This window comes from Enterobacter asburiae (assembly GCF_008080435.1).
Taxonomy (GTDB): Bacteria; Pseudomonadota; Gammaproteobacteria; order Enterobacterales; family Enterobacteriaceae; genus Enterobacter; species Enterobacter asburiae_C.
Genome location: NZ_VRKN01000019.1, coordinates 1 through 53405, shown reverse-complemented (window position 1 = coordinate 53405; position 53405 = coordinate 1). Strand labels below are relative to the sequence as shown.

Here is a 53405-nt window from a genome sequence, read left to right as displayed (position 1 = left end):
GAAATCTTCAGACCAGGCACAATTCAGACTCCTCAAACGACCACTTTTTGACACTGTAGCACGACATAACGAGAAAATGTGGCAATAAAAAACCCCGCGCGAGGCGGGGTTTGTATAAGCGAAACGCGTTATGCCGCTTCAGGTTTGCGGTGCTTCTCCGGCAGCTTTACCGGCTGCGTCGCCAGCTCGTCCGGTTCGAAATCATCCACGTTAATACTGCGCAGACGGCTCTCTTCGGCTTTCACCAGCAGAGCGGCTTCATCTTTATTGATAATACCACCGGCGAGCGCCTGTTTTGCCAGTTCGTCCAGACGGGTAAACGGCAGGTTTTTGCCCAGCTGTTTACAGATCTTCTGGTGAATCGGATCGGCAGCCATCACGTCCAGCAGCGCCTCTTCCAGCAGACCCACCGGGTTATGCGGCGTCGGCGTCAGATACTGACCACGACCGATACGGGAACGGGTAGCGCTCGGTACCTGCAGGATCTTCGCCACCTTGTGGTCCAGCACATCGGATGGGGCAAAATGATGACGGCCGGTCGGGAATATCACCACGCGCAGGGCACCCGCCACGAAACGGTTCGGGAAGTTTGCCAGCAGGTCGTCAATCGCCTGTTCAGCCTGATACATCGCATCCTGAACGCCCCAGTGCACCAGCGGCAGATCCGCTTCCTGACGACCTTCGTCGTCGTAACGTTTCAGGACTGCAGAGGCCAGGAAGATCTGGCTCAGTACATCCCCCAGACGGGCAGAGATACGTTCGCGACGCTTCAGGCTTCCGCCCAGCACCGCCATAGAAACGTCAGACAGCAGAGCCAGGTTGGCGCTCAGTCGGTTCAGATGCTGGTAATAACGTTTGGTCGCATCGCCGGTCGGCGTCGCGCTGGTAAGACCGCGCGTCAGGCCCAGCCAGAAGCTGCGCACCTTGTTGCTGCCCACGTGACCAATATGTTTGAACAGCAGCTTGTCGAAGGCATCCACGTCGTTGTTCTGCGCGGCAGCCATCTCTTCCAGCACGTATGGATGGCAGCGAATCGCCCCCTGACCGAAGATCATCATGCTGCGGGTCAGGATGTTGGCCCCTTCCACGGTGATGGCAATCGGTGCGCCCTGATAGCCGCGCGCCAGGAAGTTGCCTTCGCCGAGCATAATGCCTTTACCGCCTGCGATATCCATCGCGTCAATGATCGACTGCTGCGCGCGGTGGGTACAGTGGTACTTCACAATTGCAGACAGCACGGCCGGTTTTTCGCCCAGCATAATGCCGTAGGTGATCAGAGAAGCAGCGGCGTCCATCACGTAGGCGTTGCCCGCAATACGCGCCAGCGGCTCTTCGATACCTTCCATCTTGCCGATGGAAATTTTGAACTGACGACGGATATGCGCGTAGGCACCAATCCCCATCGCCACAGATTTCAGACCACCGGTAGAGTTCGAGGGCAGGGTAATACCGCGGCCCACCGACAGACACTCCACCAGCATACGCCAGCCCTGACCGGCCATTTTCGGACCGCCGATGATGTAGTCAATCGGTACAAAGATGTCCTGACCGCGGGTCGGACCGTTCTGGAACGGCACGTTCAGCGGGAAGTGACGACGACCAATTTCAACGCCTGGGGTAGAGGTTGGGATCAGCGCACAGGTAATGCCCAGATCTTCTTCACCGCCCAGCAGTTTTTCCGGGTCAGAGAGCTTAAAGGCCAGACCCAGCACGGTGGCGATAGGCGCCAGGGTGATATAACGCTTGTTCCAGGTCAGGCGCATGCCCAGCACCTGTTCGCCCTGCCACTCGCCCATGCAGACCACGCCGGTATCCGGGATTGCGCCCGCATCAGAACCCGCTTCCGGGCTGGTCAGCGCGAAGCACGGAATTTCCTGACCACGCGCCAGACGCGGCAGGTAGTGATCTTTCTGCTCTTCGGTACCGTAATGCTGCAGCAGTTCGCCCGGGCCTAAGGAGTTAGGCACACCAACGGTAATCGCCAGGATGCCGGAGACGCCCGCCAGCTTTTGCAGCACGCGAGCCTGAGCGTAAGCGGAGAATTCGAGACCGCCGTACTCTTTCTTGATGATCATCGCGAAGAAGCGATGTTCTTTCAGATACGCCCACAGCTCTGGCGGCAGGTCGGCCATTTCATGGGTAATGGCAAAGTCATTCGCCATACGGCACGCTTCTTCCACCGGGCCGTCAATAAAGGCCTGTTCTTCAGCGGTCAGGCGCGGCTGCGGATAGTTATGCAGCTTTTTCCAGTCTGGATTGCCCTGGAACAGGTCGCCTTCCCACCAGGTGGTGCCCGCATCAATCGCTTCTTTTTCAGTACGCGACATGGGTGGCATCACTTTGCGGAAGCCTTTGAACACCGGTGCAGAGATCATGGATTTACGCATCGGGGCCAGGTTAAACGGCAGAAGAATGATGGCAAGAGGGACTAAAAGCCAGATATTCCAGAGGCCTGCGACGCCAAGCGCAGCCGTCCAGACCAGAAGAATCAGGCTGCTCAGGAATAAACTTACCCGGTGATAGAACAACACACCGAGCAGAACAACGGTTGCGAGAATGCTCAAAATCATCATAAAGAAAAGCTCCCTTGCTTGTAGGAGGTCTGACCACTTGTGATGATATGGTTGTAGTTGATGTGAATTCCTTTAGCAATGTGTTTACAAAATAATTACAACCTGGTTCACATTGTTCGTGTTTTAGCCGGCACAAAAAATCAAAACGCCGGACGATTCGCATGGCTTTAGCTTCTCGCTTTTCCCGCTATCCGGTACACTCCACTGTGTTATTTCATCAATACTGAAGGATTATCCTCATGTACCAGGATCTTATTCGTAACGAACTGAACGAAGCGGCGGAAACGCTGGCGAACTTTCTGAAAGATGATGCCAATATTCACGCTATTCAGCGCGCAGCGGTCCTGCTGGCCGACAGTTTCAAAGCCGGTGGCAAAGTGCTTTCCTGCGGTAACGGCGGTTCCCACTGTGACGCTATGCACTTCGCAGAAGAGCTGACCGGACGCTATCGCGAAAACCGCCCGGGTTACCCGGCGATTGCGATTTCCGACGTGAGCCACATCTCCTGCGTAGGCAACGACTTCGGTTACGACCACATCTTCTCCCGCTACGTTGAAGCGGTAGGCCGTGAAGGCGACGTGCTGCTGGGGATTTCTACCTCCGGCAACTCCGGCAACGTGATCAAAGCGATCGCCGCCGCGCGTGAAAAAGGGATGAAAGTCATCACCCTGACCGGGAAAGATGGCGGTAAGATGGACGGTACAGCGGATGTCGAAATTCGCGTTCCGCACTTCGGTTATGCTGACCGAATTCAGGAAATTCACATCAAAGTGATCCACATCCTGATCCAGTTGATTGAAAAAGAGATGGTTAAGTAAGACTTCGCTGGGGGCATGATTGCCCCCGCTGTTGTGGAGGTGTTGTATGTGCGAACTGCTCGGGATGAGCGCCAATGTGCCAACCGATATCTGCTTTAGTTTCACCGGGCTGGTTCAGCGCGGTGGAGGAACCGGGCCGCATAAAGACGGCTGGGGCATCACCTTCTACGAAGGCAAAGGGTGTCGCACGTTCAAAGATCCACAGCCCAGCTTTAACTCACCGATTGCCAAACTGGTGCAGGATTACCCCATCAAGTCCCGCTCGGTGATCGCCCACATCCGTCAGGCTAACCGTGGCGAAGTGGCGCTGGAAAATACCCATCCGTTTACCCGTGAACTGTGGGGTCGTAACTGGACCTACGCGCACAACGGGCAACTCACGGGCTATAAGTCGCTGGAGACGGGCAATTTCCGCCCGGTCGGCGAAACGGACAGCGAAAAAGCCTTCTGCTGGCTGCTGCACAAGCTGACGGAGCGCTATCCCCGCACGCCCGGCAACATGGCTGCCGTGTTCAAATACATCGCGACGCTGGCGTCGGAGCTACGCGAAAAAGGCGTGTTCAACATGCTGCTCTCTGACGGCCGCTATGTGATGGCGTTCTGCTCGACGAATCTGTTCTGGATCACCCGCCGTGCGCCGTTTGGCGTTGCGACGCTGCTCGATCAGGATGTTGAGATAGACTTTCAGAAGGAGACCACACCGAACGATGTGGTCACTGTTATCGCAACGCAGCCGCTGACGGGCAACGAAACCTGGCAAAAGATTATGCCAGGCGAGTGGGTGCTATTTTGTCTCGGGGACCGTGTAATTTGACGCCAGTTGTGGATGGACGACTTCGTGGCTCAGCGGTTTGCTGACCACGTAACGGCCATCTACGATAGAGACCATAGGTGGCTTGTGGGTCTGCTCAAAGTAGTCGTAACCTGGCTTCAGTTGTTTCCAGAAATCCGCGTAGTATGAGTACTTGTGACGCGCCATGTTGGCATCCGTCATGCGGAACGGATAGATGCTGACCTGTACGTTAGGCTGCCCAAAGACCAGCGCGCCCGTCACGAACTGGAAAATCTCATCAATGCCGGAGTCGGTCATCGCATAACAGCCGATAGACACGCAGGCACCGTGGATCATCAGATATTTACCTTCATAACCGTGTGCACGGTCATAGGCATTCGGGAAGCCGATGTTAATGGCTTTATAGAAGCGGCTGTCAGGCTTGAGCTGGCTGCGCTGAACGTTGTAGAACCCTTCCGGACTTTTGAAATCGCCCTGACGTTGTTTTGGGCCCAGCCCGCCGGAGTAGTTACAAATTTTGTAACTATCAAGCAGCTGATATGTCTCGCCCATTTTCACAAACAGATCGAGAGTGCGTTCTTCCTTGAAGATTTGAATATAAACCGGCGATCCCATTAACTGCTGTTTATATTCCTTGCTGACCGGTGTCGTTGAGCTATTACTGCTGAGCAGTCCGGCAAACGACATGCACGGTATCAGAAGCATCGCAATGAACAATGCGATTTTACGCATACTACTAGTTCCTTGATAAAACCATGACCAACTTGCCAGGACGGCAAAAGAGACCCGAAATCAGATTATTCTGTTAGGAGCGCTCACATTAGCACCGCTATAGATTTTCGCAAGAGCCGGGCGGTGAGTTTACAAATTAGTTTTACTTTATAAACCATCAAAATTGCGATGGCTCCAGGAACTTTGCGCATTAGCTCGCAATTTGGCGCGCGCGACGGCGGATTCCCTGCCCGCGAGAAGTGGAAAATGTTACACTTCGCACCCACTGGATTGTTGTTCATGGAAACCTGCTAACCACATGTTTAAAATTAAAAAAGGACTTAATCTGCCGATTGCAGGCGTGCCAGCGCAGCACGTTTCGACAGGCGTAAGTGTCCGTCATGTCGCCATTTTGGGCGACGACTACCTGGGAATGCGTCCTTCAATGCTGGTACAGGAGGGCGATCGCGTTATCAAAGGACAGGCGCTCTTTGAGGACAAAAAAAATCCCGGCGTGATGTTCACGGCCCCCGCGAGCGGCACCGTTGTGGCGATCAACCGTGGTGAGCGGCGCGTTCTGCAGTCGGTGGTTATCCGCATTGAAGGTGATGAACAGCGTGAATTTGCCCATTACGACGCCGCAGAACTCGCGTCGCTGAACCGTGACGCCGTTCAGGCTCAACTGCTGGCGTCCGGTTTATGGACCGCGCTTCGTACACGTCCCTTCAGCAAATCCCCTGTTCCGGGTACGGAACCGGCCGCGATTTTCGTCACGGCAATCGACACCAATCCGCTTAGCGTGGACCCGCAACCGGTTATCCTGGCGCAGCGCAAAGCCTTTGATGCCGGACTGACCGTTTTAACCCGCCTGACGTCGGGGAAAGTGCACGTTTGCCAGGCCGGCGGCGGCAAGCTCGGCGGGCATACTCAGGGGCAGGTCACGTTTAATGAGTTTGCTGGTCCACATCCGGCGGGTCTGGCCGGGACGCACATCCATTTCCTTGAGCCGGTAAGCCTGACGAAACGGGTCTGGCATCTTAATTATCAGGACGTCATCGCCATCGGTAAGCTTTTTACTACGGGTGAACTCTGCGCTGAACGGATCGTCGCCATCGGCGGGCCACAGGCTGCAAACCCGCGCCTGGTAAAGACGCTTCTGGGTGCAGACATCAATGAACTGCTGGTGGGGGAAACAAAAGAGGGTGAAAACCGCCTGATTTCCGGTTCGGTCCTCAGCGGCCGCCATGCTGTACACGCGCACGCGTACCTGGGACGTTTCCATTTGCAGGTCAGCATTGTGCAGGAAGGGCGTGAAAAAGAGCTGTTTGGCTGGGTTCTGCCAGGTGCAGAAAAATACTCCGTCACCCGCACCACGTTGGGCCATTTCCTGCGTAATAAGCTGTTTAGCTTCTCGACCAGCACGCACGGCGGTGAGCGCGCCATGGTCCCGATTGGTAACTACGAGCGCGTCATGCCGCTGGATATTCTGCCGACCCTGCTGCTGCGCGATCTGCTCGCCGGTGATACCGACAGCGCGCAGGCGCTGGGCTGTCTGGAGCTGGATGAAGAAGATCTGGCGCTCTGTACCTATGTTTGTCCGGGCAAATACGAATATGGACCGGTATTGCGCGAGGTGTTAACCCGCATTGAGCAGGAAGGATAACCGATGGGCTTAAAACATCTCTTTGAAAAAATTGAGCCGCACTTTACCGAAGGGAAGCTCAAAAAGTATTACCCGCTGTATGAAGCGACGACCACCATTTTCTACACGCCAGGTCTGGTGACGAAAGGCGCGGCACACGTTCGCGATGCCATCGATCTGAAGCGAATGATGATTCTGGTGTGGTTTGCCGTCTTCCCGGCGATGTTCTGGGGAATGTACAACGTCGGCCTGCAGACCATTCCTGCGCTGCACCATATGTATGATGCGCAGCAGTTGGCGCAGGTGATTCAGTCTGACTGGCACTATCGTCTGGCGCAGTCGCTGGGCGTCAGCTTTGCCGCTGATGCTGGCTGGGTCAGCATGATGACGCTGGGCGCGGTCTTCTTCCTGCCGATTTACATCACGGTCTTTATCGTGGGCGGCTTCTGGGAAGTGCTGTTTGCCATCATCCGTAAACATGAGATCAACGAAGGCTTCTTCGTGACCTCTATTCTGTTTGCCCTGATTGTTCCCCCGACGCTGCCGCTCTGGCAGGCGGCGCTGGGCATCAGTTTCGGCGTAGTGATTGCCAAAGAGATCTTCGGCGGCACCGGACGGAACTTCCTCAACCCGGCGCTGGCAGGACGTGCGTTTCTGTTCTTTGCTTATCCGGCGCAAATCTCGGGCGACCTGGTCTGGACGGCGGCAGATGGTTTTTCCGGCGCGACGCCGCTTTCACAGTGGGCGGCACACGGCGGCGAAACGCTGGTTAACAACGCGACAGGTCAGCCTGTCACCTGGTTTGATGCCTTTATTGGCAACATTCCTGGCTCCATCGGGGAAGTCTCTACGCTGATGATTTTGCTTGGCGGCGCGATCATTCTTTTCGGTCGCGTGGCCTCATGGCGGATTGTTGCGGGCGTGATGATCGGCATGGTGCTGACCGCCACCCTGTTCAACGTTATCGGTTCGACCACCAACCCGATGTTCTCCATGCCCTGGTACTGGCATCTGGTGCTGGGTGGCTTCGCGTTCGGCATGATGTTCATGGCGACGGACCCCGTCTCGGCCTCGTTTACTGACAAAGGTAAATGGAGCTATGGCGTGCTCATTGGCGCGATGTGCGTTCTGATCCGCGTGGTCAACCCAGCGTATCCGGAAGGGATGATGTTGGCCATTTTGTTTGCCAATCTGTTTGCGCCACTCTTCGATTACCTGGTGGTGCGGGCCAATATCAAGCGGAGGAAGGCGCGTGGCTGAAGTTAAAAATAATGACAGCATCAGCAAAACGCTGCTGGTGGTGCTGGTGCTCTGTCTGGTCTGTTCTATTGTCGTGGCCGGTTCTGCCGTGGGGTTAAAACCCCTGCAGCAGGAGCAACGCGCGCTGGATAAACAGCGCAACATCCTGGCCGTCGCCGGGCTGATGCAGGAAGGCATGACGAAGGACGACGTCGCCGACGTGTTTGCTGAACGCATTACTCCACGGCTGGTGGATTTAAAAACGGGTGAGCTGCTGGATAAAGACCCGGCAACATTCAACCAGGCGCTGGCGCTGAAAGATCCGCAGATGAGCCTGACGCTGGAGGCATCGCAAGATCCTGCCGGGATTAAGCGTCGCAGCAACCTGGCCGAAATCTATCTGGTTCGCGATCCCCAAAAACGCATTCAGGAAGTAGTACTGCCTATTTACGGTAACGGGCTGTGGTCAATGATGTATGCCTTTGTGGCACTGGATACGGATGGTCGCACGGTAAAAGGCATTACGTATTACGACCAGGGCGAAACGCCGGGGCTGGGTGGCGAAGTTGAGAACCCTAACTGGCGGGCACAGTTTGTCGGCAAGAAAGTGCTCGACGATAACGGTCTGCCTGCGCTGAAGGTGATGAAAGGGGCGGCACGTCCCGGTGACGACTTCGCCGTTGACGGGCTTTCCGGCGCCACGCTCACCTCAAAAGGGGTGCAGCACAGTTTTGATTTCTGGATGGGCGAGCTGGGCTTTGGTCCTTTCCTGAAAAACGTACGTGAAGGAGCGCTGAACAATGGCTGATACCGGTGAACTGAAAGAAGTCAAAAAGGTGCTCATTGGCCCACTGCTCGCCAATAACCCGATAACGCTGCAGGTGCTGGGCGTCTGTTCCGCTCTGGCGGTGACGACCAAACTGGAAACGGCGGTGGTGATGACGCTGGCGGTCACGCTCGTCACGGCGTTCTCCAGCATGTTTATCTCGATGATCCGCCACCACATTCCCAACAGCGTGAGGATCATCGTGCAGATGGCGATCATCGCCTCGCTGGTGATCGTGGTCGATCAGCTGCTGCGCGCCTTCGCCTATGAAACCTCCAAACAGCTCTCGGTGTTTGTCGGGCTGATCATCACCAACTGTATCGTCATGGGGCGTGCGGAAGCCTACGCCATGAAAATGCCGCCGCTGGCGAGCTTTATGGACGGTATCGGCAACGGCCTGGGCTACGGCGTGATCCTGCTGACCGTAGGGTTCCTGCGCGAGCTGATTGGCAGCGGCAAGCTGTTTGGCATCACGGTGCTGGACACGGTGCAAAACGGCGGGTGGTATCTGCCAAACGGCCTGTTCCTGCTGGCCCCTAGCGCATTTTTCATTATCGGTTTGTTGATCTGGCTGATTCGTACGCTGAAGCCAGAACAGCAGGAAAAGGAGTAACCGACGATGGCTCATTACCTGAGTTTGTTTGTGCGCGCGGTGTTTGTTGAAAACATGGCGCTCGCGTTTTTCCTCGGCATGTGTACGTTCCTTGCCGTGTCTAAAAAGGTCTCCACGGCATTTGGCCTGGGCGTGGCGGTCACCGTTGTGTTGGGGCTTTCGGTTCCGATTAACAATCTGGTGTACAACTTTGTGCTGCGGGACGGCGCGCTGGTGGAAGGGGTTGATCTCAGCTTCCTGAACTTCATCACCTTTATCGGGGTGATCGCGGCGCTGGTGCAGATCCTGGAGATGATCCTCGATAAGTACTTCCCGTCGTTATACAACGCGCTGGGGATCTTCCTCCCGCTGATCGCGGTGAACTGCGCCATCTTCGGTGGCGTCTCGTTTATGGTTCAGCGTGATTACAACTTCAGTGAATCCGTGGTGTACGGTTTTGGTTCCGGCATCGGCTGGATGCTGGCGATTGTCACCATGGCGGGGATCCGCGAGAAAATGAAATATGCCAACGTGCCTGCGGGTCTGCGTGGCTTAGGGATCACCTTTATCACCACCGGGCTGATGGCGCTTGGCTTTATGTCCTTCTCCGGTGTGCAGCTATAAGGGCTAACAGATGGAAATTATCCTTGGCGTGGTGATGTTCACGCTGATTGTACTGGTGCTGTCAGGATTAATTCTGGCGGCGCGCGCGAAGCTGGTGAATTCCGGCGACGTGGTGATTGATATTAACGACGAGCCGCAGAATCAGATCCGCACGCCTGCGGGGGACAAACTGCTCAACACGCTCTCCGGCAACGGGATTTTTGTCTCCTCAGCCTGCGGCGGCGGCGGCTCCTGCGGGCAGTGCCGCGTGACGGTAAAAGAAGGCGGTGGCGATATTCTGCCAACCGAGCTGGCGCATATCACAAAGCGTGAGGCAAAAGAGGGCTGTCGTCTGGCCTGCCAGGTCGCGGTGCGTCAGAACATGAAGATTGAGCTGCCGGAAGAGATCTTCGGCGTGAAAAAATGGGAGTGCGAGGTTATCTCTAATGATAACAAAGCCACCTTTATTAAAGAGCTGAAGCTGCGAGTGCCGGACGGGGAAGATGTTCCGTTCCGCGCCGGGGGATACATTCAGATTGAGTGTCCTGAGCATACCGTGGCCTATGCGGACTTCGACGTGCCGGATGAGTACCGCACTGACTGGGACAAATTCAATCTCTTCCGTTTTGTATCAGAGGTAAAAGAGCCGACGCTGCGTGCCTACTCAATGGCCAACTACCCGGAAGAGAAGGGCATTATCATGCTCAACGTGCGTATCGCCACACCGCCACCGAATGTGCCGGATGCACCGCCGGGCGTGATGTCGTCATACATCTGGTCTCTGAAGGCGGGAGATAAGGTGACCATCTCCGGTCCGTTCGGGGAGTTCTTCGCGAAAGATACCGACGCGGAAATGGTCTTTATCGGTGGCGGTGCCGGTATGGCCCCGATGCGCTCGCACATCTTTGATCAGCTCAAGCGGTTGGGAAGCCAGCGTAAGATCAGCTTCTGGTACGGAGCGCGCTCGCTGCGCGAGATGTTCTATGATGATGAGTTTGAACAGCTGGCGCGTGAAAACCCGAACTTTACCTTCCACGTTGCGCTTTCCGATCCCCAGCCGGAAGATAACTGGACGGGCTATACGGGGTTCATCCACAACGTGCTGTATGAAAACTACCTCAAACAGCACCCGGCGCCCGAGGACTGCGAGTTCTATATGTGTGGTCCGCCGATGATGAACGCCGCCGTGATTAAGATGCTGAAAGATCTCGGCGTTGAAGATGAGAACATCATGCTCGATGATTTTGGAGGCTGATGATGCTGACGTTTCTGGCAACCTTTGTGGTTTTTGTGCTTGTTATCTTCGGCATGTCGTTAGGCTGGATCGTTAAGCGGAAAAGCATTCAGGGCAGCTGCGGCGGTATTTCCTCCATTGGGATGGAAAAGGTCTGCGACTGCCCGGAACCGTGCGATGCGCGGAAAAAAAGAATGGCCCGCGATCGGCAACGCATTATTTAGTCTTGTAGGTCGGGTAAGGCGAAGCCGCCACCCGACGATTCACACGCACACTTCTCAATCCTCACTTGTTTACTGTATACTTATCCAGTGATGAGTGAGGGCTTACTATGCGCAAAATAATCCATGTCGATATGGACTGCTTTTTTGCCGCAGTGGAGATGCGTGACAACCCGGCGCTGCGGGACATTCCCATCGCCATTGGCGGCAGCCGCGTTCAGCGTGGTGTCATCAGCACCGCCAACTATCCTGCGCGCAAATTTGGCGTGCGCAGCGCGATGCCGACGGCGATGGCCTTAAAGCTTTGCCCTCATCTCACGCTTCTGCCCGGCCGGTTTGAAGCTTATAAAGAGGCTTCCCTTCATATTCGGGAAATCTTCTCCCGCTATACCTCTCTGATAGAACCGCTGTCGCTGGATGAAGCCTATCTGGATGTGACCGACAGCGTGCATTGTCACGGCTCCGCCACCCTGATGGCTCAGGAGATCCGCCAGACGATTTTCAACGAGCTGAATCTGACGGCGTCTGCGGGCGTCGCGCCCGTGAAATTCCTCGCCAAAATCGCCTCCGATTTAAATAAGCCCAACGGTCAATACGTCATCACGCCGGAAGAGGTGCCTGAATTTTTAAAAACGCTGCCGCTCGGCAAAATCCCCGGGGTAGGAAAAGTCTCCGCCGCAAAGCTGGAAAGCATGGGGTTACGGACCTGCGAAGACGTGCAGCGAAGCGATCTCGCCATGCTGCTCAAGCGCTTCGGGAAGTTTGGCCGCGTGCTGTGGGAGCGCAGCCAGGGGATTGACGATCGCGATGTGAACAGCGAGCGGCTACGTAAATCCGTCGGCGTTGAGCGCACCCTCAGTGAAGATATTCATGACTGGTCCGAATGCGAAACCATTATCACGGAACAGCTTTACCCTGAGCTGGAACGACGCTTAATCAAGGTGAAGCCAGACCTGCTCATTGCCCGTCAGGGTATCAAATTAAAATTCAACGACTTCCAGCAGACCACGCAGGAACACGTCTGGCCGCGTCTGAATAAAGACGATCTTATCGCGACGGCGAAAAAGGCATGGGAAGAGCGCCGGGGCGGGCGAGGGGTGAGGCTGGTGGGATTGCACGTCACGCTGCTGGATCCGCAGTTAGAGCGACAGCTGGTTCTGGGACTGTAAAAAAGCCCGGTGCGCTACGCTTACCGGGCCTGCGTTTTTCACCCTCTCCTTGTGGGAGAGGGCTGGGGTGAGGGTATTACTTAACTGGGATCGCTTTCAGCAGTTCAGTCAGCAGCGTCCAGTAGTGACCAACGCTTTCGATATGAACCTGCTCATCCGGCGAGTGCGGGCCGGTAATGGTTGGCCCGATGGACACCATATCCATGTCCGGATACGGTTTCTTGAACAGACCACATTCCAGACCCGCGTGGATCACCTGAATGTTCGGGGTGCTGTTGAACAGACGCTGGTACGTTTCACGCACCAGCGCCATCACCGGAGAACTCGCATCCGGCTGCCAGCCCGGGTAGCTGCCTTTGGCAGACGTTTTCGCGCCTGCCAGCGTGCCCAGAGACTCCAGCATGCTCACCACGTACTCTTTACCGCTGTCGATCAGCGAGCGGATCAGGCAGATGATTTCCGCGCTGTCGTCGCTCATGGTGACCACGCCCACGTTCAGTGAGGTTTCCACCACGCCTTTCGCCACGTCAGAGTTGCGGATCACGCCGTTTGGCGTCGCGTTCAGCAGTTGAACGAAGGTGTCACGAGACTGTGCGGTCAGTGCGGCTTTATCTGTAGAAACAGCTTCCAGCACCACGGTCAGGTTTTTCTCTTTCGCCGACAGTTCGTTTTTCAGGATATCCAGGTATACGGTGGAGAGTTTTTTCAGCTCATCCGCTTTTGCCGCCGGTACTGCCACGGTGGTGAACGCTTCGCGTGGGATCGCGTTACGCAGGGTACCGCCGTTGAAGTCCACCAGACGCAGATCCAGCTCGGCCGCATGGCCTGCCAGGAAGCGGGCCAGCAGCTTGTTGGCGTTACCCAAGCCTAAGTGAATATCACCGCCGGAGTGGCCGCCTTTCAGCCCTTTCAGCGTCAGCTTGAAGGTCTGGTAACCTGCAGGAATCGCTTCGCGTGACAGTGGCAGGGTAGAGATGAAATCAATCCCGCCCGCGCAGCCCATATAGATCTCGCCTTCTTCTTCGGAGTCGGTGTTGATCAGGATGTCTGCCTGCAGCCAGTTAGCCTGCAGACCGAATGCACCGTCCATGCCCGCTTCTTCGGTCATGGTCAGCAGCACTTCCAGTGGACCGTGCTCAACGCTGTCGTCGGCCAGCACCGCCAGCGCAGAGGCCATACCGATGCCGTTATCCGCGCCCAGCGTGGTGCCGCGCGCTTTCACCCAGTCGCCATCGATGTACGGTTGAATCGGATCTTTGGTGAAGTCGTGAACGGTGTCGTTGTTCTTCTGTGGCACCATGTCCAGGTGCGCCTGCAGCACAACCGGTTTGCGGTTTTCCATGCCTGCGGTGGCGGGTTTGCGGATCAGAATGTTGCCAACCTGGTCACGTTCAGCATGCAGACCTTTTTCCTTCGCCCAACCCATAATATGTTCGGCAAGCTGTTCTTCATGGTAGGAAGGGTGCGGAATGGAGCAGATTTTTGCAAAAATATCCCACAGCGGCTGCGGAGATAATTGAGACAGTTCAGACACGATAAGTCTCCTTGTCGAGGCGCTGCAAACAGGGTTGCAGGTCACAGGGTTAGCAGGTTAATAGTTACCACAAGTCAGGCTTGCGAGATGAAACTGAGAATACCACTTTCTCTGTTGGCTGGTAGCATAAAGCATGTAAAAACTCAGGCAGAGGGCGCTAAACACTGGTTTTTAGTGCGTCAGATCTCTATAATCTCGCGCAACCTGGTTCACCCTCATTTTTTTAAGCCGTATAAAAACAGGCTGGGACACTTCACATGAGCGAAAAATACGTCGTCACCTGGGACATGTTGCAGATTCACGCACGCAAACTGGCGGCGCGTCTGATGCCTTCCGAACAGTGGAAAGGCATTATTGCCGTCAGCCGTGGCGGTCTGGTACCGGGGGCGCTGCTGGCGCGTGAGCTGGGTATTCGTCATGTCGATACCGTTTGCATCTCCAGCTATGACCATGACAACCAGCGTGAGCTGACCGTGCTGAAACGCGCGGAAGGCGACGGCGAAGGTTTCATCGTTATTGATGACCTGGTAGATACCGGTGGTACCGCGGTGGCTATCCGCGAAATGTATCCGAAAGCACATTTCGTCACTATCTTCGCGAAGCCTGCTGGCCGCCCACTGGTTGACGATTACGTTATTGATATCCCGCAGGATACCTGGATTGAACAGCCATGGGATATGGGCGTGGTCTTCGTACCGCCTATTTCAGGCCGTTAATACCAGTACGTAACTTTACACGCCCGGCTATGTCGGGCGTTGTTCTTTTTGGCCTGCCACGCGTTACAATAGTCTTCATATGACGTATCCATGGAGGCAACGCAATGACGCAGGCGAATCTCACCGAGACTCTTTTCAAACCCCGTTTCAAACACCCAGAAACGTCGACGCTGGTGCGTCGCTTTAATCCGGGTACCATGCCTGCCGTCCAGTCCGCGTTAGACGGTAAAAATGTGCCTCACTGGTATCGCATGATTAACCGCCTGATGTGGATCTGGCGCGGTATAGACCCCCGTGAAATTCTTGATGTTCAGGCGCGTATCGTGATGTGCGAAGCGGAGCGTACCGACAGCGAACTTTACGATACGGTGGTGGGCTACCGTGGCGGAAACTGGATCTATGAATGGTCTAAACAGGCGATGCTCTGGCAGCAAAAAGCCAGCCAGGAGGAGGATGCCACGCGCAGCGGTAAACACTGGCTGCATGCGGCGAATCTCTACGCCATTGCCGCGTACCCGCATTTAAAAGGGGATGAACTGGCTGAGCAGGCTCAGGCGCTGGCGAATCGCGCTTATGAAGAGGCCGCCCAACGTCTGCCGGGGCAAATGCGCGAGCTTGAGTTTACTATCCCGGGCGGCGCTCCCGTTACCGGGTTTCTGCATATGCCTGAAGGTGATGGCCCGTTCCCGACCGTGCTGATGTGCGGGGGGCTGGATTCGTTGCAAATCGATTATTACAGCCTGTACGAGCGTTACTTCGCACCAAAAGGGATCGCCATGCTGACGCTTGATATGCCTTCCATAGGTTTCTCATCCAAATGGAAACTGACGCAGGATTCCAGCCTGCTGCACCAGCATGCGCTAAAAGCGCTGGAGAACATTCCGTGGGTTGACCACACCCGCGTGGCGGCATTCGGCTTCCGTTTTGGCGCGAACGTCGCGGTGCGTCTGGCTTACCTTGAATCCTCTCGTCTGAAAGCCGTCGCCTGCCTTGGTCCGGTCGTTCACGCCCTACTCAGCGATCCGGCACGCCAGGGAAGCGTACCTGAAATGTACCTTGATGTGCTGGCCAGCCGTCTTGGCATGCATGATGCATCAGACGAAGCGTTACGCATTGAACTCAATCGCTACTCGTTAAAAACGCAAGGGTTGCTGGGACGTCGCTGCCCAACGCCGATGCTGTCGGGGTTCTGGAAAAACGATCCGTTCAGTCCGGAAGAAGAGTCGCGCTTAATCACTTCGTCATCTGCGGATGGCAAATTGCTTGAAGTGCCGTTCAGTCCGGTCTATCAGAATTTCGACAAAGCGCTGAAAGAGATTACGCGCTGGATCGCTCAGAGATTGTGTTAATAGATTGCTAAATTTCGCTGGTTTGGTAAAACAGTGGCTTCACAAAAGGAGATCGCAATGACGTTACCGAGTGGACACCCGAAAAGTAGACTGATTAAGAAGTTTATGGCTCTCGGCCCGTATATTCGAGAAGAGCAGTGTGAAGAGAATCGCTTTTTTTTCGACTGCCTGGCTGTATGCGTCAACGTGAAGCCTGCACCCGAAAAACGTGAATTCTGGGGCTGGTGGATGGAAATGGAAGCAGAGGAAAAACGTTTTACGTATAGCTACCAGTTTGGCCTGTTTAATAAAGACGGCAACTGGCAGGCCACCTCTATTAAAGATCAGGAAGTGATTGACCGCCTGGAATATACGCTAAAAGAGTTTCACGCAAAGGCACGCGCACTGCTGGCTACTCTGGATCTCAAGTTCGAACCCGCGGATGATTTTTCCAGCGAAGCGGTGAAGTTGACTGCCTGATGCTTTTCTCCCTCTCCCAAAGGGAGAGGGCCGGGGTGAGGGCACCAGACCGCATTAATCCCCGACAAAAAAAACCGGCACCAGGCCGGTTTTTTTATTTCGCATCATCAGAACTGGTAGGTCATACCCACGGCAACGATGTCATCGCTGCTCACGCCCAGTTTATTTTTGTCATCAATCTGGTTGATTTTATAATCAACAAAGGTGGACATATTTTTGTTGAAGTAATAGGTCGCGCCAACGTCAATATATTTCACCAGATCTTCGTCACCAATACCTTCGATATCTTTGCCTTTAGACTGGACATAACCCAGGGACGGGCGCAGACCAAAGTCGAACTGATATTGTGCGACAACTTCAAAGTTCTGCGCTTTATTTGCAAACCCGCCAGAAATTGGCGTCATATTGCGGGTTTCAGAATACATTGCAGCCAGATAAATATCGTTCGCATCATATTTCAGACCGGTTGCCCAGGCTTCTGCTTTCTGCCCCTGGCCACGCGCCAGCAGGTTCTGAGCATTGGTGCGGTCAGAGTTGGTGTAGGCGCCGCTTACTGCGAAATCGCTGCCACCGAAGTCATAGGTCAGAGAGGTACCAAAACCGTCACCGTTCTGTTTCTTGGCGTCACGGTTTTCGTTTTTCCCCTGGTACTGCAGCGTCATGTCCAGACCGTCGACCGCGCCGAAGAAGTCAGTGTTGCGATAGGTCGCCAGGCCGGTAGCACGCTTGGTCATGAAGTTATCGGTCTGTGCGGAAGAGTCGCCGCCGAACTCAGGGAACATATCGGTCCATGCTTCGACGTCATACAGGGCACCCAGGTTACGACCGTAATCCAGTGAACCAAAGTTTTTCAGTTTCAGACCAGCGAACGCCAGACGCGTCTTCTGAGAGGAGTCGCTCTCAGCTTTGTTACCTGCAAATTCAGCTTCCCAACGGCCATAGCCTGTCAGCTGATCGTTAATCTGTGTTTCGCCTTTAAAACCGAAACGAACGTAAGTCTGATCACCATCTTTGGTGGCATCATCACTGATGTAGTGCATGGCTTTAACTTTGCCGTACACATCCAGTTTATTACCATCTTTATTATAAACTTCAGCTGCGTGCACGGATGCAGAAGCCACTACGCCCATAACCATTAATGCCAGAGTGCTCTTTTTCATTTTCGATCCTGTCTTATAAACGCGCTAAAAAAAATTCGCTGGACGATAAGCTCATGCTTAAGTCCCGTGAAAAAACAGAAGGGGTTTTATCGTTCTGGAATGAAACTTTTATGACAAACTAAGAATAATTTTAAAAAATTGTGATTTATTATTTCTGTAATAAAATCGTCAAACTTTCCCGCTACGCTTCCTGATCCCGCGCAACAAAGTGTTTCGCGATGTGCTAAGGCAGTTGGCAACGGGGCTGACTCCTGTTAAAACGTTCGTTTGACATTACTTTCCCTTATCGTTGAACGGCAGAGAATCATGAGTGACAGCCAGACGCTGGTGGTAAAACTCGGTACCAGTGTTTTAACAGGCGGATCGCGCCGCCTAAATCGCGCCCACATTGTTGAGCTTGTACGTCAGTGCGCTCAGTTACATGCCGCAGGGCATCGTATTGTGATTGTGACCTCCGGGGCGATTGCCGCCGGGCGTGAACACCTGGGTTACCCCGAACTCCCCGCGACGATCGCTTCCAAACAGCTGCTGGCCGCCGTGGGGCAAAGCCGACTCATTCAACTCTGGGAACAGTTGTTTTCCATCTATGGCATCCACGTCGGGCAGATGCTGCTGACGCGTGCGGATATGGAAGACAGAGAGCGCTTCCTGAACGCCCGCGATACCCTGCGCGCGCTGCTGGACAACAATATTGTTCCGGTCATTAACGAGAACGATGCCGTTGCTACCGCTGAAATCAAAGTGGGTGATAACGATAACCTCTCGGCTCTGGCCGCGATTCTGGCCGGTGCCGATAAATTACTGCTTCTGACCGATCAGCAGGGGCTGTTCACTGCCGATCCGCGCTCCAACCCGGAAGCCGAGCTGATTACCGATGTTCACGGTATCGACGATGCGCTGCGTGCCATCGCCGGTGACAGCGTTTCAGGCCTCGGAACGGGTGGTATGGGGACCAAGCTGCAGGCCGCTGACGTAGCGTGCCGCGCCGGTATCGACACCATCATTGCGGCGGGCAGTCGCCCTGGCGTGATTGGCGACGTGATGGATGGTATTTCCGTCGGCACCCGCTTCCACGCTCAGGAATCCCCGCTGGAAAACCGCAAGCGCTGGATATTTGGCGCGCCTCCTGCTGGCGAACTCGTCGTCGATGAAGGGGCAACCGCCGCGATTCTGGAACGAGGAAGTTCATTACTTCCTAAAGGAATTAAAAGCGTGACAGGTAACTTCTCCCGTGGTGAAGTGATCCGCATCCGTAACCTCGAAGGCCGCGACATCGCCCACGGCGTAAGCCGTTATAACAGCGATGCCCTGCGCCGCATCGCGGGTCACCACTCACAGCAGATCGACGCCATTCTGGGCTATGAATATGGTCCGGTTGCCGTACATCGCGATGACATGATTATTCGTTAAGGAGCCAGAACATGCTGGAACAAATGGGCGCTGCCGCGAAGGCCGCCTCTTACAAACTGGCGCTCCTTTCCAGCCGCGAGAAAAACCGCGTGCTGGAAAAAATCGCTGATTATCTGGAATCACAGTCCCAGGAGATTTTACTCGCCAACGAGCAGGATTTACTGGAAGCGCGTCGTAACGGTTTGAGCGAAGCGATGCTCGACCGTCTGGCGCTGACGCCGGCACGCCTGAAAGGTATCGCCGACGATGTGCGTCAGGTCTGCAATCTGGCCGACCCGGTAGGGCAGGTGATCGACGGCGGGCTGCTCGACAGCGGTTTACGCCTGGAGCGCCGCCGCGTGCCGCTCGGCGTTATCGGCGTTATTTATGAAGCTCGTCCAAACGTGACGGTGGATGTCGCCTCCCTGTGCCTGAAAACCGGAAACGCCGCTATTCTGCGCGGTGGTAAAGAGACCTGGCGCACCAACGCCGCGACGGTGAAAGTCATTCAGCAGGCGCTGGAAGAGTGTGGCTTACCGGCGGGTGCCGTGCAGGCGATCGAGAGCCCAGACCGCGCGCTGGTCAACGAAATGCTGCGCATGGACAAATACATCGACATGCTGATCCCACGCGGTGGCGCGGGCCTGCACAAGCTGTGCCGCGAGCAGTCGACAATTCCGGTGATCACCGGCGGTATCGGTGTGTGCCATATCGTGGTCGACGACAGCGCTGAGATTGAACCGGCGCTGAAGATTATCGTTAACGCGAAAACCCAGCGTCCAAGCACCTGTAACACCGTAGAAACGCTGCTGGTGCATCAGAATATTGCGAACACCTTCCTGCCAGCTCTGAGCAAACAGATGGCAGAGAGCGGCGTGACGCTGCACGCTGAAGCCAACGCGCTCGCACTGCTTCAGGATGGCCCGGCTAATGTTGTTCCCGTAAAAGCGGAGCAGTACGACGATGAGTTCCTGTCACTGGATCTGAACGTGAAAATCGTTACCGATCTCGACGACGCCATTGCGCACATCCGTGAACATGGCACGCAGCATTCTGACGCTATCTTGACGCGTACCCTGCGCAATGCCGATCGCTTCGTGAACGAAGTGGATTCCTCTGCGGTCTATGTGAATGCCTCCACCCGCTTCACCGACGGCGGTCAGTTCGGCCTCGGCGCTGAGGTGGCGGTCAGCACGCAGAAACTGCACGCGCGCGGTCCGATGGGGCTGGAAGCGCTGACCACGTACAAGTGGATCGGCTTCGGTGACGATACGATTCGTGCGTAAATAATCACGGGTGATGCAAAAATAGCCGTTTGATTCAAAAGGGCATTGACGCATCACCCGGATAGATCTAACCTTTTGCCCCGTGGTTACGCTCGTAACCGGCCTCTCAGGGCCGATATAGCTCAGTTGGTAGAGCAGCGCATTCGTAATGCGAAGGTCGTAGGTTCGACTCCTATTATCGGCACCAGTTATTTCAATTACTTATCTCGCATTCAAATAAACTATATTCTCCTCATGTGCCGTATTTGTGACATTGCGACCAATAATTGCATCAATTTTACTCGCATGCTCCGTCAGGTGCCCGGCAGACAAATGAGCATATCGTTGAACCATTTCCAGAGTTTCCCATCCCCCCATTTCCTTCAATGCCAGAAGTGAAACACCGGACTGAACAAGCCAGCTAGCCCATGTATGCCTGAGGTCATGGAAGCGGAAATTGCTAATGCCTGCCCGCTTTAGTGCTCCCTTCCATGCCTTATTACTATCTGTCCGCATTTTTCTGACCGCTGCTGTTTTTGTCCCGTCGCTTCTGTACCCGGGAGTCGTGTGAACGAAAACCCAGCGCTTATGCAGGCCTTGCTGCTTCCTCAGTATCCCTAAAGCTGTTTCGTTCAGTGGAACGCCTATGGCGTTGCCGGCTTTAGTTTCGTCAGGGTGCATCCATGCCATCCGCTTATCTAGGTCGACCTGTGACCATTCAAGATCGGTTACATTAGAGCGACGAAGGCCAGTGGTCACCGCAAACATAACGACCGGGAAGAAGTGAGGGGCTATCTCTGCAAAAAGACGCTTCGACTCCTCTTCTGTCAGCCATCGGATGCGGCCATTCTTGACCCGGGGCGTTGATATCTTCGGCGCTTTATCCAGCCACCCCCACTGCACCGCCATATTCAGAATGGCTCTGAGTATCGCCAGATGCCTCGTCCTTGTTCCCTTAGTTGCGAGCTTAGGAATATAATCAGGTACTGGTTTAGATAGTCTCAAACACCTGCCTCTGGTCATCTCCCAGTTCAGGCGATGGCGGCGGTTTTCCATTCCGTCTACCGCCTCCATTATTTTGTCTGTTGTGATGTCAGCGAGAACAGTCTCTCTGAAATGCAGCAACCAGAACTTAATGATGCTTTTGTCATCATTCAGGCTCTTCTTATCCTCTTTCTCCCTGAGCCATCTTATGCAGGCCTCCTTGAATAGCTTCTTAGGCGACTCCCCAAGTTGTTTAACCCGCCACGCTTCCGACTTCAGACGATCGTGAAGTTCCTGCGCTTCTCTCTTGTCTGAGGTTTCAAGAGAGCGTCTAACTCGTGATCCATCTGGCGCGACGAAGTCGCAGTGCCACGTGCCGCCGCGTAGTTTGATTGACATGCTTTCTCCTCCTGCACATCAACCGCATTCACTGCGCTATTGTGTCGCACAGACTTTAGCGCCGCAATGCAGTCTGACTTGCAAATGCGATATGGGCTTTTCGGTTTGTTTGGATTTATCTTTGCTGCCTGAAGGCGACCGCTGCGTATCCATTGCGTGATGGTTCCCTTGTCGACCTTCAGATATGACGCAGCCTCCTCACGAGTGAAGATTTCTTCTTCCACAGGATTCTCCGGTTATAGAAGTGTCAGTTGGTGGGTCTGGATATCTTGAGAAATGCACAGGCCTCATCGAGTGTGAGGCTGTGTGATTCCATGGTTAATGCCCTATGAATAAAGCGATAGCACCAACCTCTCCAAATATCTCAATCACTCCAAAAAGCAAACCGTAAGGGATGAGTTCCTTATAAAGATCGCCTTTCAGGAAGAGATATGTCATATGGATGCCGATTATCATCATCTATCTCCAATAAAAAACCGCCATTGCGGCGGTCTAGTCGATGCGGATATGTTCTGCTATAGCTTCATAGATTGCCTGTGGCACTGCATCGCTATGCGGGCAATCTTTGTAAGCTTTCTCTATCTTAGAGATGATGATGTCGCGTTTCTTATCTGCTTCTGAGCGGATAGGTCGGAATCGATGTGATTGAGAGGTATTTATACAGTCAAGCCCACGAAATCCCGGGTCTTCTCCAAGCCATGTAAATGCGATTCCATCCATAGTTATGCATTCTACCCGAACCTTCTTAATTCCATATCCATTCGTTTCGTACTCACACTCACAACCAACAGTAGGCAATCCCTCTCCATCCCATTCTGGCTTGCTGGCTGCTAATGCGGCTTCGTATACGTCGCTTTGTGTGTACACATTTCCATTAACAGATCGAGTTATTGCGCCCACAGCAAATTTAGCCATAACAAGCCCTCTGACATGTGAATGAGTGAAGAGATAGCGCTCAGAGCCATAATTCCGACTATGAGCCAGATAATTGGATTGGCGTGCATGGTGACTCCGGATAAAGAAAAACCCGCAGGGTGCGGGTTTGTTATGATGACTTGCGCTTCCTTCGGTTAATCATTGCGATCAACACAAACGCACGATGCTCTCTCATTCCTTATGTCATTCAGCCTCCTGCTGCGGTGCTGCTGGCAGTGGTTGCCACAAATCGCAACGGTCAGCGCTAATGGGGTCATATTGCTCGTACCAATCCAACCAGTTTTCACCGTCAAATCCATACACGGTGCGCTGCACGACTCCATCTCGTGTGCAAATTAATAACGGCTCATACTGAGGAGGCATCTCATCATGTACAGCCACCCAACCAGCGCGCAACTTGTTAGCCGTCATTACAGGTTCGGCACCCTGAAGCATGGCGGCGCGGCAGGCGTTCCAGCCTTCATGGTATTCGCTGAAGTCCTCGGTATGTTCATACGCAGCAGGTACAGATGTTGGCGCTGGCGGGGCGGTGAGCAAAGACATCAACGAGCAGATTGTTTCCTCACCGATTTCAAACATCCCGCTGGAGTTTTGCGTCGAAGCTTTCAGTTCTTCGATTAACTGCTCTCTGGCAATAGTGCTCATGGGTTAGTCCTTCCTTTCGACGGCATTCTTACGGTTTGAACGACACACCAGTGCCCAAAAGTTCATTTCACAAATCAGAGCCGCCAACACTTCAGCCCGGCGACGCCCGCCTAATTTATTGGACTTCCCAATAGAGCGTTTCCGCTTACGAATTACCTTTCTTGCGTGTGCCGCCTGTACTTCATCACGCCGCTGTTTTGATGCATAAACGCCCTTTGCTGGCACTTTACGCACCTGTTTTTGATAAGCAGTTAACAGGTCGTGTACGTCTGTAAATTTAGCCATGCTCACTCTCCTTTACCGGCTGCGGCGGCGCGGATGGCGTTTTCATTTGCTGGCGTCATGCGGCCTCCCGGCGGGCGAGAAGTTTCGCCCCGAAAGCCATCAGCTCGTCCCGGTCCACCGTTGCGAAGTGGCAATGCGTGCGCGGGTACGGTCGCCAGATGATGAGCATACTGCCTTTGTTATTTCCGCTGACCGGCTTACCGGTGACCGGGTTGATAAATGCCAGCCGTCCGGCGGTGATGAAGCGAACCTCGCTGGCGGTCTGGATAGCCTCTTTGAACCATCCAACCGAAGTGTCTGCCGGTACCAGCATGACCGTGCCGATCTGATTGGCGCTCTCGGCAGCGGCCTTTTTAACGAACGGCGTGATGTCGCTGTATGGCGGGTTCAACCAGACGTAGCCAGGAGCGCTCAAGTAATCAGCCCATGGCGTTTCCAGCGTGTTCATCTCGGCTGTGATGAATTTCCTGCACAGCGCATTATGCGGCGCTGCGGCGGCATCCAACTGGAAGCAGAACTCAGCATCAAGTGAAGCGAAAAGGGCAGGTGGAGTGCGCCAGAGGTCGCGCTGGTCGAGCGGTGTTTTACTTCCGCCATAATCACCGTTCAGCTTCTCGGCAGGAAGTGCTGCTGCAATGCGCTCACCAATCCAACGCATTACCGGTACCGCCATGCTGTTGCCGATTGCTTTGTAGCGAGGGCCGTCCGGGCATTTAGTAGCATCCTTTCCGCGCCAGCCGATCAGGGTGTGATTATCTGGAAAGCCCTGAAGGCGCTCGCACTCAATCGGTGTTAGGCGGCGAACCTGCATACCCCACCCGATAGCTCCGACCCCCATACCAGCGCGGCCGCCATTCGGTGTCAAAAGCGCGTTGGCAGTTCCGTCATTTCTCACTTCGATCGTGCTCCCTTCTGACAGACCACGGATTGCCAATGTGAATGGTTCAGTAACTATCGCGTTTTCCTGTCCGTTGTTGCGTCCGAGCGTGTGCGCAAGTTCTCGGTTGGTATCTGGATCCTGCGTGCCGTGAACTGCAAAAGTCTCAGTATCAAAATCCAACCTGATACCATGCGCGGTGCAGGCGGTCGCCACATCAATATGACCGGCAGTATTGCCACCGCCAAAAGCAATCAGGTGTCCAACTTGTGCCTGGTTGTCGTCTGCGCCACACGTTCCAACGCCTCTTGCAGTAAGTGCGGCAACAGCCTTTTGCGTTTCTCGGCGCGGCGCAGAATCCCGGCGCACGCTGTCGAGCTCAAAAAGTACCGCTGCGGGATCGAATCCTTTTCGAGCACTTGCGACAACGAACACACGGCGGCGTCGTTGGGCCACTCCGAAAAATTGAGCATCAAGGACGCGCCAGGCGATAACCCTTTGTGGTCCAGACACACAACCTGCGTGCGTCCATTTTCCCCCTGCTGGCTGCAACTCACTGCTTTCTCCGGCAAGTCCTGCCAGAAAGCACCCGAAGGCATTGTCTTTGCTGCTGAGCACGCCGGGGACGTTTTCCCAGACGATGATTGCTTCTGGTTCACCGCGTTCGCGGCGCTTTGCGTCGATTGCATTGGCTAATTCCACGTAAGAGAGGGTTAACTGGCCGCGGTCATCAGACAGGCCTTCACGTAAGCCGGCAATGCTGAATGCCTGGCAAGGCGTGCCGCCAACCAGAACATCAGGCGCTTCAACATCACCAGCGCGCACCGAATCGGCGATTTTGGTCATGTCGCCGAGGTTTGTTATTTCCGGCCAGTGGTGGGCGAGGACAGCAGAAGGGAACGGTTCGATTTCAGAGAACCAGGCAGGTTTCCAGCCGAGAGGTTCCCACGCTTTACTGGCAGCCTCGATGCCGCTGCACACGCTTCCGTATTTCATGCCGCCTCCTGCCTTTCCCGATATTCCTCACCGAGTCGCTGCGCCTTTAATGGATTGCTGACCACTTCACCCCATGGCATTAGCCAGCCGTTACCAATGAAGGGAAGGCACAGTGTGCCAACCCTGATGTCGTCGTGAGCGTGAGTCATAGCGATGCCTTTTAGAAGGGAATGTCATCGTCAAACTGAGGATGTTGATTGCTCTGTGATACCTGACGGTTGGCCTGCTGCAGGCGAGACTCAGGGACCGCATTCGGATCCTGCTGATTACCACCCCATCCGCCGCCGCTATGTGATGGCGCACCCCAGCCACCGCGTGATGAATCGTGAGGCTTGCGGTCATCTTTGTCTTTCATGGTGCGCTCAAGCGTAGCGATCGCTTCTGCTGGCGTTTTGTTGGTGAACTCTTTATAGGTCAGACGACTTCCAGGCTGGAAAACATGTCGGACTTCGAATTTGTAGCTGTCACTACCATCTGTCTTGGTGGTGAGGATTTTTTGTAGGAACAAGCCGACACGCTTACCCTCAAGCGCAGGCAGACACCATTCAGGACCGCTTTGCCCCTGGCGCTGTTGCGCCTGAGCGTCTTTAACCTGCGCAGCCCACATGATGGCGGCGATCAAGCCCATACCAAAAGTCTGCGTGCCGTCGCGTCCGAGGAAGTTGATGCGCAGGAAGTTTGCTTTCTGGCCGTCAGCGTCGAGCGAAAGAACAAGTGCCTGCGACTGTGATCCATCCTTGCCGAACTCATACACAGCGGAGGTGATCACGCCTTCGTATGCGCCGGTTTCAGAAATGCCAGCGGAGGATCCTGCTTTGAGTGCTGCTTCTGCCGACTGCTGATTCCAGGTAAAGCTGATTGGTTGGTTCATTGTTATCTCTCTTATAAGTCAGTGAATTCAGAAATTGCGTTGTCGAACGCCGCCAGGTCGTTATCCATGTCAGTCACTTCCGGACCGAACAGGTCAGGAGGACATTTCACGGTGTCGTTGTCGTCGCCCTTCAATAGGAAAAGGTGTTTGCCGTCGCGCTTGATGATGCGCAGAACGATAGGGAAGTAGCCTTCAGGAGTGAGCTTTTCGTTAAGCATCTTGCCGACTGTCTTCATCCTTATTTTTCCTTCGCTCTCTTCGGTGTGAGCGAGGAAGTAGACGCGGAAGTCGTCAGGTAGCTGTGTGGCCGCTTCTATGATGCGCCAGGCATGCTCCGCCATTTCGGTAAATTTGGTGTAGCCAGTCTCGTAGGCCCGGTCCATGTTCTCGTGCTGCATGACAGCCTGGAAGTCATCAATGATAAGTATCTTGCGGCCACTCATCGCGGCGTTACGGATCACATCGAGAAGATGCCGTCCATTGCGGATATCAACCACGTTCCCGCGTTGTATTGAGTTATCCGGCAGGCGTTTTCCGTGGAGCTTCCAGCCGGTATTGCGGAACGGAAGGGCCTTACGAATACAGCGAGCGAGAATAGCGTTTTCCGGGTTAACGTTGCGGATGCTGTACGTCTTGCCATACCCGGAGTCGGCAAGGATGAGAGTCATCACCGCCATGAATTACCCCTTAAGCCAGTGTTTAATGGTGAAGAGAATGTCTTCGTCGTCGCTGTTGCTGGACAACCAGCGGAGATAGCCAGGATCGACCTTCGCAATCTCTTCGAACGTCAGGCCCTTGTGCTTGCCGAACCGGATAGCCTTAATCAGTGATGGGCTGTTTGAAATGGCGCGCATTTCGCCAAACGTCCATTTCGCCAGGCGACCCATGTACAGAAGCAGCTCAGCTGTGACGTAACAGTCATACAGCGCGCGGTGCGCATACAGGCCTTCCGGAAGTTCAGGTTTAAGGCCCAGGCTGTAACGCAGGTACTGGTTACTGTGGCTTGGATGATCAGGGAGAAGGGCGCGGGCCAGCTTGGCGGTACAAATCCATGGGGCGTCGATTTGCGGCAGCTTTGATTTATCGAACTTAGCGTTGTGTGCGACGTAAGCCTGCGCGCCAAGGTAACGCCCGATAACCTCGCCAATCAACGGGGCGTCAGCGACCATATCTTCGGTGATATGGTGTATAGCCATAGCCTCGAAGCTGATCGCTTCAGTGGGCTTCACAAAGTCGCTCATGGGATTGCAGATAACACCGTCGACAATATCAACGCTGGCTATCTCCAGCACACTACCTTCCAGGCTGGTAGTTTCAGTATCAATAACTCGCAACATGCTTAATCTCCGTAAGGTGGTCGTTAACTGCGTCAAATTCTGCGAGCTGGTGAGCCAGTGATTCGAGGTCTGCCGGCTGCAGGTCATACAGCAGGCAGAGCATGGCAACCATCAGCAATCCGGTCTGGTGAGTTACCATCGCGTTCTCCGTGATGTCTTGGCGCGGGATGGGTTCTGGCGGAAGAACTTCTCAGCGCAGCCTTTGTCAGTGCAGAAATGCTTTTGTGACGTCGACATGTAGGTCGATACCGTCTGAACAGTGCAATCGCTTTTATGGCGCCGCGAGCCGCAGTAGGCACACATTACAGAGCTGAGATACTCGGTAGCCGAGTCGAGAATGATGCTTTCTGCAAAACTGCCTGGCACGCCACGGGAATCGACATACTCGATCATGTTTTCAGTTCTCCCGGCGCTGTTGGTGAATGACCCGCGCCCGGTAAGTTTGATAATTTGGCCGCCGAGTTTCAGTCGGGATCCTTCTGGCAAACTTGCCAGACGTTCAGAGGTTAATCGCTCGTAAGGTTGCATAAAGACTCCTTAAAAAGTGCGTGCGAAGGCCGCCCGCTTAATGCCAGGCCGATCGGTTGAATAGGGGGGGGTTAGGCTGCTTTTCTATGCCACGGATAACCGATGGCAACCTTCATTTCGTCGTAGGCTGCCATCCACATGACGCCATCACCGATAAACAGGGCGATGGCTGCTTTGCTCTGCGCGGCGCGCAGCAGGTGATGATTGATCATGCCTTCACCTCAACCTGTTCCAGGAGGCCAGCGATATGCATCTGCCAGCGGTTAAGCGTCAACTTCTCGCGCGGGTTTGATGCCGACGTCAGCTGCCACTCGTTATCGTTGAGCTTTTTGGCGGTGTACTGCTTGCCGTTGTGGGTGACTGTCATGATGCCTCCACGAATTCGCCGTTTTCATCCAGTTGATACCAGATGTCTGCTTTAACTCCGTTATCACCAACCTTGCTGGCGCGGATGTGGATTAACTCGCCTTCATCGTTGCGGTAGCAGAGGACGATGGCGCTGTTTTCAGAGGCTCGCGCTTTGCCTTCGATGCCGAATGCCGCAGCTACAGAATGAGATCCGCCAACCTCGGCGGCAGAGTAGTCGCCGGTGTTGCTGGCGGCGGAGCGGTTGCCGGTGTTGCTGGCGGCGGAGTAGTCGCCGGTGTTGCTGGCGGCGGAGCGGTTGCCGGTGTTGCTGGCGGCGGAGCGGTTGCCGGTGTTGCTGGCGGCGGAGCGGTTGCCGGTGTTGCTGGCGGCGGAGCGGTTGCCGGTGTTGCTGGCGGCGGAGTGGTAGCCGGTGTTGCTGGCGGCGGAGTGGTAGCCGGTGTTGCTGGCGGCGGAGCGGTTGCCGGTGTTGCTGGCGGCGGAGCGGTTGCCGGTGTTGCTGGCGGCGGAGCGGTTGCCGGTGTTGCTGGCGGCGGAGTAGTCGCCGGTGTTGCTGGCGGCGGAGCGGTTGCCGGTGTTGCTGGCGGCAGAGTAGTCGCCGGTGTTGCTGGCGGCGGAGCGGTTGCCGGTGTTTGTCTGCTCTAACGATCTGTCTACCCGGCTCCAGATCCACTCAATAGCCCGGGTTACCAGTTGATGCACAGAAATTTCAGCCTTGATAGTGATCGATGCGCTGGCGATTTTGCTGTCGCCACCTTCTTCGCGACTGATATCGCCTGACGCAATGGTTTCAGCGTAGCGACTTTGGGCGGGCGGGTAATAGCTGAAGCAATCCAACGGGTATTCGCAGGAGTGGAATCCGGCAGAGCAAGCGCTGACTTTACCTTCATGTTCGAAAGTTTTACCGATTTCAAACTGGAACCCGCGGCAGGTCATATCCGCATTAAAACCTTTGTAGGTAACGATTTCTTTCTGTGTCATGGTTATTTCCTTGTAGTGCCGATGGCGCTCGGCGAACGGAGCTGTTGATACAAGACTTCTTCGCTAATGGGCGGTGGATGGCCGCCGGTTGTCATAACTAACCGCACTCATCGAGAACGGTGAGGTATGAAAAAAGCCGCTGGTTAGGCGGCTTTCTATTGTTTGGCTTAATAGCCAAAAGTATTCAACGCATCTACATGTGTGGGCTTTCTTGGGATCTCGTTGGCTTGGAAGCTTTTCTCCCAGTGCTTAAATAATCGAGCCGCTATGTTAGCCCGTTCAGCTGTAGAGAAAGTTCCAAGTGCTTGCGTAGTTCCCAACTGGGTGCTCCTTACTTGAGCTGAAAAACCAAAATGAGTTTTGTGCGTATATTTCATGAAACAGCCTCAACAAATTCAGCAAAACTAAGAGCCTCTTCACCTTCAGCAAGGCTTTCAAAATATTCTTCGTATGCCTTATCCATCGCCTTACCCTCTGTCGTTACCCGCTGATGCGGGAGAAATGCTTTGGTGCTGGCTCCCCACCTTCAAGCAGCAGGGAAGGCCGTCGTCGCCTTGGTGAGCCATTACCTCACCAACTAGCTGATAACCGTCTGCCAGCCCAAAACATTCCTGTTTTGCTGCACCCAACCCTGTCCGCCGCGCGCCCGGTATGCCATGACCCCTTGAGGTCTGGAGATAGCGGGGAACTGAGTTATGCGAATCTCTTCGCTCAGCGTCAGGTGCAGATTGCATGTTGTTAAAGAAGCAGGCGACTTGCTGTCCGCCGCTGGCTAACTTCGCTCAGCTGTCGATGTTTCGTTTCGATGAATTGATAATAGCGATGAGTATTGCTTATAGCAATACGTATTGATATTAAATAATAGCATTTGCTATTAATGCGTTGATAGCTAAAGGAATTTAATTTGATATTTTTTCGTGTGAGTGAGATTCGGAGCGTGTTTTCACTGGGGCGGGGATTGCTGTGATGAGCGGGCTAGCTGCAGGCAATAAAAAACCCAGCGCTATGGCTGGGTTCTTCTGAACTGATAAAATTATCGGGTAACCATTACCGTATTGTTCTGGCCTGCTTTTACTGACGCGGCTGACATGAGTGCACCGCCTTCAGTCACCAGCCCGTAGGTGGATGGGCGCATCCAGGTAACGGTGGTCTGAACGTAGTATTCGCCAGGGGCAATGTTATCGAACTCAAACTTACCCTGAGCATCAGCAATCGTGACCTTCTCATACTTCGCTGCGCGCATATCTTCTTTGTCGCAGCGGGTAAGCCCCATGCAGGTGGCGAACTGGAAATCGGTATAAGAGGTTTTTGGCATCAGGATAACCTGACTGCCTGCAGCAACTTTTACGTCTCCGCCCAGCGTCTTGAGGAAGGCCTGACCTGTCAGCTTATCGGAACCTTCAATTTTTAATTTGTCATACTCGGCCTGCGGGAATGCCGGAAGGCTTACTGGTTTAGGAATAGACATACAACCAGAGAGAAGTGCAGCTGCTGTCGCTGCAACAAAGAGCTTTTTCATAATGATCCTTGCTGTGAAAAGCCGTGAGGCTAAAAGTTAACCGTGTTTTCTGTAGGTCTGCGGCATGCTGCCAATCACCTTGCCGAATACGAGTATCCTGTTCATTTCTTCTTTTTCGATCGGCTCCCACGGGCGATAAGTCTGATTGTCGGAGATGACCAACAGCTTATCTTTCATCTTCTGGAGGCGTTTAACGTGGGATGTATCGTCGTAGATAAAGGCGTAGATCCCATCACCATCAAAATGTTGGACGCTGATGTCGACGAACAATAAGTCGCCTGGTTCAATGGTCCCGGACATGCTGTCTCCGCGAACATTGATGATTCTGATCTGCTCAGCCTTCCTGCCATTAAACATCCGACGAGCGTCTTCGACTGAATATTCCACGGATCTAAGCACCTCTACAAATTCGCTGTTGATGGCTCCTGGCCCAGCGCTCACGTAAAAGTCTAGCGCTTCAATGCGGAATGTGTCAGTAGGCACCAGCTCTGTTTTTGGCTGCGAAATTGCGGGCATTTGACCATCGTCACGCATCGGTCCAACTCCGGTTGAAAGCCACTCAGAGCGAACGCCAAGCGCATTGGCGATCTCAACGATTTTAGTTGAGCCTCGCGCATTGCCGCTGGTCAGCCTCCAGATGGTGGGCTGAGCAACGCCAGACGCCTTAGCCAAAGCGCCCTGAGACATGCCAGATAGTTCCATTGCCTGATTCAGGCGTTCTGCAAGAGTTTCTTTTTTCATGAGTTTAAATTTATACGCTTGCGTATTGATGGTCAAAACACGTTTAGCTATTGCTTAAATCAATACGCATTGCTATTATCAATTCACACCAATACTCATAGGAATTGGAATATGACCAACAAAACCATCCAGCGCGCCATTGATATCGCTGGTAGCCAGAAGAAATTGGCCGATCTGTGCGGAGTGGCTCAACCGACGGTTTGGCGCTGGTTGCACGGTGGCGGCATTGATGCTCGCTACGTAATGAAAATTGTCACTGCAACCAACGGAAAAGTTAAGCCAGCAGATATCCGCCCAGATCTCGCCCAGTTACTTGGGGCGAATAACACAGCCGCCTGACCGGCGGCAACAACCAATTACATCAGAGGAAGTATCGCAAATGGAGACCTTAACAACACGCAACAAAGCGGAGGCACGACGAATTGAGAGCTGGGTGCAGCGGCAAATTGCAGATCTTGGGACCACCAGGATCGCCGAAGTAGCTGGCGTGAACAAATCAACCGTAAGCCGGTGGCGGGAGAACCTGGTGCCTAACATGTCGCTGCTGCTTGCCATCCTGATTTCTAACCGGGATGGAGTGAAGGGAGATTTTGAAGCATGAACGCAGAAAGGGTGAAAGCCGCGGTGCTCGAACACCAACGGCTTTCAGGTGGAATTAACTGGATCAATTCACAGGAGCAATTATGGCAAACACTGCCGAAGTAATCAATTTCCCTGTGCCTGACGTGGCACCTAAGGAGCCGCGCGTGGCAGATCTTGATGATGGCTATACGCGCATCGCCAATGAACTTCTGGAGGCTGTCATGCTGGCTGGATTGTCTCAGCATCAGCTGCTGGTCTTCATGGCTGTAATGCGCAAAACATACGGTTTCAACAAAAAGGCAGATTGGGTAAGCAATGATCAGTTATCTGCCCTGACCGGCATCCTCCCGCACAAATGCTCTGCGGCTAAAAGTGCGTTAGTTAAGCGTGGGGTTTTTACCCAAATCGGGCGAACTGTAGGCATTAATAAATCGGTCAGCGAATGGGTGAAATCACCCAAATCAGGTAATGAAAATAAAGCTTACCTGAAAGAGGTAAATTTACCCGAATCAGGTAAGCAATCTTTACCTGAATCAGGTAACGACACTTACCCAAATCAGGTAAACACAAAAGACAAACATACAAAAGACAATAAAGACAATATTAATAAACCCCCTAAATCCCCCAAACCGGCTTCGTTCGATCCGGCTGGTGTTGACCTTCCTGAATGGCTGTCAGTTTCAGTCTGGAAGTCATGGGTCGATTATCGTCGCGATTTGAAGAAACCGATTAAGTCTCAGCAGACGGTAACCCAAGCCATCAACCTGCTTGAGCGTTGCAAGTGCAGCGGATACCAGCCTGAAGAAATCATCAACCAGAGCATCGCGAATGGCTGGCAGGGTTTGTTTGAGCCAAAGATCGCCAAACAGACGTCTCGCGCGCAGTCTCGCGTATCTGAGAACTTTGCTGGCAAAGACTATGGCCAGACTGAAATTCCTGCATGGGCGAGGGACTGATCATGACGCTGGATGAAAAAATCAATCAACTTGAGAAACGCATTACTGAGCTGAGCCAGCCGCCAGTTCAGCATGAAGATATCGAGCTAACTATCAGCACCGAGAACTGCGAAACGCATGGCCCCTTTGAATGCAGGACAAGGCATTTCTTAAACTCTGTCGTGAAGATCCCCCCACGCCCGAGCTCCTGCCCAGAATGCCTAAAAGAGGAGCTGGGCCGCTTGCAGGCGGAAAGAATTAGCATCAACGAAGCAGCCCGCAAAAGAAACATCGAGCGCCTGCTGGATGGCCTGAGCATCCCGGCCAGGTTCGAATCCTGCTCACTGGAGAATTATGAGCCGGTGAACGAAGAAGCGAAACGCGCCCTGAAGGTCTGCCAGGCTTACGCCAATCGCTGGCCTGAGCGTTTGCAGAAGGGTGGCGGACTGGTGATGTGTGGCAAGCCAGGAACCGGTAAGAACCACCTCGCGTTGGCTATCGCCCGGCATGCGATCACCGAGCACCAAAGCTCAGCTGTGTTCACCACTGCGCTGAAAATTGCCCGTGAGTACAAGTCGACATGGTCGAAGGGGTCAAGTCGTACTGAAGACGAAGTGATCCGTTACTTCACGAAGCCCGATCTGCTGATTATCGACGAGGTTGGTGTGCAGTTCGGAAGCGACGCCGAGAAGTTGATCATGTTCGAAATCATCAACACCCGTTATGAGCGCATGAAGCCTACCATCCTGATAAGTAACCAGACTCGGGAAGAACTGGCTGCATTCATCGGCGAGCGCGTTCTTGATCGCATGAGCGACGGCGGAGGTTGCACGCTGTCATTCACCTGGGATTCATACCGTTCCAAGGGGGCAGCATGAAAGGCAAAGAGGCAATACTGCGTTATCTCGAAACGCACCAGACCTTCACTGCGAAGGATGTGGCCACAGAGTGCGGCATGACAATCAACTGCATCACGAAGAATGCCATCGATCTGGAGCGGGCCCGCAAGATTGTGCGTGTGAGCAAGGTCTGGCGAACGGTGACTTATCGCCTGGCTACGCCGGAAGAGCAGGGCGGCACCGCGCGCAGCTGCACCAACGGAATATTTCAGGAGTGCCGGAGCAGTCCGGCGATGAAGCGAGTATTGATGGTTTGGGGGAGGGCAGGGGTATGAAAATCTACATCGCAGGACCTATGACGGGTTACGAAAACTATAACCGCCCGATGTTTAACGCAGTAGCACAGCAGATGTTATCAGGTGGTCATGTGGCATTAAATCCGGCCACGCTCCCAGATGGTTTATCTCAGCGTGAGTATATGGACATCTGCCTGGCGATGCTTCGCTGCGCCGACGCCATTCACATGCTGCATGGGTGGAAAGAGTCGGAAGGTGCCGTCGCTGAGCATGCCATGGCTAAAAAGCTGGGAATTAAAATTTCTTACCAATTTGAAGGAGCCGCCCAATGAGCAACTCTATCGACGCGCACCTTACTGATGAGGTGATCAATGCAGCATTCGAAAACACGAATTTCGGCCGCACTGATTTTCGTACCATCCTGGCTGAAACAGTCATGAAGCGTGCGGCCGGGTATCACTCAGGATGGACCGCAACGACAATCTGCACGCGCCTCGGCCTACTCGGGAAACAGGAGCGGCCAACCAAGCTCGGGCTGACTTTCGCTTTCCATCACTACTACAAGCCATGCGTTCGTGAAGCGCTGATGCCTGCCCAGGAGACCGCCCAATGAGCAACATCGACAAACTCGCATTACGTGAAGCTGCGGAGAAGGCGCTACCAGCTATGAAGCGATTGCTAATGATGCCAAACGATGAGTTGTTTGATGAGGCGCTGCTGAACGTCGATGGTGATGTTGACGCGGCGAATGCATTCAACCTGCTCACCGGGCCGGAAACCGTGCTGGCGCTGCTGGATGAGCTGGAAGCCAAAGACCGAATGGTAGCTGAGTTCCTCAATATCATCAGCAGGCATACCATTGAGTTAGGTTGGGGCGAAAAGCCAATCACCCTAGCTGAACTAATCATTTACAGAGAAGGTAGTGGCAGTGATGCGTTAGACGCCATCCGCGCCGCCGCAGCCGGTAAAGGAGAGTGATATGCGCGAAATCGGAGCTCAAATCACAGCGGCGAGGGCAGCGGCAGTAATACACGAAACATTCGGACACCTCGACGCGAAACCGGGTGAGAGTCACAAGGGGTATTTCATTTTTATCAACGGGCAACATGGTGACATGGATGTGGTTTACAGCGACTTCCCGACATTTGGCGAAGGGCCTGGTTATTTCAACGACCGTGGAGACTTCATATGGGAGTTAATTCGTAATGATGGCCCCTGTGCTTCTGTCGGCATCTACCGGTTCGACGGTGAATATCAACTACCCAAAAGAAAAGGCAGCGCTCGTTTCGTCGGAAAAACAGTCTGCATTCAGAAATTCGGTGAGGACTAACCCATGAGCACAATTACCAAAGAATGGCTCCAGCAGACAATCGCGGAGCTTGAAGAAGGGCGCGATGCTGTGCCCGGCGCCGTAAACGAAGATGCTGCCAAGGCGCTGGCGGCGATGAAGATTGCGCTGGCATCGCTCGAAGCGGAGCCTGTGGGGTTTATTCATCCATTTACGCCATTTACTTTTGGCAAATCCAGCGGAGCAATATTCAAGGAGGAAACACGGCACTACTACAAGCCTGTGTTCACCGCCCCTCCAGCGCCGATAACAATGAAAGACCATCAGATTCGCGAACTGGTAAACGAGTTGCGTGATATCGCTGTTGAATATCACGGCACACAGCAATTACGCGAACGCATTGCCAGAACCTGCCGCGCCGCCATGCTTCAGGGTGCCTATGGCAACTCTCCGGTGATTCCGGATGGTTACGCTCTGGTGCCGGTTGAGCCGACAGAAGACATGATTGTCAATGGGTTCGAATCAGAGCCAGATGAGAGCTTTAGCGATGAGAAAGAGTGGGAAGCATACGACGCCATGAGTGGATGCCAGCAGGCGGCGCACCGAGCGAAACTCTGCTGGGCTGCGATGATAGCTTCTGCACCAAAGCCAGAGGCGTGACACCCAGTCAATTCGACGCATAACTAAACGTCAAGCAACGTTTGATTATTCGTTATCAGCCAGCCATAATTAAGTCACCGCAGGACTGAGCACCCGGCGGTGACTTCTTCGCATTTAAGGGGACTTAAATGCGACCACAATCTGAACTCCTCACCTTGTCACAGATGCAGAAATGCACCTGCGATTTTCTGCATTCTGCGGTTTCCGTTAAGGAGGCCGTGTGACTCTGCCAGTAGACGGCATCAAACTCCATCGCGGTAACTTCGCGGCCATCGGCCAGCAGATTCAGCCATTGCTGGATGCCGGGCAATGCTTCCGCCTGCAGGTTAAACCGTGGCGCGAGAAGCGCAGTCTGTCTCAGAACGCGCTCAGCCACATGTGGTACACGGAAATCAGCGAGTACCTCGTCGCCCGCGGCAAGACCTTCGCTACGCCTGAGTGGGTCAAAGACGCGATGAAGCACACCTATCTCGGCTACGAAAGCAAGGACCGTGTAGACGTCGTGTCTGGCGAGGTCACCACCGTCCAATCCCTACGTCATACGTCAGAGCTGGAAACGGGCGAAATGTACATCTTCCTGTGCAAGGTCGAAGCCTGGGCGATGAATATCGGCTGCCACCTGACCATTCCCCAAAGTTGCGAGTACCAGCAACTGCGCGATAAGCAGGAGGCGTGATGTCTACTCCACTTTCCCGCGTCATCACCAATCAAATCTTCCGCGTTCCTGCGCGTCGCCAGCGAAAGCCCGCGGTTAAGCCGTCCGACATCCCGACACTGAAAGGCTACACCGCCCGCCTGGTGGATCAGAAATGGCTGCGCCTCGCGGCGAGGAGGGCGCATGGCTAAGTTACCGCGCCGCAAGTGCGCCCATAAAGCCTGTCGCCAGTGGTTCCACCCGGTACGCGACGGGCAAGTAGTTTGCAGCTTCGAATGCGCCAGCGCGATCGGAAAAGAACAGACAGCAAAAGCCCGTGAATCCGCTAAGCAGAAGGAAGCGCAGCGTCAGCGCACCGAAGAGAAGGCAGGCCGCCAACGGCGCGCAGCACGGCGCAGCGAGCTCAAGCCTATCCGTCACTGGGTGCAGATGACTCAGCGTGCCTTCAACGACTGGCGTCGCGAAATGCTGCTGGCCGCCGGCTATGGCTGCATCTCATGCGGCACTAAGAGCGCTTTTGTGTGGCATGCCGGACATTACCGCACCACAGCGGCTGCACCTCAGCTGCGCTTCAACCCAGATAATTTGTGGTTACAGTGTCCAGTCTGCAACGTTCATAAATCAGGGAATATCGAGGCGTACCGTGCCGCGCTGGTTGGGATGATCGGCGAAGGGCGCGTGCTGGCGCTGGAATCCAACAACGAAACCCACCGATACACCCGTGAAGAGCTGGGCGGCATCCGCGCCAAGGCCAGAGCAGAACTTCGCGCACTGAAACAGCAGGAGGCAGCATGAGTAAAATCCAATACCCAATGACCACGGCGGCTATTTTCGATGATGTTGTCTACCCGGTGCACTTCGATAATGCCGGCAAGGTTAAGCAAGAGATCGAAGGTGCTGTTAACTGGTTCTGCAGGTGGTGCAACGAAGAGAAAACTGTTGTGAAGGCGAGGTTGCTTGTCAGTTGCTGGGGTCTGTATCTGAACTATGCGCAAGTCATGGAGGGGGCTGCATGAAGCAAGAAACGATCGAGATACTCCGAGCGCGCTGGCAGCGCCTCCGGATTTACCGCCGCCCGGGTTCCGTGCTGGTCGATTACCGCATTCTCCGTAACTTCGTTCGCATCTATCATCCTGCAGGAGCCGCACAATGAACAGTCAGCAACTGGAATACGTACGTCAGCAGCTCATTGTGGCAACCGCAGATCTGAGCGGGGCGACGAAAGGGCAACTGGTAGCTTTCGCCGAGAACGCGCAGTTCACCGCGACGGCGCGCAGCCGGGGACGGAAGAAAATCACCGACCCGGTCACCGGACGCAAAGTTAACCCGGACGGACCGGCGATGAGCGGCAACCAGTCCCGGGCCAAGGGATCGTCAATCGCGCTGGTCGGCCCGGTTGAGTTCGTGACTGCATCGTGGCGCCGCGCTGTTCTGTCGCTGGAAGACAACCAGAAAGCATGGCTGCTCTGGAACTACAGCGAGAATATCCGCTTTGAATACCAGGTGGCGATCACCCAGTGGGCGTGGGCAGAGTTCCGGGAGCACCTCGGCGCGAAGAAGGTGGCCGGCAAGACGATGGAGCGACTGAAGAAGCTTATCTGGCTGGCGGCGCAGGACGTCAAAGCTGAATTGGCAGGCCGTGAGACGTACGAATATCAGGTGCTGGCGGAACTGGTCGGCGTAACACCAAAGAACTGGTCAGAGACCTTTACGGACCGCTGGGTTGATATGCGACGTATCTTCCTGCGCCTGGATGGCGGGGCTTTATTGCAGGTTACGCGATCACGTTCACAACAAAAGGCGACAAATTTAGACTCAAGTCTTGCAAAACTGGATTGAAACGCATATATTTCATGTAAATCTGATATCGTCGCCATAGCTTCGTAGGTCGACAAAGAATTAAGAGCCTCGCCATCGTGCGGGGCTTTTTTTATTTGCGGCACGCCGCACACAGAACCCACTGCCTGGGACCCTTCGGCCAACGAGCCGACATTGCCTTACCCCCATATTGCCCGCCTGTCGCGGGCTTTTTTATTTCGGCCGCAGACAATCACTTTCAGATGCCCCGTAGCAATCGTGTCTGACGGCCTTTCTCTTACTACGACACAGCACCCCGAAGCCGGAGGTGTGGAATGCAACGTATGAACCCAACAAATGGACACGATCTGCCGTACTGGTGGTCGGCGGCCTTGGGCCTGTTCTCTTTACTTAGCCTGCAGGATTACGTGTTTATTATCGGCGCACTGATATCGGCGTTCTTCACGATAAAAACTTATTACGCAAAACGGAAAGAAGAGCGTGAGCGTATGGCTGAGGAGAGGAAACGCACCCAGCTGCTGGAAAACTACTTATCTGACGTAGGCAAAAAACCCCACTCCGATCGCCCGGCTACCGCCGAGGTGGTAACGGAGGCAATGCGGAGAATTTCCGGTGGCCCAGTTGAAACTGAGTAAGAAAAGCGGCGCGGCGGGCATTGTCTGCTCCGTCGGAACGATCATCGCGATTGTGATGAATGCGGGCCACGTCAGAACAAACGAACGCGGGCTGGAGTTAATCGGCAACGCTGAATCTTGCCGACGTGATCCGTATGTCTGCCCGGCGGGTGTGCTGACTGACGGTATGGGGAACACGCATGGCGTGAAACTCGGCACCGTTAAGTCTGACCAGCAGATCGCAGCCGAGTGGGAGCGCAACATCCTTGATGCTGAGTCCTGCGTTAACCGCTACGGGAATGGGCGCAAGCTGTCTGACAATGCTTTCTCGGCAGTTGTATCGGTAACGTTTCGTGCTGGCTGCGGAAACATGCGCACCTCCACGATGTTCTCTCTTCTCAGAAGTGGGGACATCACGGCGGCATGTAACCAGTTCCCTCGCTGGGTCTGGGGTGGCGGAAAGGTTCTTCCTGGTCTGGTAACTCGCGCCGGGAAAGAAAAGGCGCTCTGTCTGGATGGTGTGAAATGAGCCGCCTTACCGCCATTATCGCCGCGGTGGTGGCATGCCTGATTGTCTGCCTTGGCTGGCTGGCAATGCACTACCACAACGCCGCCAGTAAGCAGCAGGCGCGAGCGAAAACCGCAGAGCAGCAGATTAACGCCGCTGAAACCGTGACCTCTAACGTCCTGAACACCATGACCATCTTCAACACCATCTCCGAGGCCAATCAGCATGCAAAAGAGCAGATCGCACTGGACGCATCGGGAGCCTCGGCAGATATCAAGGTTGCTGTTGCGAACGATGACTGTGCTCGCCGTCCTGTTCCTGATGGCGCAGTTAAGCGGATGCAACAATACGCGGACAGTCTACGTCAGGGTGCCGGTGGTTCCCCTCCCGGTAAACCTCACGGCTGAGACGCAGCAACCGGCAATACCTGACCCCATGTCATGGGGCCAAAGCCTGGACCTGAATGTCAGCCTGCTGTCTGCCCTGGGGCAGTGCAACTTAGATAAGGCGTCAATTCGGAAAATTGAAGAGGCGAGAAAAATAAATTGAAATCGAGAAATGAAAGTAGTAAAAGTCATTCATGCTGTGAGCAGTCCAGCTGAAGAAAAATCATCAAGTCTCAAAAACAAAATTCTGAGCCTCGGCAATCGCCGGGGCTTTTTTGTATCCGCATTTCACCGCGCACCGCAGCGCATTCAAACCACGTCGAACCATATCCTTTGAAATGAGCCTTTGAGGAAGTCAGTTAGTGCTGGCGAGCCTCGACGGGCTGATTTCCTATGCGGCAAAGGTTCATCTCAAAGAAAGGTACACGCTATGAATAATCCGTCAGTTATTCCGGCTTTCGATTTTCGTGAAATGGTCACGACTCTCGATAACAAGATAATCACCACATCACTCAAAGTGGCGGACTACTTTGGCAAGCGACACAAAGACGTTTTGCGCGCCATACGCAACCTGAAATGCTCCGATGACTTCACCCAGCGCAATTTTGCGCCCGTTGATTTCATTGATAAAAATGGCGATGTTCAGCCGATGTATAACATCACCCGAGACGGATGCATGATGCTCGTGATGGGGTTCACTGGGAAAACAGCTGCCGCAGTAAAGGAGTGCTACATCAATGCCTTTAACTGGATGGCGGAGCAACTGAGCCGAAGAGTAGCCATGGGTGAAGAAATGCAGCACCGCTTCGCCATCAAAGAAACTCGCTCAAAGCTGAAAGGCACGATCGGCAGCCGGTTGATGAACGAGCGGAAGAAAGAGAAGCGCGTTCTGGAGCTCGAGCATGAGCACATCATGCAGGTAACGCAGCCGGAATTACTTATTGGCTGATCGCGGCATTACAGGAGCCCTTCACTGAGGGGCTTCGATAATGATCTGTGTAACCCCGCAAGGATGGTGATCACATCTTGCTGACGGGTAAGCCGTAAGTAACCAATCACTACTGAGAAGCAGAGAAACCGCTGCGCTAAGGAGAGAGCATGTCGCTTTATCCATTTGGAGCTATCCCTGGACCTCAGGGTCCAGCCGGTCCAGCGTCTTCAACAAGGCAGAAATCAGAGTGCTACTTTTCAGGGCTAAACCTTGTCATTCCTACGACGGCAACCAACCTGATTAACCTGATTAAAGCTTTGCCGCATACAGGAAACCTGTCGCCGTTTTTCAACACGACAACAAACAAGTTCAACGTCTTCAACGTGGATGCTACCTGTACGTTCAAAGTAAACGTTATTGGTGCATGGAGCGGATCGTCTACTAACCGCAGCATGACCATTGACTTCCCGCAGACAAACGGCAACACGCTGAGTAAAACGCGTGATGCTCAGGTAACGGTGGATGCTCTATCATTCCCGACATTCTTTAGTGTCGACAAAGACGGCAACCTGGCGACTAACGGTAGTGACATCACCATCGTCTCGAACGGCGCGACATTCACAGCCACAGCCATTCTTCTCGTAGCTGAACAGATGGTTCCTAACCCTTAAGGTGAAAAATGCAATTACTAAACGTACCCGCACCTAAAGGCGTGTGGACTCAGGTCTATGATGGAACCGCAGAGGCAACCATCGCTATCTCTGGTACTGAGGCATATATCTGCCAGTCAACATCAGCACCGGGAAACCTTATTGGCCTCCCATTCAGCGGATCTTCTTTGACTCAGTACATTTATCACGCCTCTTCTGGCACTCCTGTATACGTCAAGCCACTTAACGCTGACGCAATTATTATCGTTAACGCATAGGTGAAATCATGCCAGCAATCGTAGTCGCTCAGTCGGGCGAAGCAGTAAGCGTAGCAAAAGCATCAGAAACCCCAGTGGCAGCAACTACCACTACTGCGGGTACAGTTAAGCAGATGACATTCACTGCTCAGTTAACAGCAGCGCCTACACAGGCTGACTTCAACAACCTGCTGACCAAGCTGATCGCCGCTGGTCATATGGCCTCAAGCTGAGGTGAAAAATGGCGAAAATTAACAAATTCCTGATTTCCATTCACCAGGACGGATTCAGCTGGGAAAACTTTGAGTCGAAGGTTGAGCCGGTGATTAAAGATGGGTTTCTGATAGTGAAACTCACAAATGGCATACGCAGCTATAACCTGCAGAAGGTCAATCAGTACACAGTCCAATACGAAACTGAAGAGTAAATAACATGGCCGCACCAAAAGGAAACAAATTCTGGGAGGCCCGAAGCAGTCATGGTCGGAATCCTAAGTTTGATTCTGCAGATGCGCTTTGGGCGGCATGTTGTGAGTATTTTGAATGGGTAGAGAAGCATCCTCTATTTGAGTCGAAAGCTTTTTCATACCAAGGTGAAATTACAGTAGCCACATTGCCAAAGATGAGGGCAATGACGATAACCGGACTATGCCTGTTCTTAGATATATCAGATGACACATGGCGTAACTACAAAGCAAATCAAGATTTATTAGGGGTCGTTACGCGAGCGGAGAAGGTTATTTATGACCAGAAATTCTCCGGGGCTGCAGCGGACCTACTTAACGCGAATATAATCGCAAGAGACCTTGGGCTAAAAGATGTATCGGCTCAAGAAATCACTGGCCCGAACGGTGGGCCAATAGTGAAAACTGAAATGTCGCCTGAAGAAGCAGCAGAGAAATACAAAGACCTGATGGGTTAAATCATGCCAATACCTTTCCCGTTTGACTTCCGAAACCCGGATTATGTTCAGGTGTTCGAGTGGAGACAGGAGCGTATTTTGCGCATTCGGAATAACCCTGATGCAATTCCCCTGTTATCAGCATTCTACAAAGACAATCCCGCTCAATTCATCATTGATTGGGGAATGACTTATGACCCGCGAAACCCTGAGCGCGGACTTCCGTCATATATCCCATTCCTGCTTTTCCCGCGTCAGGAAGAATGGATGGAATGGTTCATGGACAGGTGGAGAGCACAAGAGCCGGGAATCACTGAAAAGACACGTGACATGGGCATGAGCTGGCTTACAGTCGCTCTAGCATGCACAGTGTGCAACTTCAACAAGGGCATAAGCGTTGGCATCGGTAGCCGAAAGGAAGAGTACGTAGATAAGATCGGCGTACCTAAATCTCTGCTTGAAAAAGCCCGCATGTTCATGTCTCTGCTACCAAAGGAATTTCGTAATGGCTGGAGCAGGGATAAAGACGCGCCGCACATGCGCATCAAGTTTCCACATACCAGCTCTATTATCTCTGGTGAGTGTGGCGACGGCATAGGGCGAGGCGATCGAGCTAGCTTCTACATTGTAGATGAAGCGGCTTTTCTTGAGCGCCCCACGCTAGTTGACGCCTCGCTTTCTGCCACGACCAACTGCCGACAAGATATATCAACGCCAAATGGTAGCGCGAATAGCTTTGCCATTCGTCGACATGGTGGAAAGATTCCGGTTTTCACCTTCCACTGGAGAGATGACCCTCGTAAGGACCAGGCCTGGTATGAGAAGCAAGTCGAACTTCTTGATCCAGTGACGGTCGCGCAGGAAATAGACATTGACTACAACGCTTCCGTTGAAGGAGTGATTATTCCTTCCGCATGGGTTCAGGCTGCCATTGATGCCCATATCAAACTAGGCATTGAGCCAACTGGCGAGAGAAAAGGGGCGCTGGATGTCGCAGATGAAGGTATCGATAAAAACGCCTTCACTTCATGCAAAGGCATTCTGGTCGATGTGTGCGAAGAGTGGAGTGGAAAAGGCTCCGACATCTATCAGACGGTGGTGAAAGCTACCAACCTGGCTGATGAAAATGGATGCAGCAGCGTTCTTTACGATGCAGATGGCATAGGTGCTGGCTGCAGAGGCGACTCGAAGCAGATTAACGATGAGCGCAAGAAAGCAGGCAAGCCTACCGTATCCTTCAATGCTTACAAAGGCAGTGGTGGGGTTCTGGACCCGGACAAGCCAATGATGAAGGATGCAAATGGAAGGATTATTGCGAACAAGGATTTCTTCAGGAACTTCAAGGCGCAATCATGGTGGCATTTGCGAACCCTTTTCCTGAATACATACCGAGCAGTGAACGGCATGAAGTACGACCCGAGCGAAATAATTTCTCTGTCGTCGAAAATGAAGTTTCTTTCAAAGCTGACTGCCGAACTTAGTCAGGCCACATACACCAAAGACTCTACCGGTAAAATCCTCGTTGATAAGAAGCCTGACGGCGCACTTTCCCCAAACGATGCCGATAGCTTGGTAATTCTCAAATCACCTGCAAAACGCTCACTGAAAGTAGGCAAAGACTCGGGCTGGTACTAATGAAAAAACAGAATACAAGCGCAGCACAGAAGCCGCGCAAGCTTGCTGTGGGCCAGTCATGGGCATCTGACAGCGAGTATCAAAAGCAAAAGATAGACAAGCACTTTGCAGGCTTGAAACATGCTGCATATAAGCCACCAAAAGGCGTTGTTCCTGATAGCACAGTGGTGGGTGATAGCGTCGATTACGGGATGCTTAATAGCGTGTTTGTATCGTCTGATTCTGTGTTCATGGGCTATCCATTGCTGGCTACCCTGGCGCAGAAATCAGAGAACCGCGTAGCATGCGAGCAGTCGGTCAATGAGGTGTTCCGCAAGGGCTTCAAGGTTAAATCCAACGATACCAAGAATGACCGCTCAGACATCATCGGCCAGCTTGAGGACGCGTTTGAGAAGTTCTCGGTGGAGAAGCACCTTAAGCTGCTAGGGTTCAACGCTGAGGCGTTCGGCAACTCATTCCTGTTCGTGAAAATTAAGGGCGATGAGAACGAGCGCGACAAAGAGCTACTACTTGACCCAACGAAGATTAAGAAAGGCGATCTGGAAGGGTTTCGCGTTATCGAGCCAATGTGGACCTATCCACAGGCATACAACGCAATCGACCCCATCAGCCCTGAGTTCTTCGTACCGCAGCAATGGTATGTGATGGGGCGCATCGTAAGCGCCAGTCGCATGAAGTCCCTTGTGCTGTATTCGGTGCCGGACATGCTGAAGCCATCCTATAACTTTGGCGGCTTGTCTTTGATTCAGATGATGCTTCCCTATGTAACAAACTGGGAGAGTGTGCGCGACGACATCCCGAGAATCATCACCTCCTTCAGGACTTATATCTGGTCTACGGATATGGAAACGTATCTTCAGGACCGAAATGAGTTCGATAAGCGTCTCGATACCCTGGTGTATGGGAAAGACAACCACGGCGTTCTGGCAATCGATAAGAGCCAGGAAACTCTGGAGCAGATGAACACTACGCTTACAGGGCTTCAGGAGTTACAGGCCGAGATGCTAAGGCTTATCTGCGTACCTTCTCGCCTAAGCGTTACAAGCCTGACAGGAAGCCAGCCAAGTGGCATGAACGCCAGTGGCGAAGGCGAGAGGGAATCGCAGCACGAGAACATCTCCAACAAGCAGAAGAACAGCTACAAGCCGGTGCTTGACTGGGTGCTGAAAATCCTCTGCCTGAATGAGTTTGGGGAATTCTATGAAGACCTTTACATCGACTTCAATCCTCTGGATGAGCTGAGTGACCTGGAGATTGCCGATATTAACAACAAGAAAGCTGACACCTACGTCAAGCTGATTGATGCTGAGGTCGTAACGCCAGAACAAGTGTGCAAGGTGATCGCAGCTGATGATGATTCGGAGTTCAACGGCATTAAGTATGAGGTCGTGAGCATCTATCCTGAGGACGAGACTGATGAAGATAAAGACCCTTCGTCGGGTTCGCTACAACGCGACGATAGCAAATCAATACGCGATGTCGCTTAAAGGTCTCATTTCGGAAATGGTCAAGAGTGCCGACTACTGGGCACGAGCTCAGTACAACGCGCATCAGTCAGGCGAGCGTGGCATGAATGACATAGCCGACCGCCTGATTGACCTCAGAGAGCGATGGGTCGCCACATTCTCAGATGCAGCCGTAACGATAGCTCCTAAGTTTGTTAATGCAGTAGACAGCACAGCGACAAAATCACTCAAGCGCTCAATCGGTGAAAAAGACCTGCCAAAGGTTAAATTCACAATGACACCTGAGATGAAGCAGGCAGTTGATGGCATCGTTGCAGAAAATGTCAACCTGATTAAATCCATCCCTGAGAAGTACTTCACACAAGTGCAGACAATAACTCTCCAGTCGATCACCAGAGGGCGCGACCTGCAGTACATGACCGAAGAGCTACAGAAGCAATTCGGCGTGACGAGACGCAGGGCTGAACGCATTGCCATCGACCAGAACAACAAAGCAACAGCCGAGTTGTCAAGAGTAAGGCAGAAATCTCTAGGCATCAAAAGAGGAATCTGGATTCACTCTGGCGGAGGCAGCCACCCGCGTATTAAGCATGTTAAAGCTCACGGTGAAGAATTCGATCTCGATGAGGGATTGCCAGTTGGTGACAACGGTGAATACGTATTGCCAGGGCAAGAGATAGGATGCGGTTGCAGCTGGAAGCCGGTGCTTCCGTTCTAAAACAACAGGTCGCTTAGGCGGCCTTTTTATTGCCTGAAGAAAGGTAAATCCATGCCAGTACATCAGAAAGATGGCAAATGGTACTGGGGTAGCAAAGGCCCGTTTGTGTCGAAAGAGAAAGCTGAAGAAGTAGAGCGAGCGGCATATGCCAATGGCTACCGAGGCGACTCCTACGACATGGGCTCATCAGTCCGCACGTATGACGATTACGGCCGGATGAACATAACCCAGTGCAACATCAGCAAAGAATGCGTTAGCCCTTATAGGGGTTCAAGCTTGCCGGGATGGAGAGATTTAGGTCTTAACCCTGATCGCCTCTACTACATCTACCGTCCCGCAGAAGAGCTTATCCGCGCCGCTGACTCGTTCAACAACGTGCCAGTGACCATTGAGCACCCCAACCAATTAGACACGCCTGACACTCCGCAGGAGCGCGTAGGTACAACCGGGACAGATACGCGATTCGAATCCCCTTATCTCGTTACCAGCATGAAGCTGTGGGATAAGGCGGCCATCGAAGGTGTGGAGAACTCCACGCGGCGCGAGCTTTCCATCTTCCCTTCATTCTTCGACCTGGATATGACCCCAGGCGAGTTCATGGGTCAGGCGTATGACGGCGTTGCCAGAAACATTTCAGGCAACTCTGTCGCGCTGACCATTAAAGGCCGTGTTGGCGCTGAATGCGCCGTAGGCGATTCACAAGACCAAGAGGAAACTTTGATGGAAGGCTTGACCGACCTGATTAAAACCAAGTTTGCCACAGCATCCGATTCGGACGCTGATGAACTGGCAAAAGGCATCATGGAGCTTATGGCTCAGCATGAGCAAAGCGAAATCAATTCCGGTGATGAGTCGGAAGAGGATGAGAAAAAAGGCAAAGCCGCTGGCGATGAAAGCGACGAATCAGACGATGAGTCCACTGGCGACGAAGATGAAGAAGACGACAAAAAAGGGAAAGAGCCAATGGGTGATAGCGCCATTCGCGACCTGGTAGCCAAAGCCAAAACAGAAGCGCTGGCAGAAGCGCGTCGTGAGTTCTCAGCAACTCGTGAGGCCATGCGCACAGTTGAGCCAGTGTATGGGCATGTATCAGGCGACTCTGCAAATGACATCTACAAAGCAGTGCTGAAGCAGGAGAAGGTAAACATCGACGGTGTTCACCCATCAGCCTACAAAGCGCTGGTTCAGATGGCTATTCATGGCAAGACCAGCAAACAACCAGTCGGTGACTCTGCTGAGAAGCAGGAAAGCGCTGCTGACTTCAAAGAATATTTCTAAGGGAAACCGAAAATGACCTTTCAGCAAACCGTAACTTTGTACCCAGCTCCGGGTAAAGAAGGCGACCTCGCATCACTTAACCCTACCGCTGTGGCGCTGCCGCCTGAAGGTTCTTATAAGGCTGGCGCAAGTGGCGTCTACCAGGCTCGCTGGGTGTGGGTGGATGGCACTGATCCGACCCTGGTTAATAACACAGGCACCGGCCTTCCACTGGGCTTCGTAATGAATACCGGAAAGGGAGTTATCCCTCTGGGTTCGACCGGCTCCATGCTGGTAGAGCCAGGCACGGACCTTGGCGTATTCACTGTCGGCGACTTCTGGGTGCGCACTGCTACCGCAGCAACTGTCGGGCAAAAAATCTTCGCAGTTCTGGCTGATGGCACCACCAAAACTGGCGCTGCCGGTGCAACCATTTCTGGCGCAGTAGAGACTTCTTACTGGGTGGCGTCTGCAGCAGATGCAAACTCAATTATTAAAATGACCAAGCAGGGGGTTCTGTAATGGAGCTTAATCAATCCACTCTGCCGCAGTACCTGAAAGTACTGGCAGACAAGGGCGTAGTCTTCGAGAAAACCCCTTCTTATCTTTCCATGAAAGGTGTAGTAGGTGACTCCGCAGTAGATATGGCTACTGTAGCAAACGGCGGCATTCCTGCAGCTGCGGCTCAGGTCATCGACCCGATGATCATCAAGCAACTCTTCGCACCTACCGTGGCAACCCAGATTTACCCGGAAGTGAAAAAAGGCACCTGGGCTGTGCAAGATGTCCTGTTCCCACGCACTGAAGAAGCGTACGAAATCGTTGCCTATGACGATCGCTCTCGCGCTGGCTCTACCCACGTCAACGCCAACTGGGAACAGCGTCGCCAGATGCGCTTCCAGGGTATGAACGAATGGGGCGACCTGGAACAAGAGAAATACGGCATGGCGCTGATTCCTTACGTTGCCATGAAGCAGGCAGCTGGCGTTGATGCCATTAACCGTTTCTTCAACAAGTCTTACATGTACGGCATCTCTGGTGCGCCTAACTTCGGCATCATGAACGACCCAGTATTACCTGCGGCTCTGACCCCAATCACCACCGCTGACGGTAAAGTGAAGTGGGCAGACAAAGACGCTGTTGGCATTTTCAACGATGTGAAGAAGATGTTCACCAACCTGGCGGCTAAAAATCAGGGTTTGGTGCAGGAAACCAGTCCAATGAAACTGGTTGTGAGCCCAAGCGATAACGCCTCTTTGGGCGCAATCAACGCACTGGGTACGGCTTCCGCTATCGACCTGATTAAGAAGACCTACACCAGCCTGACTGTTGTTGTCGTTCCTGAGTTTGGCACTCCTTCAGGTGGTCTGATTCAGCTGATCGCCGAAAGTCTGGGTGGAACTCCTGTCGGTAATACCGTCTACACCGAAAAAATGCGTGCATTCCCGGTATTCGTTGAGCACTCAATGACCAGCCAGAAACTGGCAGCCGGTACTCTCGGTACCGTTATCTACCGCCCATCAGGCGTTGTTCAAATGACAGGAACTCTCTAATGGCTAACGTAGTAGTAAGTAGCAAGCTCATTCACGGCACCGTTTTTGAAGTTAACGGTAAAGAGATCGTGGTAAACGGCCAGAACAGCAGCGAGCTCGTTGCGGTTCGAGGTTATGAAGGTGTATGCGGACTGACCCATATGCCTGAAGAACTGTGGCAGGCCATTGAGAGTAAGTACGCTGATATGACCTCTATTAAGGATGGTTTTATCTTCGCTCAGAAAAATGAGGCTAACGCCAAAGCTGCAGCAGAAGACAAGAAAGACCTGAAAACTGGCGGTGAGCAACACGTGCTGAAAAAAGGCGAGAAAGAGGAATAACGTATGGGCGTCGTAACTCTGGATGTGGCCGAGTGGAAGTCGAAATATCCGCAATATAACGCGCTTACAGACCAGCAGGTTGAAGACCTGTTTTACGCCGCAACTACCTATCTGGAGAACACGCCGCAATCCGTTATCGCTGATGAAGAGAAGAGGAAATACTTCCTCTATCTTCTGACTGCGCACCTTGCTTACTTATTCTACGTTGATGCAAATGGCAATGGCGGTGTAACCGGAATGGTTGGCCGCCTTTCTTCTGCATCAGAGGGTAGCGTAAGCGTAGGCTCGGCTATGAGCAATGTTCCATTCAATGCTGAGTTCTTTCTTCAGTCGCCATATGGATTCACCTTCTGGCAGGCCACAAAGATTTATCGAATGGGCTTTTACAGGGGTAGATGCAGATGAGCGACAAGATACTCGATGCACTGAATAACATCGCCAGCAACCTCTCAGATAAGCAACTGAAGGTTGGATTTATAGACGGGGCCACATATCCTGATGGAACGCCTGTGGCTATGGTCGCAGCAACAAACGAATATGGAAATCCAGCCAACAATCAACCTCCAAGACCATTTTTTCGAAATGCCATTGCTGAGCATGAAAGCGAATGGATGGATGCCATATCCAGAGGCCTGCAGAAAGGTGTGCCGCTTGAGGATGTTCTTGCGGTGGTTGGTGAAAAGGCTGTGGGTGATGTCGTTCAGTCGATTGCCACGCTAATGGATCCCCCACTTTCCCCTGCAACTATCGCATCACGCAAATCGAAAGGTAACGCATCAACAAAACCTCTCGTTGACACCAAAGTCATGATTCGTGATGTGCATTATGAGGTAGGCGAAATTGAACCTTCACAAGATAGCCAATAACGCCATTCGAAGAGTAAACCCAAACATCCAGGCAGTTCTCAAGAAATACGCAGGCGAAACCATCGGTCCCGGGCGCAAACCAATTCCCTCATACCTTCCAGACCAGAACGTCACAATTCAGCTTCAGCCAATCAGTCGCGGCGATATGCAACACGTCGATGGCCTGAACATTCAGGGGCTGGCGAAGGTGATTTATGTGAACGGGAACTATTTCAGCGTCCAGCGTGAGTTAGAGCAGGGCGGGGATATTTTCGTGATTGGCAGCGAGCAGTGGCTGGTTGTTGAGCCGGTAGAGCTTTGGCCTGACTGGTGCCGCCTCATTGCTGTATTACAGGTTAGCCCATGAATGACTTCACCGTAGATAATGTAATCGACGTTCTGGCGGATTACATCGAACCCATAGCCGGTATTTGCCAGCAGGCTCAGGCTAACAGGGTGCCGATGCAAAAAGGCCAGTTCTGCATCCTGACCCCCTTGCGATTTCCGCGGCTATCCACGACGAGAGATATCAAACAGGACACGGGCTCTCCGTCGACAAGCGCTATGGGATACACCGAGGTTCGCCAGGCAGATATCCAGGTTGATATCTATGGTCAGGGTGCAGGGGATCGGGCAATCGCCTTAGAAACCACATTCGCCAGTAGCTATGGCTACGACACCATCAAAGCCATCGACGCCAGACTGGCGCCGCTTTACTCATCTCCGGCAATTCAGGCTCCCATGATAGATGCGGAAAGCCAGTGGCAGGAGCGATACACGCTAACTCTTTCTCTGCAGGCGCACATCATCGTGTCGCTCCCGCAGGACTACTTCGACAAAATCGAATTTACAAACCAACAGGTGGATGGACGCCAATGAGCACAATTCCTCTCTCAGAAGACTTCAGTATCACGCCTAACGTCGTTTCACCTGCAGGTTCTGCAGTTGATGCCAACGGGCTGATGCTCACCGACAACGAGTTAGTGCCAGTCGGTGTCGTACAATCATTTTATTCATCATCAGACGTGTCAGCTCTGATGGGTAGCGAATCAAAAGAGTTTCTCGCGGCGCAGCAATACTTCAACGGCTACGACAATTCATCCGTAATTCCTGGTGAGCTACTGATGTACCGTGTCATTACTGCTGATGTGGCCGGTTACCTGCTGTCAGGGAATCTGAAGGGCGTAGCATTAGCGACGCTGAAGGCAATCCCAGCAGGAACTATCACACTCACGGTTGATGGTGTGTCAACTACCAGCTCGTCTATTGACTTATCGACTGCTACAAGCTTTAGCGATATCGCATCCAAGCTGCAGACCGGTATCGGGGCGAGCAAGGTTTCCGTCGAATGGCTGCCAATCGCCAACCGCTATATCATTCGTTCGGTAACAACTGGAGCGGATAGTCAAGTATCTTTTGCCTCTGTAGGAGCTCTCGCAACAGGGCTTAAATTGACTCAAGCAGCTGCGGCGATCGTATCCCCTGGTTCAGATGCCGTCACAATGACGGATATGATGAATAACATTATCAACACCAATCAGAACTGGATTCTATACCAGTCACTGACTGAATTGAGTGATGACCAGAAAACAGAGCTATGCGCATGGGCTAGCGCCAGCCATAACCGCTACGGCTATGTAGTTCACGACACCTCAGCCGCACCAACGGTAGCAAACAACGCATCATGCTTTGTTCAATCAGTTGTAGTGGCGAATGGCTACGAGAATATTTTCCCTGTGTACGGTTCTTATCTGTACGCGGTTACGGCACTAGCGTATGCAGCGTCAATCGACTTTGCCAGAACAAATGGGCGCATCTCATTTAAGTTCCGGGCTTTCCCGGGAATTTCACCGAATGTAAGCGACCTTGCAACTGCCAGAGCATTGAAATCAAATGGCTATAACTTCTATGGTTCTTATGGACTGAACAAGACCATGAAGCAATACACGTCTGATGGTGCGATTACTGGCAAGTTTGTCTGGCTGGATACCTTCATCGACCAGGTATGGATTAATGCGAATCTGGTTTCAGCATATGCTGAACTGTTCACTAACAACCAGTCCTATTCCTACAATGCAGACGGTTACTCATCAGTGCAGGCAGCCACTATCGACCCAGCACAGCAGGCCATTACGTTCGGAGCTATCAAAAAAGGCATTGTTCTCGACCAGTCTCAAATTCGCATCGTCAACAACACAGTAGGCAAAGACATCTCTGCAACGCTTTATTCTGAGGGGTGGTATTTATACATCCCAACCCAGTCTGGCTCAACGCGCCTTGATCGAGAGCTGAAAGGCGTAATTTTCTACTGGGTTGATGGTCAGCTAATCCAATCTATCAATATGTCTTCAACCGCTATTCTGTAAGGACGACAAAATGCCAATTGATATTACAAGTGCTAATTCCAAGCTGCGCATCGTCGTGCCATCTTACTATCCTGGCGGTTTTGATGTGGATTATTAGGCGACAATTACCCCGTCCGCATCGCGACAATTACTCTGGCCTGTTTGTAATCTGAGCGTCCTGTTTCTTCT

73 protein-coding genes, 1 tRNA gene and 2 pseudogenes (1 of these 76 running past the window's edge) are annotated in these 53405 nt (G+C 53.2%); 52 read left to right on the top strand and 24 right to left on the bottom strand.

Translation table 11 applies throughout. The annotated features are described in order from the left end of the window. Nucleotides 1–20 carry the beginning of an amidohydrolase gene (locus FU672_RS22145; protein WP_148244831.1) on the bottom strand. Its footprint begins 751 nt before the window's first position, so only the first 20 of its 771 coding nucleotides appear in the window; the start codon lies at nt 18–20; the stop codon falls past the left edge of the window. Nucleotides 21–128: 108 nt separating this feature from the next. After that, on the bottom strand, nt 129–2573 hold the full coding sequence (gene fadE, locus FU672_RS22140) for an acyl-CoA dehydrogenase FadE (protein WP_148244830.1): 2445 nt from the start codon (nt 2571–2573) through the stop codon (nt 129–131). A 239-nt stretch (nt 2574–2812) separates the two neighbouring features. Here fadE and lpcA point away from each other — a divergent pair, with 239 nt between their 5' ends. Further along, a complete protein-coding gene (lpcA, locus tag FU672_RS22135) occupies nt 2813–3391 on the top strand; it encodes a D-sedoheptulose 7-phosphate isomerase (RefSeq protein WP_010427884.1) in 579 nt (192 codons plus the stop codon). Between the two features lie 46 nt (nt 3392–3437). Then, nucleotides 3438–4205 (top strand): class II glutamine amidotransferase, encoded by a 768-nt coding sequence (locus FU672_RS22130; protein WP_010427885.1) that lies wholly within the window; start codon nt 3438–3440, stop codon nt 4203–4205. On the opposite strand, the gene dpaA is transcribed toward FU672_RS22130, so the two are convergent. Then, nucleotides 4176–4916 carry a peptidoglycan meso-diaminopimelic acid protein amidase gene (gene dpaA, locus FU672_RS22125; protein ID WP_148244829.1) on the bottom strand — a complete coding sequence of 247 codons (741 nt, stop codon included), beginning with the start codon at nt 4914–4916 and terminating at the stop codon, nt 4176–4178. The two genes, FU672_RS22130 and dpaA, sit on opposite strands and share 30 nt — an antisense overlap. A gap of 298 nt (nt 4917–5214) precedes the next feature. On the opposite strand from dpaA, the gene FU672_RS22120 reads away from it, so the two are divergent. The 8 genes from FU672_RS22120 to dinB all read left to right on the top strand — a co-directional run bounded on the left by FU672_RS22120 (nt 5215) and on the right by dinB (nt 12421). Then, entirely contained in the window at nt 5215–6558 is a 1344-nt protein-coding gene (locus FU672_RS22120; protein ID WP_148244828.1) for a Na(+)-translocating NADH-quinone reductase subunit A, read from the top strand. A gap of 3 nt (nt 6559–6561) precedes the next feature. Then, nucleotides 6562–7797 carry an NADH:ubiquinone reductase (Na(+)-transporting) subunit B gene (locus FU672_RS22115; RefSeq protein ID WP_148244827.1) on the top strand — a complete coding sequence of 412 codons (1236 nt, stop codon included), beginning with the start codon at nt 6562–6564 and terminating at the stop codon, nt 7795–7797. Beyond that, complete coding sequence (locus FU672_RS22110; RefSeq protein ID WP_148244826.1) at nt 7790–8584, top strand: Na(+)-translocating NADH-quinone reductase subunit C; 795 nt, start codon at nt 7790–7792, stop codon at nt 8582–8584. Before FU672_RS22115 ends, FU672_RS22110 begins: the two co-directional genes overlap by 8 nt. Beyond that, entirely contained in the window at nt 8577–9215 is a 639-nt protein-coding gene (locus FU672_RS22105; protein ID WP_014882676.1) for an NADH:ubiquinone reductase (Na(+)-transporting) subunit D, read from the top strand. The genes FU672_RS22110 and FU672_RS22105 overlap by 8 nt, the downstream gene beginning before the upstream one ends. A gap of 6 nt (nt 9216–9221) precedes the next feature. Continuing rightward, nucleotides 9222–9818 carry an NADH:ubiquinone reductase (Na(+)-transporting) subunit E gene (nqrE, locus tag FU672_RS22100; RefSeq protein WP_023334613.1) on the top strand — a complete coding sequence of 199 codons (597 nt, stop codon included), beginning with the start codon at nt 9222–9224 and terminating at the stop codon, nt 9816–9818. A gap of 10 nt (nt 9819–9828) precedes the next feature. After that, on the top strand, nt 9829–11052 hold the full coding sequence (nqrF, locus tag FU672_RS22095) for an NADH:ubiquinone reductase (Na(+)-transporting) subunit F (RefSeq protein ID WP_148244825.1): 1224 nt from the start codon (nt 9829–9831) through the stop codon (nt 11050–11052). After that, nucleotides 11052–11255 (top strand): (Na+)-NQR maturation NqrM, encoded by a 204-nt coding sequence (nqrM, locus tag FU672_RS22090; RefSeq protein WP_148244824.1) that lies wholly within the window; start codon nt 11052–11054, stop codon nt 11253–11255. The genes nqrF and nqrM overlap by 1 nt, the downstream gene beginning before the upstream one ends. Nucleotides 11256–11362: 107 nt before the next feature. After that, the gene (dinB, locus tag FU672_RS22085) at nt 11363–12421 is read left to right on the top strand and encodes a DNA polymerase IV (protein ID WP_148244823.1); all 1059 of its coding nucleotides are present in this window, start codon (nt 11363–11365) and stop codon (nt 12419–12421) included. A gap of 76 nt (nt 12422–12497) precedes the next feature. Here the strand turns inward: dinB and pepD are convergent, their stop codons facing one another. Continuing rightward, a complete protein-coding gene (gene pepD, locus FU672_RS22080; RefSeq protein WP_148244822.1) occupies nt 12498–13955 on the bottom strand; it encodes a cytosol nonspecific dipeptidase in 1458 nt (485 codons plus the stop codon). Between the two features lie 257 nt (nt 13956–14212). On the opposite strand from pepD, the gene gpt reads away from it, so the two are divergent. The 3 genes from gpt to crl all read left to right on the top strand — a co-directional run bounded on the left by gpt (nt 14213) and on the right by crl (nt 16479). After that, nucleotides 14213–14671, top strand: coding sequence for a xanthine phosphoribosyltransferase (gene gpt, locus FU672_RS22075; protein ID WP_010427903.1), 459 nt, complete (start codon nt 14213–14215; stop codon nt 14669–14671). A 104-nt stretch (nt 14672–14775) separates the two neighbouring features. After that, on the top strand, nt 14776–16020 hold the full coding sequence (gene frsA, locus FU672_RS22070) for an esterase FrsA (protein ID WP_148244821.1): 1245 nt from the start codon (nt 14776–14778) through the stop codon (nt 16018–16020). A 57-nt stretch (nt 16021–16077) separates the two neighbouring features. Next, nucleotides 16078–16479 carry a sigma factor-binding protein Crl gene (crl, locus tag FU672_RS22065; protein ID WP_148244820.1) on the top strand — a complete coding sequence of 134 codons (402 nt, stop codon included), beginning with the start codon at nt 16078–16080 and terminating at the stop codon, nt 16477–16479. A gap of 107 nt (nt 16480–16586) precedes the next feature. Here the strand turns inward: crl and phoE are convergent, their stop codons facing one another. Beyond that, on the bottom strand, nt 16587–17639 hold the full coding sequence (phoE, locus tag FU672_RS22060; protein WP_148244819.1) for a phosphoporin PhoE: 1053 nt from the start codon (nt 17637–17639) through the stop codon (nt 16587–16589). A 306-nt stretch (nt 17640–17945) separates the two neighbouring features. Here phoE and proB point away from each other — a divergent pair, with 306 nt between their 5' ends. From proB to FU672_RS22045, 3 genes are all read left to right on the top strand, one after another. Next, on the top strand, nt 17946–19049 hold the full coding sequence (gene proB, locus FU672_RS22055) for a glutamate 5-kinase (RefSeq protein ID WP_148244818.1): 1104 nt from the start codon (nt 17946–17948) through the stop codon (nt 19047–19049). A gap of 11 nt (nt 19050–19060) precedes the next feature. Further along, the gene (proA, locus tag FU672_RS22050; protein WP_148244817.1) at nt 19061–20314 is read left to right on the top strand and encodes a glutamate-5-semialdehyde dehydrogenase; all 1254 of its coding nucleotides are present in this window, start codon (nt 19061–19063) and stop codon (nt 20312–20314) included. 111 nt (nt 20315–20425) lie between these two features. Then, nucleotides 20426–20501, top strand: a tRNA-Thr gene (locus tag FU672_RS22045). A gap of 14 nt (nt 20502–20515) precedes the next feature. On the opposite strand, the gene FU672_RS22040 is transcribed toward FU672_RS22045, so the two are convergent. From FU672_RS22040 to FU672_RS21955, 19 genes and pseudogenes are all read right to left on the bottom strand, one after another. Beyond that, nucleotides 20516–21670 carry a site-specific integrase gene (locus tag FU672_RS22040; RefSeq protein ID WP_262349042.1) on the bottom strand — a complete coding sequence of 385 codons (1155 nt, stop codon included), beginning with the start codon at nt 21668–21670 and terminating at the stop codon, nt 20516–20518. Next, a complete protein-coding gene (locus FU672_RS22035) occupies nt 21553–21900 on the bottom strand; it encodes a helix-turn-helix domain-containing protein (RefSeq protein ID WP_262349039.1) in 348 nt (115 codons plus the stop codon). Before FU672_RS22035 ends, FU672_RS22040 begins: the two co-directional genes overlap by 118 nt. A 268-nt stretch (nt 21901–22168) precedes the next feature. Next, on the bottom strand, nt 22169–22591 hold the full coding sequence (locus FU672_RS22025; protein ID WP_148244815.1) for a hypothetical protein: 423 nt from the start codon (nt 22589–22591) through the stop codon (nt 22169–22171). Nucleotides 22592–22795: 204 nt separating this feature from the next. After that, nucleotides 22796–23257, bottom strand: a complete 462-nt coding sequence (locus FU672_RS24915) for a DUF551 domain-containing protein (protein ID WP_187360840.1) — start codon at nt 23255–23257, stop codon at nt 22796–22798. A gap of 3 nt (nt 23258–23260) precedes the next feature. Beyond that, a complete protein-coding gene (locus tag FU672_RS22015) occupies nt 23261–23542 on the bottom strand; it encodes a hypothetical protein (protein WP_148244814.1) in 282 nt (93 codons plus the stop codon). Nucleotides 23543–23597: 55 nt separating this feature from the next. Beyond that, nucleotides 23598–24152 (bottom strand): phage N-6-adenine-methyltransferase, encoded by a 555-nt coding sequence (locus tag FU672_RS25250; protein ID WP_508610038.1) that lies wholly within the window; start codon nt 24150–24152, stop codon nt 23598–23600. Nucleotides 24153–24161: 9 nt separating this feature from the next. Beyond that, a pseudogene (locus FU672_RS22010) lies at nt 24162–25415 on the bottom strand (DNA cytosine methyltransferase); the annotation flags it as partial. Continuing rightward, the gene (locus FU672_RS22005; RefSeq protein ID WP_131632145.1) at nt 25412–25564 is read right to left on the bottom strand and encodes a DUF1317 family protein; all 153 of its coding nucleotides are present in this window, start codon (nt 25562–25564) and stop codon (nt 25412–25414) included. The pseudogene FU672_RS22010 and the gene FU672_RS22005, both read right to left, overlap by 4 nt. Before the next feature lie 11 nt (nt 25565–25575). Then, a complete protein-coding gene (locus FU672_RS22000) occupies nt 25576–26286 on the bottom strand; it encodes a single stranded DNA-binding domain-containing protein (protein WP_148244812.1) in 711 nt (236 codons plus the stop codon). An 11-nt stretch (nt 26287–26297) separates the two neighbouring features. After that, the gene (locus FU672_RS21995) at nt 26298–26963 is read right to left on the bottom strand and encodes an ATP-binding protein (protein WP_128338581.1); all 666 of its coding nucleotides are present in this window, start codon (nt 26961–26963) and stop codon (nt 26298–26300) included. Between the two features lie 3 nt (nt 26964–26966). Next, a complete protein-coding gene (gene exoX / locus FU672_RS21990) occupies nt 26967–27623 on the bottom strand; it encodes an exodeoxyribonuclease X (RefSeq protein ID WP_032628892.1) in 657 nt (218 codons plus the stop codon). Further along, nucleotides 27607–27762, bottom strand: a complete 156-nt coding sequence (locus tag FU672_RS24910) for a hypothetical protein (RefSeq protein WP_164474756.1) — start codon at nt 27760–27762, stop codon at nt 27607–27609. The genes exoX and FU672_RS24910 overlap by 17 nt, the downstream gene beginning before the upstream one ends. Further along, the gene (locus FU672_RS21985) at nt 27756–28151 is read right to left on the bottom strand and encodes a hypothetical protein (RefSeq protein WP_126811183.1); all 396 of its coding nucleotides are present in this window, start codon (nt 28149–28151) and stop codon (nt 27756–27758) included. The genes FU672_RS24910 and FU672_RS21985 overlap by 7 nt, the downstream gene beginning before the upstream one ends. 71 nt (nt 28152–28222) lie before the next feature. After that, nucleotides 28223–28363, bottom strand: a complete 141-nt coding sequence (gene kil / locus FU672_RS21980) for a host cell division inhibitory peptide Kil (RefSeq protein WP_148244811.1) — start codon at nt 28361–28363, stop codon at nt 28223–28225. Beyond that, nucleotides 28360–28518, bottom strand: a complete 159-nt coding sequence (locus tag FU672_RS24905) for a hypothetical protein (protein WP_187360839.1) — start codon at nt 28516–28518, stop codon at nt 28360–28362. Before FU672_RS24905 ends, kil begins: the two co-directional genes overlap by 4 nt. After that, complete coding sequence (locus tag FU672_RS21975; RefSeq protein WP_148244810.1) at nt 28515–29498, bottom strand: DUF7666 domain-containing protein; 984 nt, start codon at nt 29496–29498, stop codon at nt 28515–28517. The genes FU672_RS24905 and FU672_RS21975 overlap by 4 nt, the downstream gene beginning before the upstream one ends. Nucleotides 29499–29665: 167 nt before the next feature. Then, the gene (locus FU672_RS21970) at nt 29666–29875 is read right to left on the bottom strand and encodes a hypothetical protein (RefSeq protein WP_148244809.1); all 210 of its coding nucleotides are present in this window, start codon (nt 29873–29875) and stop codon (nt 29666–29668) included. A gap of 656 nt (nt 29876–30531) precedes the next feature. Continuing rightward, nucleotides 30532–31017 (bottom strand): lipoprotein, encoded by a 486-nt coding sequence (locus tag FU672_RS21960; protein ID WP_148244808.1) that lies wholly within the window; start codon nt 31015–31017, stop codon nt 30532–30534. A 36-nt stretch (nt 31018–31053) separates the two neighbouring features. Further along, on the bottom strand, nt 31054–31758 hold the full coding sequence (locus FU672_RS21955; RefSeq protein ID WP_148244807.1) for an XRE family transcriptional regulator: 705 nt from the start codon (nt 31756–31758) through the stop codon (nt 31054–31056). A gap of 111 nt (nt 31759–31869) precedes the next feature. On the opposite strand from FU672_RS21955, the gene FU672_RS21950 reads away from it, so the two are divergent. The 36 genes and pseudogenes from FU672_RS21950 (at nt 31870) to FU672_RS21775 (ending at nt 53237) form a co-directional block, all read left to right on the top strand. After that, a complete protein-coding gene (locus FU672_RS21950; RefSeq protein ID WP_006622888.1) occupies nt 31870–32097 on the top strand; it encodes a helix-turn-helix domain-containing protein in 228 nt (75 codons plus the stop codon). Nucleotides 32098–32137: 40 nt separating this feature from the next. Next, on the top strand, nt 32138–32359 hold the full coding sequence (locus tag FU672_RS21945; protein ID WP_017383074.1) for a CII family transcriptional regulator: 222 nt from the start codon (nt 32138–32140) through the stop codon (nt 32357–32359). An 82-nt stretch (nt 32360–32441) separates the two neighbouring features. Continuing rightward, nucleotides 32442–33296: a replication protein gene (locus FU672_RS21940; protein ID WP_148244806.1), complete on the top strand. Its 855-nt coding sequence runs from the start codon at nt 32442–32444 to the stop codon at nt 33294–33296. Beyond that, nucleotides 33281–34153: an ATP-binding protein gene (locus FU672_RS21935; protein WP_148244805.1), complete on the top strand. Its 873-nt coding sequence runs from the start codon at nt 33281–33283 to the stop codon at nt 34151–34153. The genes FU672_RS21940 and FU672_RS21935 overlap by 16 nt, the downstream gene beginning before the upstream one ends. Further along, complete coding sequence (locus FU672_RS21930) at nt 34150–34449, top strand: protein ren (protein ID WP_148244804.1); 300 nt, start codon at nt 34150–34152, stop codon at nt 34447–34449. Before FU672_RS21935 ends, FU672_RS21930 begins: the two co-directional genes overlap by 4 nt. After that, nucleotides 34446–34742, top strand: a complete 297-nt coding sequence (locus tag FU672_RS21925; RefSeq protein ID WP_045346691.1) for a DUF4406 domain-containing protein — start codon at nt 34446–34448, stop codon at nt 34740–34742. The genes FU672_RS21930 and FU672_RS21925 overlap by 4 nt, the downstream gene beginning before the upstream one ends. After that, the gene (locus FU672_RS21920; protein ID WP_262349038.1) at nt 34739–35023 is read left to right on the top strand and encodes a hypothetical protein; all 285 of its coding nucleotides are present in this window, start codon (nt 34739–34741) and stop codon (nt 35021–35023) included. The genes FU672_RS21925 and FU672_RS21920 overlap by 4 nt, the downstream gene beginning before the upstream one ends. Further along, nucleotides 35020–35388: an ead/Ea22-like family protein gene (locus tag FU672_RS21915; protein ID WP_148244803.1), complete on the top strand. Its 369-nt coding sequence runs from the start codon at nt 35020–35022 to the stop codon at nt 35386–35388. Before FU672_RS21920 ends, FU672_RS21915 begins: the two co-directional genes overlap by 4 nt. 1 nt (nt 35389) lies before the next feature. After that, nucleotides 35390–35740: a hypothetical protein gene (locus tag FU672_RS21910; RefSeq protein WP_148244802.1), complete on the top strand. Its 351-nt coding sequence runs from the start codon at nt 35390–35392 to the stop codon at nt 35738–35740. Between the two features lie 3 nt (nt 35741–35743). After that, complete coding sequence (locus tag FU672_RS25245) at nt 35744–36358, top strand: hypothetical protein (protein WP_262349037.1); 615 nt, start codon at nt 35744–35746, stop codon at nt 36356–36358. Nucleotides 36359–36578: 220 nt separating this feature from the next. After that, nucleotides 36579–37034 carry a YbcN family protein gene (locus tag FU672_RS21900; protein WP_148244801.1) on the top strand — a complete coding sequence of 152 codons (456 nt, stop codon included), beginning with the start codon at nt 36579–36581 and terminating at the stop codon, nt 37032–37034. Beyond that, nucleotides 37034–37204, top strand: coding sequence for a NinE family protein (locus tag FU672_RS21895; protein ID WP_148244800.1), 171 nt, complete (start codon nt 37034–37036; stop codon nt 37202–37204). The genes FU672_RS21900 and FU672_RS21895 overlap by 1 nt, the downstream gene beginning before the upstream one ends. Beyond that, the gene (locus FU672_RS21890) at nt 37197–37808 is read left to right on the top strand and encodes a recombination protein NinG (protein ID WP_148244799.1); all 612 of its coding nucleotides are present in this window, start codon (nt 37197–37199) and stop codon (nt 37806–37808) included. The genes FU672_RS21895 and FU672_RS21890 overlap by 8 nt, the downstream gene beginning before the upstream one ends. Continuing rightward, nucleotides 37805–38029 (top strand): DUF1923 family maltosyltransferase, encoded by a 225-nt coding sequence (locus FU672_RS21885; protein WP_063618552.1) that lies wholly within the window; start codon nt 37805–37807, stop codon nt 38027–38029. The genes FU672_RS21890 and FU672_RS21885 overlap by 4 nt, the downstream gene beginning before the upstream one ends. After that, nucleotides 38026–38166, top strand: a complete 141-nt coding sequence (locus tag FU672_RS21880) for a YlcG family protein (RefSeq protein ID WP_148244798.1) — start codon at nt 38026–38028, stop codon at nt 38164–38166. The genes FU672_RS21885 and FU672_RS21880 overlap by 4 nt, the downstream gene beginning before the upstream one ends. Beyond that, the gene (locus FU672_RS21875) at nt 38163–38852 is read left to right on the top strand and encodes a bacteriophage antitermination protein Q (protein WP_148244797.1); all 690 of its coding nucleotides are present in this window, start codon (nt 38163–38165) and stop codon (nt 38850–38852) included. Before FU672_RS21880 ends, FU672_RS21875 begins: the two co-directional genes overlap by 4 nt. Nucleotides 38853–39145: 293 nt before the next feature. Beyond that, nucleotides 39146–39466, top strand: coding sequence for a hypothetical protein (locus FU672_RS21870; RefSeq protein WP_148244796.1), 321 nt, complete (start codon nt 39146–39148; stop codon nt 39464–39466). Between the two features lie 55 nt (nt 39467–39521). Next, the gene (locus FU672_RS21865) at nt 39522–39974 is read left to right on the top strand and encodes a lysozyme (RefSeq protein WP_259282371.1); all 453 of its coding nucleotides are present in this window, start codon (nt 39522–39524) and stop codon (nt 39972–39974) included. Then, nucleotides 39971–40240 (top strand): annotated as a pseudogene (locus FU672_RS21860) (DUF2570 family protein); the annotation flags it as partial. The gene FU672_RS21865 and the pseudogene FU672_RS21860, both read left to right, overlap by 4 nt. Continuing rightward, nucleotides 40179–40502, top strand: coding sequence for an Rz1-like lysis system protein LysC (gene lysC, locus FU672_RS25240; protein ID WP_508610036.1), 324 nt, complete (start codon nt 40179–40181; stop codon nt 40500–40502). The pseudogene FU672_RS21860 and the gene lysC, both read left to right, overlap by 62 nt. A gap of 267 nt (nt 40503–40769) precedes the next feature. Continuing rightward, on the top strand, nt 40770–41288 hold the full coding sequence (locus tag FU672_RS21850; protein WP_148244792.1) for a Rha family transcriptional regulator: 519 nt from the start codon (nt 40770–40772) through the stop codon (nt 41286–41288). A gap of 149 nt (nt 41289–41437) precedes the next feature. Beyond that, complete coding sequence (locus tag FU672_RS21845) at nt 41438–41941, top strand: tail needle knob protein (RefSeq protein WP_148244791.1); 504 nt, start codon at nt 41438–41440, stop codon at nt 41939–41941. Between the two features lie 265 nt (nt 41942–42206). Then, nucleotides 42207–42410, top strand: coding sequence for a hypothetical protein (locus tag FU672_RS21840; RefSeq protein WP_148244790.1), 204 nt, complete (start codon nt 42207–42209; stop codon nt 42408–42410). Nucleotides 42411–42609: 199 nt separating this feature from the next. Further along, complete coding sequence (locus FU672_RS21835; RefSeq protein ID WP_148244789.1) at nt 42610–43098, top strand: DNA-packaging protein; 489 nt, start codon at nt 42610–42612, stop codon at nt 43096–43098. A gap of 3 nt (nt 43099–43101) precedes the next feature. After that, nucleotides 43102–44712, top strand: coding sequence for a terminase large subunit (locus FU672_RS21830; protein ID WP_148244788.1), 1611 nt, complete (start codon nt 43102–43104; stop codon nt 44710–44712). After that, the gene (locus tag FU672_RS21825; protein WP_148244787.1) at nt 44712–46199 is read left to right on the top strand and encodes a phage portal protein; all 1488 of its coding nucleotides are present in this window, start codon (nt 44712–44714) and stop codon (nt 46197–46199) included. The genes FU672_RS21830 and FU672_RS21825 overlap by 1 nt, the downstream gene beginning before the upstream one ends. Beyond that, nucleotides 46129–46896, top strand: coding sequence for a phage head morphogenesis protein (locus FU672_RS21820; RefSeq protein WP_262349036.1), 768 nt, complete (start codon nt 46129–46131; stop codon nt 46894–46896). The genes FU672_RS21825 and FU672_RS21820 overlap by 71 nt, the downstream gene beginning before the upstream one ends. A 51-nt stretch (nt 46897–46947) precedes the next feature. Continuing rightward, a complete protein-coding gene (locus tag FU672_RS21815; protein ID WP_148244786.1) occupies nt 46948–48174 on the top strand; it encodes a DUF2213 domain-containing protein in 1227 nt (408 codons plus the stop codon). Nucleotides 48175–48186: 12 nt separating this feature from the next. Beyond that, entirely contained in the window at nt 48187–48675 is a 489-nt protein-coding gene (locus FU672_RS21810) for a structural cement protein Gp24 (protein ID WP_079916590.1), read from the top strand. Then, nucleotides 48675–49706: a major capsid family protein gene (locus FU672_RS21805; RefSeq protein WP_148244785.1), complete on the top strand. Its 1032-nt coding sequence runs from the start codon at nt 48675–48677 to the stop codon at nt 49704–49706. The genes FU672_RS21810 and FU672_RS21805 overlap by 1 nt, the downstream gene beginning before the upstream one ends. Then, nucleotides 49706–50026, top strand: coding sequence for a hypothetical protein (locus FU672_RS21800; protein WP_148244784.1), 321 nt, complete (start codon nt 49706–49708; stop codon nt 50024–50026). The genes FU672_RS21805 and FU672_RS21800 overlap by 1 nt, the downstream gene beginning before the upstream one ends. 3 nt (nt 50027–50029) lie before the next feature. After that, the gene (locus tag FU672_RS21795; RefSeq protein WP_148244783.1) at nt 50030–50431 is read left to right on the top strand and encodes a DUF4054 domain-containing protein; all 402 of its coding nucleotides are present in this window, start codon (nt 50030–50032) and stop codon (nt 50429–50431) included. Next, nucleotides 50428–50892, top strand: coding sequence for a hypothetical protein (locus FU672_RS21790; protein ID WP_148244782.1), 465 nt, complete (start codon nt 50428–50430; stop codon nt 50890–50892). Before FU672_RS21795 ends, FU672_RS21790 begins: the two co-directional genes overlap by 4 nt. Nucleotides 50893–51037: 145 nt before the next feature. Then, nucleotides 51038–51238 (top strand): hypothetical protein, encoded by a 201-nt coding sequence (locus tag FU672_RS25235; RefSeq protein ID WP_262349035.1) that lies wholly within the window; start codon nt 51038–51040, stop codon nt 51236–51238. Continuing rightward, the gene (locus FU672_RS25230; RefSeq protein ID WP_262349034.1) at nt 51235–51750 is read left to right on the top strand and encodes a phage neck terminator protein; all 516 of its coding nucleotides are present in this window, start codon (nt 51235–51237) and stop codon (nt 51748–51750) included. The genes FU672_RS25235 and FU672_RS25230 overlap by 4 nt, the downstream gene beginning before the upstream one ends. Next, nucleotides 51747–53237, top strand: coding sequence for a DUF3383 domain-containing protein (locus FU672_RS21775; RefSeq protein WP_148244780.1), 1491 nt, complete (start codon nt 51747–51749; stop codon nt 53235–53237). Before FU672_RS25230 ends, FU672_RS21775 begins: the two co-directional genes overlap by 4 nt. The last annotated feature ends 168 nt before the right edge of the window (nt 53238–53405 follow it).

Coding starts and splice junctions, on each gene's coding strand:
- FU672_RS21985 (WP_126811183.1), bottom strand. CDS start 28,151: ATGCAACCTTACGAGCGATTAACCTCTGAACGTCTGGCAAGTTTGCCA.
- FU672_RS21815 (WP_148244786.1), top strand. CDS start 46,948: ATGCCAGTACATCAGAAAGATGGCAAATGGTACTGGGGTAGCAAAGGC.
- FU672_RS21960 (WP_148244808.1), bottom strand. CDS start 31,017: ATGAAAAAGCTCTTTGTTGCAGCGACAGCAGCTGCACTTCTCTCTGGT.
- FU672_RS21850 (WP_148244792.1), top strand. CDS start 40,770: ATGAATAATCCGTCAGTTATTCCGGCTTTCGATTTTCGTGAAATGGTC.
- FU672_RS21880 (WP_148244798.1), top strand. CDS start 38,026: ATGAAGCAAGAAACGATCGAGATACTCCGAGCGCGCTGGCAGCGCCTC.
- FU672_RS21895 (WP_148244800.1), top strand. CDS start 37,034: ATGTCTACTCCACTTTCCCGCGTCATCACCAATCAAATCTTCCGCGTT.
- FU672_RS21930 (WP_148244804.1), top strand. CDS start 34,150: ATGAAAGGCAAAGAGGCAATACTGCGTTATCTCGAAACGCACCAGACC.
- FU672_RS24910 (WP_164474756.1), bottom strand. CDS start 27,762: ATGGTAACTCACCAGACCGGATTGCTGATGGTTGCCATGCTCTGCCTG.
- FU672_RS22105 (WP_014882676.1), top strand. CDS start 8,577: ATGGCTGATACCGGTGAACTGAAAGAAGTCAAAAAGGTGCTCATTGGC.
- FU672_RS21940 (WP_148244806.1), top strand. CDS start 32,442: ATGGCAAACACTGCCGAAGTAATCAATTTCCCTGTGCCTGACGTGGCA.
- proB (WP_148244818.1), top strand. CDS start 17,946: ATGAGTGACAGCCAGACGCTGGTGGTAAAACTCGGTACCAGTGTTTTA.
- FU672_RS21945 (WP_017383074.1), top strand. CDS start 32,138: ATGGAGACCTTAACAACACGCAACAAAGCGGAGGCACGACGAATTGAG.
- FU672_RS21955 (WP_148244807.1), bottom strand. CDS start 31,758: ATGAAAAAAGAAACTCTTGCAGAACGCCTGAATCAGGCAATGGAACTA.
- nqrM (WP_148244824.1), top strand. CDS start 11,052: ATGATGCTGACGTTTCTGGCAACCTTTGTGGTTTTTGTGCTTGTTATC.
- fadE (WP_148244830.1), bottom strand. CDS start 2,573: ATGATGATTTTGAGCATTCTCGCAACCGTTGTTCTGCTCGGTGTGTTG.
- dinB (WP_148244823.1), top strand. CDS start 11,363: ATGCGCAAAATAATCCATGTCGATATGGACTGCTTTTTTGCCGCAGTG.
- FU672_RS21805 (WP_148244785.1), top strand. CDS start 48,675: ATGGAGCTTAATCAATCCACTCTGCCGCAGTACCTGAAAGTACTGGCA.
- FU672_RS21870 (WP_148244796.1), top strand. CDS start 39,146: ATGCAACGTATGAACCCAACAAATGGACACGATCTGCCGTACTGGTGG.
- FU672_RS21800 (WP_148244784.1), top strand. CDS start 49,706: ATGGCTAACGTAGTAGTAAGTAGCAAGCTCATTCACGGCACCGTTTTT.
- crl (WP_148244820.1), top strand. CDS start 16,078: ATGACGTTACCGAGTGGACACCCGAAAAGTAGACTGATTAAGAAGTTT.
- FU672_RS25245 (WP_262349037.1), top strand. CDS start 35,744: ATGAGCACAATTACCAAAGAATGGCTCCAGCAGACAATCGCGGAGCTT.
- FU672_RS21935 (WP_148244805.1), top strand. CDS start 33,281: ATGGGCGAGGGACTGATCATGACGCTGGATGAAAAAATCAATCAACTT.
- FU672_RS21875 (WP_148244797.1), top strand. CDS start 38,163: ATGAACAGTCAGCAACTGGAATACGTACGTCAGCAGCTCATTGTGGCA.
- FU672_RS22025 (WP_148244815.1), bottom strand. CDS start 22,591: ATGGCTAAATTTGCTGTGGGCGCAATAACTCGATCTGTTAATGGAAAT.
- FU672_RS21835 (WP_148244789.1), top strand. CDS start 42,610: ATGGCCGCACCAAAAGGAAACAAATTCTGGGAGGCCCGAAGCAGTCAT.
- FU672_RS25235 (WP_262349035.1), top strand. CDS start 51,038: ATGCAACACGTCGATGGCCTGAACATTCAGGGGCTGGCGAAGGTGATT.
- FU672_RS21795 (WP_148244783.1), top strand. CDS start 50,030: ATGGGCGTCGTAACTCTGGATGTGGCCGAGTGGAAGTCGAAATATCCG.
- FU672_RS22115 (WP_148244827.1), top strand. CDS start 6,562: ATGGGCTTAAAACATCTCTTTGAAAAAATTGAGCCGCACTTTACCGAA.
- FU672_RS21950 (WP_006622888.1), top strand. CDS start 31,870: ATGACCAACAAAACCATCCAGCGCGCCATTGATATCGCTGGTAGCCAG.
- FU672_RS22120 (WP_148244828.1), top strand. CDS start 5,215: ATGTTTAAAATTAAAAAAGGACTTAATCTGCCGATTGCAGGCGTGCCA.
- FU672_RS21865 (WP_259282371.1), top strand. CDS start 39,522: ATGAATGCGGGCCACGTCAGAACAAACGAACGCGGGCTGGAGTTAATC.
- lysC (WP_508610036.1), top strand. CDS start 40,179: ATGCAAAAGAGCAGATCGCACTGGACGCATCGGGAGCCTCGGCAGATA.
- FU672_RS21970 (WP_148244809.1), bottom strand. CDS start 29,875: ATGAAATATACGCACAAAACTCATTTTGGTTTTTCAGCTCAAGTAAGG.
- frsA (WP_148244821.1), top strand. CDS start 14,776: ATGACGCAGGCGAATCTCACCGAGACTCTTTTCAAACCCCGTTTCAAA.
- FU672_RS21915 (WP_148244803.1), top strand. CDS start 35,020: ATGAGCAACATCGACAAACTCGCATTACGTGAAGCTGCGGAGAAGGCG.
- FU672_RS21810 (WP_079916590.1), top strand. CDS start 48,187: ATGACCTTTCAGCAAACCGTAACTTTGTACCCAGCTCCGGGTAAAGAA.
- FU672_RS22130 (WP_010427885.1), top strand. CDS start 3,438: ATGTGCGAACTGCTCGGGATGAGCGCCAATGTGCCAACCGATATCTGC.
- FU672_RS21925 (WP_045346691.1), top strand. CDS start 34,446: ATGAAAATCTACATCGCAGGACCTATGACGGGTTACGAAAACTATAAC.
- FU672_RS22005 (WP_131632145.1), bottom strand. CDS start 25,564: ATGACTCACGCTCACGACGACATCAGGGTTGGCACACTGTGCCTTCCC.
- FU672_RS21995 (WP_128338581.1), bottom strand. CDS start 26,963: ATGGCGGTGATGACTCTCATCCTTGCCGACTCCGGGTATGGCAAGACG.
- FU672_RS21840 (WP_148244790.1), top strand. CDS start 42,207: ATGCCAGCAATCGTAGTCGCTCAGTCGGGCGAAGCAGTAAGCGTAGCA.
- kil (WP_148244811.1), bottom strand. CDS start 28,363: ATGATCAATCATCACCTGCTGCGCGCCGCGCAGAGCAAAGCAGCCATC.
- FU672_RS21830 (WP_148244788.1), top strand. CDS start 43,102: ATGCCAATACCTTTCCCGTTTGACTTCCGAAACCCGGATTATGTTCAG.
- FU672_RS24915 (WP_187360840.1), bottom strand. CDS start 23,257: ATGAGCACTATTGCCAGAGAGCAGTTAATCGAAGAACTGAAAGCTTCG.
- FU672_RS22000 (WP_148244812.1), bottom strand. CDS start 26,286: ATGAACCAACCAATCAGCTTTACCTGGAATCAGCAGTCGGCAGAAGCA.
- FU672_RS21825 (WP_148244787.1), top strand. CDS start 44,712: ATGAAAAAACAGAATACAAGCGCAGCACAGAAGCCGCGCAAGCTTGCT.
- FU672_RS21885 (WP_063618552.1), top strand. CDS start 37,805: ATGAGTAAAATCCAATACCCAATGACCACGGCGGCTATTTTCGATGAT.
- FU672_RS21820 (WP_262349036.1), top strand. CDS start 46,129: ATGAAGATAAAGACCCTTCGTCGGGTTCGCTACAACGCGACGATAGCA.
- FU672_RS21845 (WP_148244791.1), top strand. CDS start 41,438: ATGTCGCTTTATCCATTTGGAGCTATCCCTGGACCTCAGGGTCCAGCC.
- gpt (WP_010427903.1), top strand. CDS start 14,213: ATGAGCGAAAAATACGTCGTCACCTGGGACATGTTGCAGATTCACGCA.
- FU672_RS22015 (WP_148244814.1), bottom strand. CDS start 23,542: ATGGCTAAATTTACAGACGTACACGACCTGTTAACTGCTTATCAAAAA.
- exoX (WP_032628892.1), bottom strand. CDS start 27,623: ATGTTGCGAGTTATTGATACTGAAACTACCAGCCTGGAAGGTAGTGTG.
- lpcA (WP_010427884.1), top strand. CDS start 2,813: ATGTACCAGGATCTTATTCGTAACGAACTGAACGAAGCGGCGGAAACG.
- FU672_RS25230 (WP_262349034.1), top strand. CDS start 51,235: ATGAATGACTTCACCGTAGATAATGTAATCGACGTTCTGGCGGATTAC.
- nqrF (WP_148244825.1), top strand. CDS start 9,829: ATGGAAATTATCCTTGGCGTGGTGATGTTCACGCTGATTGTACTGGTG.
- proA (WP_148244817.1), top strand. CDS start 19,061: ATGCTGGAACAAATGGGCGCTGCCGCGAAGGCCGCCTCTTACAAACTG.
- FU672_RS21910 (WP_148244802.1), top strand. CDS start 35,390: ATGCGCGAAATCGGAGCTCAAATCACAGCGGCGAGGGCAGCGGCAGTA.
- FU672_RS21920 (WP_262349038.1), top strand. CDS start 34,739: ATGAGCAACTCTATCGACGCGCACCTTACTGATGAGGTGATCAATGCA.
- dpaA (WP_148244829.1), bottom strand. CDS start 4,916: ATGCGTAAAATCGCATTGTTCATTGCGATGCTTCTGATACCGTGCATG.
- FU672_RS21975 (WP_148244810.1), bottom strand. CDS start 29,498: ATGACACAGAAAGAAATCGTTACCTACAAAGGTTTTAATGCGGATATG.
- phoE (WP_148244819.1), bottom strand. CDS start 17,639: ATGAAAAAGAGCACTCTGGCATTAATGGTTATGGGCGTAGTGGCTTCT.
- nqrE (WP_023334613.1), top strand. CDS start 9,222: ATGGCTCATTACCTGAGTTTGTTTGTGCGCGCGGTGTTTGTTGAAAAC.
- FU672_RS24905 (WP_187360839.1), bottom strand. CDS start 28,518: ATGACAGTCACCCACAACGGCAAGCAGTACACCGCCAAAAAGCTCAAC.
- FU672_RS21890 (WP_148244799.1), top strand. CDS start 37,197: ATGGCTAAGTTACCGCGCCGCAAGTGCGCCCATAAAGCCTGTCGCCAG.
- FU672_RS21775 (WP_148244780.1), top strand. CDS start 51,747: ATGAGCACAATTCCTCTCTCAGAAGACTTCAGTATCACGCCTAACGTC.
- FU672_RS21790 (WP_148244782.1), top strand. CDS start 50,428: ATGAGCGACAAGATACTCGATGCACTGAATAACATCGCCAGCAACCTC.